This window comes from Aeromonas sp. FDAARGOS 1414 (assembly GCF_019047065.1).
Classification (GTDB): domain Bacteria; phylum Pseudomonadota; class Gammaproteobacteria; order Enterobacterales; family Aeromonadaceae; genus Aeromonas; species Aeromonas veronii_A.
Genome location: NZ_CP077210.1, coordinates 2927966 through 2985037 on the forward strand (window position 1 = coordinate 2927966; position 57072 = coordinate 2985037).

The following is a 57072-nucleotide window of genomic DNA, read 5'->3' on the forward strand; positions in this document are numbered from 1 at the left end:
TGCTGGGAGTCGTGCAGCAGGCGACCGATAAGGGTGCTCTTGCCGTCATCCACGCTGCCGCAGGTGAGAAAACGCAGCAGACTCTTGTGCTGCTGGGCGTGCAGATAGGCTTCGATGCCCTGTTCGGTGATGGCGGTCTGAATATGGCTGTTCATGCTGACGACTCCTTAGAAATATCCCTGACGCTTCTTCTGCTCCATGGAGCCGGCCTGATCGTGGTCAATCAGCCGCCCTTGCCGCTCGCTCGAGGTGGTGAGCAGCATCTCTTCAATAATTTCCGGCAAGGTGGTGGCATCGGATTCGATGGCCCCGGTCAGCGGGTAGCAGCCGAGGGTGCGGAAACGCACCAGCTCCTGCTTCACCTCATCCTCGGCGGTCAGCGGCATGCGCTCGTCATCCACCATGATCTTGATGCCGTTGCGCTCCACCACCGGACGGTAAGCGGCGAAGTAGAGCGGCACTATGTCGATCTTTTCCAGATAGATGTATTGCCAGATATCCAGCTCAGTCCAGTTGGAGAGCGGGAACACCCGGATACTCTCCCCCTTGTTGACCTGGCTGTTGTAGACCCGCCACAGCTCCGGGCGCTGGTTCTTCGGATCCCAGCGGTGGGACTTGTCACGGAAGGAGTAGACCCGCTCCTTGGCGCGGGACTTCTCTTCATCGCGGCGCGCGCCACCGAAGGCGGCATCGAAGCCGTATTTGTTGAGCGCCTGCTTGAGCCCCTCGGTCTTCATGATGTCGGTGTGCTTGCCGCTGCCGTGCACGAAGGGGTTGATGCCCATGGCGAGGCCGTCCGGGTTCTTGTGGACGATGAGATCCAGCCCGTACTTTTTGGCGGTCTCGTCGCGGAATTTGATCATCTCCTTGAACTTCCAGTCGGTGTCGACGTGGAGCAAGGGGAAGGGGATCTTGCCCGGATAGAAGGCCTTGCGGGCCAGATGCAGCATGACGGAGGAGTCCTTGCCGATGGAGTACATCATCACCGGGTTTTCAAATTCGGCAGCCACCTCGCGGATGATATGGATGCTCTCGGCTTCCAGCTGCTGCAAGTGCGTCAATCTTTCACGGTCCATGTTGGTCCTCGGGTCATTGCTTATGCGCCTGCTCGGGGCGCTGGGTGGTTCAGTTCGCGGCCGCGCTGGCAGCCGCATCAAATATCTCTTTCTCGGTCAGGCCAGCTGCACCAGCTTGAGGTCGCAGCCATCGAGATCCGGGTCAGCGCGCAGCTGCTGGCCGCTCTTTTCCCCGCTTTTTTCTCCAAACCAGGCGAGCCGATCGCGCAGGGCAACCACTTCGCCGATGACGATAAGCGACGGGCTTACCGCCTGTTTGGCCAGCTCCGCCAAGTCGGCCAGCGTGCCGGTCAGCACCCGCTGACGGGATGTGGTGCCGCGCTCGATGATGGCGATGGGGGTGGCTTGGCTTCGGCCGTGATCCGCCAACTGCTGCTGGATATGCTCGGAGCGCATCAGCCCCATGTAGATGACCAGGGTCTGACTGGTGGCGGCGAGCTGCTGCCAGTCGGGCTCTTTGCCCTCTTTCTGGCAATGACCCGTGATAAAGACGGCGCTCTGGGCGTAATCACGGTGGGTGAGCGGAATGCCGGCATAGGCGGTGGCACCGGCAGCGGCCGTGATGCCGGGCACCACAGAGAAGGGGATTCCTTCGTCGGCCAGCACTTCCAGCTCCTCGCCGCCCCGGCCAAACATAAAGGGATCGCCCCCTTTCAGCCGCACCACCCGGTTGCCCGCCTTGGCGTATTCCACCAGCAGGCGATTGGTCTCCTCCTGCGGCACGCTGTGGGCCCCCGCCTTCTTGCCGACCGACACCAGAGTGGCATCGCGGCGCACCAGATCGAGGACCTCAGGCGAGACCAGCTGGTCGTAGAGCACCACTTCAGCCTGTTGAATCTGTTGCAGCGCCTTGAGGGTCAAGAGGCCCGGGTCACCGGGGCCCGCCCCCACCAGCACCACCTCGCCCACTTCGCTTTTCGCCTGGTCGAGGCCATCACTCAGCCACTGCTCGGCTCCTTGCCAATCCTCTTTTTCAATCAGGCTGGCGAGGGTGTTGGAGGCAAAGGCGCGCTCCCAGAAGCGGCGGCGATCGGAAATCGATGAGAGCACCCGCTTGGCCTTGTCACGGACCCGGCCGGAGAGCTCGGTCAGCCCGCCAAGATGGCGCGGCAGCAGGCTCTCCAGCCGCTCGCGCAGCAGGCGCACCAGCACCGGCGCCTTGCCACCGCTGGAGACCGCCACCATCAGCGGCGAGCGATCGATGATCGAGGGGAAGATAAAGCTGGAGCGCTTGGGGTCATCCACCACGTTGACGAACAGACCCAGCTGGTTGGCACTCTGATAAACCAGTGCGTTGACTTCGAGGTTGTCGGTCGCCGCCACCACCAAAATCTGGCCTGCCAGATGGGCCGGGGTGAAGCGCTCCGCCAGATGGGTGAAACGACCGGTGAACTCAGCAAATTCCGGTTCAAGATCCGGGGAGACCAGGGTCAGCCGGGCACCGGCCGCCAGCAGCAGGCGCGCCTTGCGCAGGGCAACCTCGCCCCCGCCTACCAGCAGTACCGGGCGGCCTTCCAACTTGGCAAACATAGGTAAATAATCCATTTCGGCCCATCCCTCGGAACACGACTAATATGGGGCGACTATAGGCAGGGCAGCTTATCCCTCAAAATAATAAAAAATGCTTTTTAATGCGTTTTGGTAATTAGCAAAACCGATCCATGACAAAGGCGTACAAAGTCACTTGTGGTACATGACGCCAGACCATAGGCTAGGGACTGTGTTTCATAAGGAGCTAAATGATGAATGAATCATTGATTGTGCTAGGGATTTTCGTGTTCCTGGTGCTCGCCACCCTGAGCGCGGGCATCAAGATCGTGCCCCAGGGCTACAACTGGACGGTGGAGCGCTTCGGCCGCTACACCCGCACCCTGACACCGGGCCTCAACCTGCTGATCCCCTATGTGGATCGGGTCGGCCACAAGATCATCATGATGGAGCAGGTGCTGGATATCCCGGCACAAGAGGTGATCTCCCGCGATAACGCCAACGTCACCATCGACGCCATCAGCTTTGTGCAGGTGGTGGATGCCCGCAAAGCGGGTTATGAGGTCAACGATCTCACCAGCGCCATCCGCAATCTCACCATGACCAATATGCGGACCGTGCTCGGCGCCATGGAGCTGGACGAGATGCTCTCCCAGCGCGACACCATCAACGAGAAACTGCTGCGCACCATGGATGCCGCCACCGCCCCCTGGGGCATCAAGGTGACCCGCATCGAGATTAAAGATGTGCGCCCACCGCTGGCACTGGTCGAGGCGATGAACGCCCAGATGAAGGCCGAGCGCCAGAAACGGGCCGAGGTACTGGAAGCCGAAGGGGTGCGCCAGTCCAAAATCCTGAAAGCGGAAGGCGAGAAGCAGTCCCAGATCCTCAAAGCCGAAGGTGAGCGTCAGGCCGCCTTCCTCGCCGCAGAAGCGCGGGAGCGGGCTGCCGAGGCGGAAGCCAAGGCGACCCATATGGTCTCTCAAGCCATCGCCGCCGGAGATCTGCAGGCCATCAACTACTTCGTGGCCCAGAAATATACCGAGGCACTGGCCCGCATCGGTGAAGGCCCCAACAGCAAGATCATCATGATGCCGCTGGAAGCGGGCAGCCTGATTGGCTCTGTGGCTGGCATGGCCGAGCTGTTCAACAAAGATGGCAAGGGCAGCAAGTCATGACAGCCCTGTTAGAGGGGCTGACCCACTGGCACTGGCTGGGACTCGGCTTCATTCTGCTGGCCATCGAGGTGCTCGGCTCTGTGGGCTTTTTGCTCTGGACCGGCATCGCTGCGCTGGAAGTGGGGCTACTGCTGCTGATCTGGCCCTTCGGCTGGCAGGCGCAGTTGCTGCTGTTTGCGGTGCAATCCCTGCTCACCACCTGGGCCTGGTGGCGCTGGCAGCACCAGCGCGATAACTCGGGTCAGGATGCCGCCAGCACCATCAACGAGCGGATGCAGAGCTATATGGGCCGCGAGCTGACCCTGCTGGATGACGTCACCCAAGGTACCAGTCGGGTGCATCTGGACGATACAGTCTGGACGGTGCGCTGTGACGAGTCGCTGCCTGCGGGCAGCAAGGTCAGGGTGGTCGGGGCCGACTCCCACATCCTGCTGGTTGAACCCCGCAACTGACGCAACTCTGCCGTCGAGTCATAAAAAAGCCCGCGATCGCTCGCGGGCTTTTGTCTCTCTGGCTGCCACTCAGGTACGCAGCCGATCGAGCTGACTGGCGAGCGCCGTGGCCGCTTGCTCCAGCGCCTCGCTCAGTTGATGGCTGGAGCTGGCCTCCTGCCCGATCACGTTGGCGGTATCGCCGATCCGCATCAAATTCTTGTTGATATCGTCACTGACGGCGCTCTGCTGCTCGGCGGCGGTAGCCACCTGACTGATGTGGTCGTGGATCTGCTGGATCTGGGCCACCACCCGATTGAGCGCCTCGAACGCCTGCTCGGTGCCCTGCACCGTGGTGGTGGAGCGCTCGATGCCGGTATTCATCAGACGTTGACTGCTGCTCACCTCTGTTTGCAGGCTACCAATCAGCTGGCCAATCTCGTCGGTCGATTCACGGGTCTTGTTGGCCAGCGCCCGCACCTCGTCTGCCACCACTGCAAAGCCGCGGCCCATGTCCCCTGCCCGTGCTGCCTCGATGGCGGCGTTGAGGGCCAGCAGATTGGTCTGCTCGGCAATGGCGCGGATCACATCGAGGATCCGGCTGATATTGGTGCTGCGCTGGGCCACCAGCGCCACCGCCTTGTCCGCCTCATGCATATCGCCGACCAGAGTATGGATCTCGTTGCGGGCATTGCTGAGGGTCTGCTGGGCGGTATTGATGTGGTGGGTCGCCGCTTCCGACTCCTGCGCCGCCTGCTCGGCATAACCCGCCACGCTGACTGCCGTGGTGCTCATCTGATGCATGGCGCTTACCACGCTCTCCAGCTCCAGATTCTGCTCGTCCAGACTGTTGCGCATGGTGTCGGCGGTATGTTTCATCTCCCGCGCCTGCTGGTAGACCTGCTGGCCAATCCCCTTGCTCATTTGCACCATGCCCCGCAGCTTGCCGAGGAAGGCATTGAGCTGAGAACCCAGATCGATCAGCTCCTGATGGGTGTCGATCTCCATCTGCTGGGTCAGGTCACCCTCGTTGCTGGAGAGATGACCCACATGGCGGCTGATAAGAGAAAGTGGCGCAGTAATGGTCTGGATAAACCAGACCAGCAGCCCCAGCACCAGCAGGGTGATACCGCCCATGGCGATGATCTGCTGCCGCTGGCCATCCACCAGCAGGGCGCCCAGTTCATTGCTGATGGCGTGCGCCTTGCCGAGCGCCAGCGCCTTGGGCACCTTGATCATCAACCACCACTGGGTATTGGCTGCTTCAACCCGAATGGGCTGATGAAGAATGAAGTCACTGTCGCTGCTGACCGGCCGACCGTCAGGCAGGGTCAGGCCCACCTCCTTGAGTGGACGGCCCAGCTTGTCGGCATAGCGGTTGCTGCCCACAATCAGCCCCATCTTGCTGACCAGGGTCACATCCGCCTTGTTGTCATAGAGGCTCTTGCCAAGGTTTTCAGCCAGTTGCTGGAAGATGGGCAGGTTCATATCCACCCCGGCCAGCCCGACAAACTTGCCGTCACGCAGCACGGGCACCGTGAGACTGGTCATCAGCATCTTGTTTCCCGGACTGATTTCGTAAAGGTAAGGCTCCATCAGGCAGGGCTGACGGGTATCGCGACCACAGAGATACCACTCGCTGTTGCGAATGCCGAACTCGTTGAGGGAGGTATCAAACTTGGCCTCGCTGGCGGCGGCGTCCACCGCTTGCTGGGCGATGGCCCCTCCCTGATCCTTGGTGAAATAGACCTCCAGACTCCCCTTGCCCGCCACCGAGTGGCTGGCTCCGCCCAGCCAGTTGGCATCCTCGCCATCGTAGCCGTTCGGTTCAAACTGGGCATAGATGGAGCTGATCCCGCTCGCCTGCTGCAGGCTGCTGCCGAGCAACGACTCCACTTGAGGCCGCGACAAGCGCTGTTCCGGTTTGGCCATGGCTGCTTCAATCTGGGCGGTCACGGTCAGGGGGATCTGATAGGAGTTCTGCATCAGCGAAGCAATCTGGATGGCATAGCGCTCTGCCTGATACTGCAGACTGCGGGAGACCTCCTCTTCCAGTGCATCGCTGGTCTGGGTCATCACCATATTGCGAAGGGAACTGAAAGAAGCCGATTGCAACAGGGTCATGGCCAGCCCGGTCAACAGAAACAGCCCCATGGTCAGAGACAACAACTTGAACTTGAGGGAACGTTGCTTCATACGACAACTCCTTATGGCAATATGACAACGAATAAGTTGAGTATATTCGTCCACTTGCAGCACACCGGATTTGTGATGGGTTTGTCACCGGCTTCTGGTTATAATTTTGGCCTTCCCGAGCGTTGATGGAACAGTCGCAATGAGCAATGCACTGAGCAGTGTCCCGCCGGTAGTCGCGATGGACTACCCCTTTCCGGCCAAACCTCTTCCCCTGAGTGCCGAGCAGAGAACGACCTTGACCACAGAAATCAAGGCGCTACTCAAGGAGCGCAAAGCGGTACTGGTCGCCCACTACTACACGGATCCCGAGATCCAGGCGCTAGCCGAAGCCACCGGCGGTTTCGTCGGTGACTCGCTGGAGATGGCCCGCTTTGGCCGCGATCACGAGGCGCAGACCCTGATCGTCGCCGGGGTGCGCTTCATGGGGGAGACCTCCAAGATCCTGAGCCCCCACAAACGGGTGCTGATGCCGACTCTGGAGGCCGAATGCTCCCTCGATCTGGGCTGCCCCATCGAGCAGTTCTCCGCCTTCTGCGATGCCAATCCCGACCATACAGTGGTGGTCTACGCCAATACCTCGGCCGCCGTCAAAGCGCGGGCTGACTGGGTGGTGACCTCCAGCATTGCGCTGGAGATCGTCGAACACCTCGACAGTCTGGGTCACAAGATCATCTGGGGCCCGGATCGCCATCTGGGCGCCTATATCGAGAAGAAGACCGGGGCGCAGATGCTGCGCTGGCAGGGCCACTGCATCGTCCACGACGAGTTCAAGGCCCGTGCCCTGCGCGAGCTGAAAGAGCAGAATCCGGACGCCGCCGTGCTGGTTCATCCGGAATCCCCCGCCTCGGTGATCGAGCTGGCCGATGCGGTGGGCTCCACCAGCCAGCTGATCAAGGCGGCCAAAGAGCTGCCCCAGCAGAAGCTGATCGTGGCGACCGATCGGGGCATCTTCTACAAGATGCAGCAGGCCTGTCCGGAGAAAGAGATGGTGGAAGCACCGACCGGTGGCGATGGCGCCACCTGCCGCAGCTGCGCCCACTGCCCCTGGATGGCGATGAACGGTCTGGTGGCGATCAAGGAAGCGCTCACCGACGGTGCCGAGCGCCACGAGATCCATGTCGACGAAGATCTGCGGGTCAAAGCCTTGATCCCCCTCGATCGGATGCTCAATTTCGCCGCCGAACTCAAGCTCAAGACTCAGGGCAATGCCTGATTGCCGCCGTCATGAGATGCAAAGAGGGCTCCCGCGGGAGCCCTCTTTATTTATCTGAACCTAATCCAACTCAGATGATTACGGTGGAGAGGCTGTGCTCTTCATCCGGCGCAACGGTCACACCCGCCTCGCCAGCGATGGCAGCCTCGACACAGAGCATGGTGCGATAGCCATCGTCGCTCATGTCGGCCATGGCGGTAGCCCCTTCCAGCCAGGGGGTCCAGACCACCACGCTGTCGTGGTTGCCACTGACCACCCGGGTCTCGCGCTCACCATCCTGCACTCTCACCAGCGCCTCTGGCTGCCAGTAGACCCGATCCAGCGGCCCGCTCAGGGTCAATGTACCCTGCTGCTTGGCATCCTGTCCGGTCAGCTTGTCGGCATAGGGCTCGCCCAGACCGCTCACGCTCACCGCCTCCGGTGCGCTGATCTGCAAATAGGTGTGCAGCGCACCGCTATAAGTCAGCGGCTGGCTACCGGTGTTGCGAGTGGTCAGCACCAGCGAGAGCTCTTTGCCAACCAGCACATCCAGCTCCAGCTCGAAGGCTTGATCCCACAGGGCACGGGTCGCATCGCTGTCGTGCAGGGAGAGATGAACAAGCGTGCCGTCGGCGTGATCGGAGACCCCGTCCAGCATCCAGAGGGTGGTGCGGGCAAAACCGTGGGAGGGCTTGCCGCTACCAACGCGGGCGGGCGCAGGGCCAAACCAGGGCCAGCAGATCGGGATACCACCGCGAACAGGCTTGCTGCCATCCAGCACCGCCTTGTCACTCAGCCAGATGGAGGCCGGCTCGCCATGACGCTGATAGCTCAGCACATGGGCGCCAAACAGGCTGATTTCTGCCTTGGCATAGTCGTTGTTGATGGTGAGAACCGGCAGACCGGCGGCATTGTTGGCAAGCTTGCAATTGGCTGTCAGGGGACGAATGGATTGCATGTGGACTCCTGTCATCAGGGGAAACCGAAAAACAAAAAGGCGGCCAATGGCCGCCTTTTTCAAGCTACGCGATTGCGCATCCCAAATTACTTGGAGATGTGAGCGATCAGGTCCAGAACTTTGCTGGAGTAGCCCATTTCGTTGTCGTACCAGGATACAACTTTAACGAATTTGTCGTTCAGCTGGATACCAGCCTTGGCGTCGAATACGGAGGTCTGACGCTCACCCAGGAAGTCGGTAGATACAACTTCGTCTTCGGTGTAGCCCAGAACGCCTTTCATAGCGCCTTCGGAAGCAGCTTTCATCGCTTCGCAGATTTCTGCGTAGGTGGCAGCTTTCTTCAGGTTAACGGTCAGGTCAACAACAGACACGTCCGGAGTCGGAACACGGAAAGCCATACCGGTCAGCAGGCCTTTCAGTTCCGGGATAACTACGCCAACAGCCTTGGCTGCACCGGTAGAGGACGGGATGATGTTCTGAGCCGCACCGCGGCCACCGCGCCAGTCTTTGGCAGACGGACCATCAACGGTCTTCTGGGTAGCAGTGGTAGCGTGAACGGTGGTCATCAGGCCAGACTCGATACCGAAGGTATCGTTCAGAACCTTGGCGATCGGTGCCAGGCAGTTGGTGGTGCAGGAAGCGTTGGAAACGATGTCCTGGCCAGCGTAGGTAGAGTCGTTAACACCCATTACGAACATCGGGGTAGCGTCTTTGGACGGGCCAGTCAGAACAACTTTCTTGGCACCAGCAGCGATGTGCTTACGAGCAGTCTCGTCGGTCAGGAACAGACCGGTAGCTTCAGCAACAACGTCAACACCGATTTCGCCCCACTTCAGGTTGGCCGGGTCACGCTCAGCGGTAACACGTACGGTTTTGCCGTTTACAACCAGGTTGCCGTCTTTAACTTCAACGGTACCGTTGAAACGACCGTGAGTTGAATCGTACTTCAGCATGTAAGCCATGTAGTCAACATCGATCAGGTCGTTGATACCAACAACTTCGATGTCTGCACGCTCGCAAGCCAGACGGAATACGAAACGACCGATGCGGCCAAAACCGTTAATACCTACTTTGATAGTCATATTTAGTTACCTAACTGTTCAGTAGTCAAAGAAAATTCCGCTTGTAAATTTACTAGAACTCTCCGGTGAGTCAACCAACATTCTGTCTGAAATTGCGCTATATCATGAAAAACTGTGAAATTAATTTTCTGTTTATGTAACTGATTACCACGTTTTGACGAAAAAAGTGCCAGATCGTGGCATCGCGCAGATATCAACAATAGTGCCTACTCGGTCACACAACCATTCACAGAGATATGTAAAAATGTGCGCGGTTTAGCATGGCCAAAGAGCCACTGTTCAAGTACCACCCCATAAAAATCAAACAAAATAGTATAGATAGAATCCACAGCGGGAATTCTCAAACTATGACCACCCTGATTGAACAGCTGGCTGCCGCAAAAGGTATCGCCAGCGAGTATGTCGATGCCTGGGGCCACCCGGCCCAGGTATCAGAAGAGAGCAAGGCCGCCATGCTGGGCGCCATGGGCTACCGCGTCGATGACGAGGCCGCACTGGTGCAGCAGCTGGAAGAGGAGCATCGCCAGCACTGGCTGCGGGCGCTGGATCCTGTGATGGTGGTTCGCACCGGCGACGCCGTTACCCTTGAGGTTCGCCTCCCCATCGAATTCGTCAACGACGCCCTCACCTGGCAGCTCCAGCAGGAGCAGGGTGCAGTGCTGTCCGGTCAATTCACCCCCATCGAGGGTGAGCTGGTCGGCGTGGCCGAATTTGAAGAGATGGAGTGCCAGGCCTATCGCGTCACGCTGGATATGGCCCCGGAGCTGGGTTATCACCAGCTGGTGTTGCTGGAAGAGGGCAATGACGAGCCGCTGGCCACCATGCGCCTCATCGTTGCCCCCAAGGCCTGCTACAAGCAGGCGCCGATTGCCGATGGCCGCAAGGTATGGGGTCCGAGCGTGCAGCTTTACTGCCTGCGCAGCCGCCATAACTGGGGTATCGGTGACTTCAGCGATCTGGGCCAGCTGGTTGAGAAAGCCGCCGCCTGGGGTGCCCACTTCGTCGGCCTCAACCCTATCCACGCCCTCTATCCGGCCAATCCGGAGAGCGCCAGTCCCTACAGCCCCTCTTCCCGTCGCTGGCTCAACGTAGCCTATATCAATGTGGAAGCGGTGCCCGAATTCCAGCAGAACGATCGCCTGAAAGCGGAAGTGGCAAGTCCTGCCTTCCAGCAGCATCTGGCCGATCTGCGCGCCAAAGAGAACGTCGATTACACCGGCGTCATCGAGACCAAGATCGGCATGCTGCGTCAGGTGTTCGACGATGCCACCCTGAGCGCCGAACGTCAGGCCGCCTTCGATGCCTTCGTCGCCGCCGGTGGCGACAGCCTGCAGCAGCAGGCTGCATTTGATGCCCTGCAGGCCCACTTCTATGCCAAAGGCGAAAATGCCTGGGGCTGGCCGGTATGGCCGCAGGAGCTGCGCGATTACCACAACCCTGCCGTTGCCGCCTGGATGGCCGAGCACCCGCAAGATGTAAACTTCTATCTCTATCTGCAGTTCCTGGCTGATGAGCAATTGGCGCAAGCCGATGCCCGTGCCAAAGCTGCCGGCATGGTGATGGGTATCTACCGGGATCTGGCGGTGGGCGTCTCCGAAGGCTCCACCGAGATCTGGGCCAACCAGGATCTCTACTGCCCGAAAGCCTCGGTCGGTGCGCCGCCCGATATCCTCGGCCCGCTTGGTCAGAACTGGGGCCTGCCCCCGATGAACCCGAACAAGCTGTTTGAAGCGGCCTATCAGCCGATGGTGGACTTGTTCCGTGCCAACATGCGCTCCTGCGGCGCACTGCGCATCGACCACGTGATGGCCTTGCTGCGCCTGTGGTGGGTACCGCCCGGAGCGTCTGCCGCCAAGGGCGCCTACATCTACTATCCGGTCAACGATCTGCTGGGTATTCTGGCACTCGAATCCCACCGCAATCAGTGCCTACTGATCGGCGAGGATCTGGGCACCGTGCCGGAGGGGATCGACGTGACCCTGAAAGAGAACGGCGTTCACTCCTACAAGGTGTTCTTCTTCGAACGCTCCAAGGAAGATGGTGGCTTTATCTCCCCGGCGCACTACACCGAGCAGGCGATGTCGGCCCTGACCACCCACGACATGCCGACCCTCAAAGGCTTCTGGCACTGCGATGACTTGGCGCTCGGCCGTCAACTGGGTCTGTATCCGGATGAAGATGTATTGAAGACTCTGTATGCTGATCGTCACCAGGCCAAACAGCGGATCCTCGACAGCCTGCATGCCCACAAGGTCATCTCTGACAACATCAGTCATGACGTCAACTGGGTCGGCATGAACACCGAACTCAACCACGGTCTGCAGATCCACATGTCCCGCGGCAGCTGCGCCCTGTTCAGTACCCAGCTGGAAGACTGGCTGGAGATGGACAAGCCGGTCAACGTACCGGGCACCAGTTACGAATACCCCAACTGGCGCCGCAAGCTTTCCGCTGATCTGGAAGATATTTTTGCCAATGAGGCACTCAAGGCACTGGCTGGCAAGATGAGCCAAGCCCGTGATGAGGCCAGTCGTTGAGACGCTGTCTCCCACAGCGCTCTCACCTAAATCCACTCCGGCTTCGGCCGGAGTGGATGCTCTGTCATGAAAGGAAATCTCGATGCTCGTTGAACGTTTGGTTGCTGCCCGCTGTTCCGATCCCTTCTCTCACTTAGGCCTGCAGGCCAATCCGGATGGGCCCGGCCTCAAACTGACCGCCTGGTTGCCTGATGCCCTCGAAGTCCGCGTCAAGGATCTCAAGTCGGGCAAAGTCGTTGCCACCCTGGCGCCCACCGATGAATCGGGTCTTTTTGAAACTGTTTTCACCCGCCGCAAAAACTCCTTCCCCTATCAGCTGATCGCCAGCTACCAAGATGCCACCACCGAGGTCATCGACCCCTATCAGTTTCAGGATGCCGCCTGGGCAGGCCTGGCCGAACTGACCGCCCAGCCGGAAAACCTCTACCACACCCTTGGCGCCCAGCTGCGCACCGTGGAGCATCTTGGCCAGCAGGTGGAAGGGGTGCGTTTTGCGGTCTATGCGCCGAGCGCCACCGCCGTGAGCCTCATCGGCGATTTCAACTTCTGGGATGGCCGCCGCCACCCGATGCAGCGCAGCCTCTGCGGTCACTGGGTGCTGTTTGTGCCGGGCCTCAAGGCCGGGGATCGCTACAAGTTTGAGCTCAAAGACCCCATGGGCAACCGGCTGCCCCACAAGAGCGATCCGGTCGGCTTTTACTGCGAGCAGTATCCGTCGTTCGCCTCCGTGGTCTATGACCACGCCCAGTACCAGTGGCAGGATGCCGAGTGGATTGCCAGCCAGCACAACGACAAACGCGAGCAGCCGCTCTCCATCTATGAGCTGCACGTCGGCTCCTGGAAACGCCACCCCAACGGCGACAGCCTGAGCTGGCGTGAACTGGCAGTGGAGCTGGTCGCCTACGTCAAGGAGATGGAGTACACCCACATCGAGCTGCTGCCTGTCTCCGAGCACCCCTTCAGCGGCTCCTGGGGCTACCAGCCGGTGGGCATGTTCTCCCCCACCAGCCGCTACGGCACCGCTGATGATTTCAAATACTTCGTCGATCAGTGCCACCAGGCCGGCATCGGCATCATTCTGGACTGGGTGCCCGCCCACTTCCCGTCCGATGCCCACGGACTGGCCCGTTTCGACGGCACCCCGCTCTACGAATATGAAGATCCGCGCCGTGGCTGGCACCCGGACTGGAACTCCTACATCTACGACTTCGGCCGCGACACAGTGCGCCAGTTCCTGGTGGCGAGCGCCCTGTTCTGGCTCGACAAGTTCCACATCGACGGACTGCGGGTGGATGCGGTCGCCTCCATGCTCTATCTGGATTACTCCCGCAACGCCGGTGAATGGGTACCGAACGTCGATGGCGGCAACCACAACTACGAGGCGATCAGCCTGCTCAAGTGGACCAACGAGGAGGTCTACGGCAAGTATCCCCACGCCATGACCATCGCCGAAGAGTCCACCGCCTTTGCCGGTGTCTCCCGCCCCACCTTCCTCGGCGGCCTCGGATTTGGCTTCAAGTGGAATATGGGCTGGATGCACGACACCCTTACCTATATGCAGAAAGAGCCGATCCACCGCCGCTACCACCACAACGACATGACCTTCTCCATGGTTTACCACTATGACGAGAACTTCATCCTGTCGCTCTCCCACGACGAGGTGGTGCACGGCAAGCACTCCATGCTCTACAAGATGCCGGGCGACGAGTGGCAGCAAGCAGCCAACCTGCGGGCCTACATGGGTTTCATGTACGCCCACCCGGGCAAGAAGCTCAACTTCATGGGCACCGAAATCGCTCAGAGCAACGAGTGGAACCACGACGCCCAACTGCCGTGGCATCTGCTGCAATATCCCAAGCATGCCGGTCAACAGCGACTGATCCACGATCTCAACCACCTCTACCGTCATGAGCCTGCCTTGTATCAGGCCGATTATGAGCAGACCGGCTTCCGCTGGCTGGATCATAACGATGCCGACAACAGCATCTTTGCCTGGCTGCGGGCGGACAAAGAGGGCAAGCAGGCTATTGTGGTGGCTTGCAACTTCACCCCGGTGCCCCGTATCGAATATCGGATCGGCGTCCCTGCGGCGGGCCACTATCGGGTGGTGCTCAACACCGACAGCGAGTATTACTGGGGCAGTAACTATGATGTAGGTCTGGTGTTCGCTGCCGAGCCGACCCCCTGGCAGGGGATGGCACACAGCATAGTGCTGGATCTGCCGCCGCTGGCGACCTTGTTTATCAAACAGGAGTCTTGATGCTTGTAATGGAAAAAGGGGTGGGCCACCCGCTGGGGGCCCGCCTTGACGAGAACGGTTGCCACTTCTGCGTCTGGGCCCCCCAGTCGGACAAGGTGGAGATCTGCCTGTACGACGAGCAGGAGCATGAGCTGATGCGGCTGGAGTTGCCCGGCCGCCGTGGCCAGTATCGCTTTGGCTACGTGCGCGGCGTAAAGGCCGGTCAGCGCTACGGCTATCGGGTCTATGGCACCCCGCAGGAGGGGATGCTGTTCGATCCGCAAAAACTGCTGATTGACCCCTACGCCAAGGCGCTCAGTCGTCCCACCTACTGGGATGAAGCCCTCTATCAGGGTGATAGTGCCGGGATGATTGCCAAGTCGGTGGTAGTGGATGACAGTTTTGACTGGCAAGGGGTTGGCAAACCCGGGATCAGTCCGGCCCGCACCATTATCTACGAGACCCACGTCAAGGGCTTTACCAAGCAGCACCCGGGGATCCCCAAAGCGCTGCAGGGCACCTATCTTGGCATCTGTCACCCGCTGGTTATCGAGCACATGAAGAGCCTCGGTATCACCTCGGTGCAACTGATGCCGGTGGCCGCCTTCATGTCGGAACCGCGACTGGAGCAGTTGGGACTGACCAACTACTGGGGCTACAACCCCATTGCCTTCTTCGCCCCGGAGCCACGCTACAGCACCAGGGCCGACGAGGCGGTGACCGAGTTCAAGACCATGGTGCGCGAGCTGCACCGGGCCGGGCTCGAGGTGATCCTGGATGTGGTCTACAACCACACTGCCGCCTCTGGCTTCGATGGCCCTACCCTCTCGTTCAAGGGCTTTGACAACGCCGGTTACTACGCCTTCGAAGCGGGCCCCCACGGCCCGGACTACACCCGTCACGCCAACGTGACCGGTTGTGGCAACAGCGTCAATCTGGATCACCCCAACACCCTGCGACTGGTGCTCGATGCTTTGCGCTACTGGGTCACCGAGATGCAGGTGGATGGCTTCCGTTTCGATCTGGCGGTGACGCTGGCGCGGGAAGCGGGAGAGTTCGAGCCCATGGGCGCCTTCTTCAAAGCCGTGATGGCCGACCCTGTGCTGTCACAGGTCAAGCTCATCGCCGAACCCTGGGATATCGGCCCCTTCGGCTACCGGCTGGGTCAATTCCCGAGCCAGTGGCAGGAGATCAACGACCGCTACCGCGACACGGTGCGCGCCTTCTGGCGCGGTGATGCGGGCAAGATGGGGGACTTCGCCACCCGGCTGGTGGGTTCGCGGGATATCTTCCCGAAAAACTGGCGCTCCCCCCACACCAGCGTCAACTACCTCTGCTATCACGACGGTTTCACCCTGGAGGATCTGGTCTCCTACAACCAGCGCCACAATCAGGCCAACGGTGAAGACAATCGGGACGGCCACGGCAACAACCTCTCCTATAACCATGGGGTAGAGGGGCCGACCCTGGATCCGCGGGTCAACAGCCTGCGCCAGCAGCAGAAGCGCAATCTGATTGCCACTCTGCTGCTCTCCCAAGGTACTCCCCACTTCCTCGCCGGGGACGAGATGGGACGCAGCCAGCTTGGCAACAACAACGCCTACTGTCAGGACAACCAGATCAGCTGGGTCAACTGGCAGTGGCGACCGGAGGATGAGCGGCTGTTCGCCTTCACCCAGCAGATGATGGCGCTGCGGGCGGAGTCCTGCGTCTTCTCCAACCTGCAACTGAGCGACGACAGCTGGAATGGCACCCCGTCCAGCTGCCATCAGGTCAACTGGTATCACCCGGACGGCCACCAGCTCACCGATCAGGATTGGCACGCCCCCATGGGGCAGGCGTTCGCCATGGATATCGGCATGATCAACTGTGTCGGCGAGCGCTGGTACGTGCTGTTCAACGCCAGCGATTACGACATCCAGTTCCGCCTGCCGCCGCCGGGGGAAGGGCTGGAGTGGATCCAGACTATCGACACCGCCACCAACGATGGCCTCCCCTTCCTGCCGGATGACATCAAACGGCAGGTGGCGGTCGGCCGGGCCCACTCCCTCAAACTGCTGGAGCGGGTGGCGCTGGCCAGCACGGCGGAGGATGCCCAGCCACCGCAGCAGGAAATTCTCCCTGCATCCGGTGAGGAGATGGTTGCCACCTCGATCACAGATACAGGCAAAGCATAAGAGGCATGCTGGAGTCAGCTTTACGGAGCCGCTATGCTGGGCTCCGGTATGGATGGCAAGGAGTCGGTATGAGCAGTAACAATCCGGAACAGTGGCGCAGCAAACTGACCGCCGAGCAGTTTCACGTCTGCTGGGAGAAGGGCACCGAGCGCCCCTACAGCGGCGCCCTGCTCCACAATCGCAAGAGCGGCGACTACCTCTGTGTCTGCTGCAAGAGCGTGCTGTTTCACTCAGGAGCGAAGTTTGACTCCGGCTGCGGCTGGCCCTCGTTCGACAAGGCCATCGAGGGGACGGTGGAGTACACCGAGGACAACAGCCACGGCATGAAGCGGGTGGAGATCACCTGCCGCCAGTGCGGCTCTCACCTCGGTCACGTCTTCCCCGATGGACCGACCGAGACCGGCCAGCGCTACTGCGTCAACAGCCTGAGTCTGGATTTCGAACCCGAGGTCTGAACGGTTTACCCATTGCAATAAAAACGGCGCCTCCGTTATGGAGGCGCCGTTTTTTTATCGGGATTTCACCGGCTTCACGCCAGCAGGATAGCAGCCATCACCAACAGGGCCGCGATGGCCGGCACCGGCAACTTCAACACCCGCAGCAGATAAAAGCCGATGGCCGCCAGCGCAAGATCGGTCGGCGCCAGCACCGCACTCTGCCACACCGGCTGATAGAGGGCCGCCAACAACAAGCCCACCACGGCGGCGTTGATTCCGGTGACGGCCCCCGCCAGACGGGGCCGGGCCAGCCACTGTTGCCAGCAGGGGCCCACCGCCCAGAGCAGCAGAAAACCGGGCACAAACAGCGCCATGGTCGCCAACAGGGCCCCGATCAGCGGCATTTCGGGTTGCAGCTGGGCGCCAAGATAGGTGGCAAGGGTAAACATGGGGCCCGGCACCAACTGGGCCAGGCTGTAACCGGTCAGAAACTGCTGCTCGTTGAGAGTGTGTCCCACGCTCTCTTGCAGTAGCGGCAACACCACATGGCCACCGCCAAACACCAGACTACCGGCGCGATAGAAGTCGGCAACCAGCTGGCCAAGCGGGCTACCGAGCAGCGGCAGACCGATAAAAAGGATGCCAAACATCAGCAGGGTAGGCCAATGAGGCTGACTGCTGGCGGCAGAAGGTAGCTCGGCGGAGGCTGGCACACTACCCGCCCCGCTCTGGCTGCGGGCGCAGATCAACGCCGCTCCCGCCAGCATCAACAGTTGAGTCAGCAGACCGGGCTGCCACCAGAGTGCGGCAGCGGTCACCACCATAATCCCTTGGGTCATTCCAGTGGCACAGAACTGACGACTCATGGTGAACACCGCATCGGCCACCACGATAAGCGCCAGCAGCTTGAGGCCGTGCAAAGCCGCATCGAGCCACAGATTGCTGCCCAGCTGGCCGATGCCGATCGCGGCCGCCAGTAGCAGCAGAAATGAGGGCAGCGTGAAGCCAAGAAAAGCTGAGAGCGCCCCGCCCAGACCGGCGCGATGACGACCGATGGCGAAACCAAGCTGGCTGGAGGCGGGCCCCGGCAGCAGTTGGCACAGCGCCAGCAAGCGGGCAAATTCGGCCTGTGTCAGCCAGCCAAGCCGCTGGACGAAGGTGCGCTGGAAATAGCCGATATGAGCGGCCGGACCACCAAAGCTGATGCAGCCCAGCCATAAAAACTGAATAAATACCTGTCCCACGCTCTTCTCCCTCATCCCTCTTCTCCCGATGGAGAGGGGATATTATGACAGCGCGATGATCGTTTTATGACAATCAGACTGATTAGGCCGACACCATGGGCATATCACCCGGCAAATAGCAGCGTCCCGCCAGCCAGCAGGCGATGGACTGACGGCTGGCGTCGAAATGGGGCTCGGGCAACGCGCGCGGATCGCACCAGACCCAGCCTTCGCACTTCTCCGGCTCCAGCAGTTGCGGCTCACCATCGGCCTTAGCGTGCAGCGTCACCGAGATATAGTGCAGCCCGCTCTCGCGCCATGTCTCCAGATTGTTGGTCACCGCCACCACCTCGGGCCCGTGGATCTCAAGTCCGGTCTCCTCGGCTACCTCGCGGATCGCCGCCGACTCGAAGCTCTCCCCCAACTCCAGATGACCACCCGGGATCGACCAGTAGGGGGCATGGCTCCCTTTGCGTTTGCCAAGCAGCACCTGGCCTTGGGCGTTGGTCAGGATGACGCCGACCCCGACGCGGGGATAGAGAGTGGACATGAAAACGCTCCTTCAATCAGGCAATAAAACGGCCTCACCTTAGGCCCAAGGAGGGCACAGGGCAAGCCCCGGCTGCACGGCACCTGCGGCCGTCAGTGGTCCCCCCCCTTGCCCCTTAACCGGTTATCACTGATGCTGGGGAGTGAAGCCCGGATGGAGAGGTCATCCCCATCCTCTCAGTCCCCCATTACCCCGAGGAGTCCGCCATGAAAAAATTGCTCCCCCTGTGCGCCCTGCTGCTCACGGCTTGCCAAACCACGCCGCCCCCCAACTCGCTCGCCATCGATGATGCCGACGCCTGGCAGGCCATTTGCAAAGATGGCACCCGGGTTCGCGCCGTGGTGGCAGAGGGGATCTGTGGGGATCATCGTGGGGTAGCCATGTGGACGAATAAGCCAAGAGAGGAACGGATGGCAGAAGAAGCCGCCAAATAGTGTGATCTAGACACCATAAAATGACACTGCCGGCCAATTGGCCGGATTTTTTCGCGATCTCGCCAGCACTTTGCCACCTTGTTCATGGTGCGCTCAGTTTTCTGTTCCCATACTGGCCCTACAGTTCCAAAAGAGGAGAGACAAGATGCAAACATCCATCGTCGGGCTCTCCATTCTGTGGGGGCTAGCCAGTTTTGGTGTTCAGGGGGATTTCATCGAGAGCCGTGATTCCGTTGCGCCATCCTGGCAAGCCGAGTCCAGAGTGGAGATGGAAGGTTATCTGATTGAATCGCTTGGCGAAGATCGCTGGCTGTTCGACAACGGCAGCGAGAGCCTGCTGGTCTCACTGCCCGAGGGGCAATGGGTGCCGACCGGCGAGCGGCTGCGGGTCAGCGGCGAACCGCTGCAGGAGCAGAGCGGCTGGCTGCTGCAGGTGGCAGACATCAGCCAGGTCAGCGTCTGACAGCGGCAGTCGCCCCGTCACCGCGACAGCTAATCCAGACCCGATAACCACTACCGAATAACCAAGAGCGAATAGCAAAAGAGGAGGCCAGTGGCCTCCTCTTTCTGTTTATATAAGCGGCTTGCGCGGGCTCACCCCAGATGGTTGAGCGGTAGTGCCGTCTTGTGCTTGATGCGACGCAGCACGAAGCTGGAGCGCACCCCGGTCACCCCCGGAATATGGGTCAGCTTGTCCAGCAGGAAGTGCTGATAGTGCTCCATGTCGCGCACCACCACCTTGAGCTGGTAGTCGGCATCATTACCGGTGATGAGATCACACTCCAGCACTTCGGGCAGTTCGCTGATGGCGCGATCGAAGTTTTCGAACCGCTCGGGCGTGTGTCTGTCCATGGAAATGTGAATGTAGGCGGTGAGGGTGAGGCCAAGCTGGCGGGCGTTGAGCAGAGTAACGTGGGTGTCGATGAGACCGGCATCCTCCAGCGCCTTGACCCGGCGGGAGCAGGGGGACGGCGAGAGCCCGACCAACTCGGCCAGTTCGAGATTGCTGATGCGGCCATTCTCCTGCATCAGCTCGAGAATATGTCTGTCTATGCGATCAAGTTTCAGCATCTACCCTTCCTCGTTGCAATGACTAATCCACTTTTCCTAGATTAAGGGTGAACTATTGCAAAAACAACCGAAATAAGTGGTTACTTTGCAACCACTCACCGGCACGGGAGGGATACTATGGTTACATCTTCCGGTGGCAAAGCAGATACCTGACCGGGTCTCTGCGGTGAAGGACCTTACCGGGTCAAGAGCCCCATCAGCCGTCTTACCTTATCGGGAAACGACGGGCTGGAACGAGAGAACCCCCTCCCCGAAGGCAACAAAGCAGGCATCCCGGCGCCTGCTTTGTTGTTTTTGGGCGTTTGACGAAATCAGAGCGCGGGCGGCGTGATGCGATAGAGGCAGCGATGCGCCCCCTCCAGCAGATATTGCTCCCGCTCCACCGTTGCTGGCGCCAGCAGCTGGCGAAACAGCGCCAGTTCGCTGCGACAGAAACCGCGGCAGGTGCGCGCCGCCGCACAGATGGGGCAGTGGCTCTCCCACAGCAGCCAGCTGCCATCCTCTTCGCGGCGGATCTCCGCCATGTAGCCCTCGCGAGTACGCAGCTCCTTGAGCGCCGCCAACCGGCCAGAGAGGCCATGGGACCCCAGCGCCTCCTGATAGCGAACAAGCATCTGCTGCTCCCGCTGCTGGATCAGCCGTTCCATCCCCTCCTCGCCAAACAGCTCGCGCACGTTGTCGATCAGCTGCACGGTCAGGTCGCTATGGCTATCGGGGAAGCGCTGCCAGGCCTGCTCGGTGAGCTGCCACAGCCGCACGGGACGACCGCGCCCGCGGGCCTCGTCGCTGAATGTGACCCACCCCTCCTGCTCGAGCGTGAGCAGGTGCTGGCGGGCGCCCATGGAGGTCATCTGTAACTGCTCCCCCAGCGCGGCGGCGCTCTGCGGGCCATGGCTCTTGAGCAGAAACAGGATCTTGTCGGTGCTTGCGTTCATGGTCTCATTATGGGGATCGCCCTTTATTAAATCAACAATTCACTTTACTTAATCCCATCTATGAATCAGCATAAATAAACCAATAACTTTACTTAATGGGTGCGACATGGAGAAACACGGGCACAAAAATCCCCTCTGGGTGCTGGTCATGACGGTCACGCTGGCAGTTGCAGGTTTCAGTCTCCCCTCCCCGGTGTTGGCACCCTTGCTGCTGGATCCGGCCCACGGCATGCTGACGCCGGATGCCTCCGACTGGAGCCGCAAGGTGTGGCTGGGGGTCATCATGGGGCTCTATCCCCTGTTCCAGCTGGTGGGCAGTCCCTGGCTCGGTCGCCTCTCCGACCGCTATGGCCGCAAGCCACTGCTGTTGCTCTCGCTGGCGGGGGTACTGGCAGGCTATGCCCTGATGGCACTCGGTATCGCCTGGCGCTCCCTCCCCCTGTTGCTGCTCAGCCGGGTGGTGGAGGGGCTGTGCAACGGCAACATCGCCATCGTGCAGGCGATGGCGGCGGATCTCGCCGGCAAGGAGCACAAGACCCGCAGCTTCGCCTGGATCAACATCGGTATGAATCTGGGCTGGGTCGTAGGGCCGATGATCGGGGGCTACGCCGCGGTGATCTCGGGGGATTACAGTCTGGCCGCCTGGCTGGCGGTAGGAATGACCCTGCTCAACCTGCTGCTGGTCTACTGGTTGATCCCCTATCGTCCGCCGGTGGCGGCCGCCCGGCAGGCCCCGACCCTCTCCAGCCGCCAGCTGTTGCTGCAACCGGCCCTGCTCCCCTACTTCGCACTCACCCTGATCAGCTATGGCGCCGTGCAGCTCTATTTCACCTACTTCAATATCTGGCTGGTGGAGAGGCTGGCCTGGGATCCGGCCCAGCTGGCGCAGGCGGCGGTGCTGGTGAGCCTGCCCATGATGGCGGGCTCCTGGCTCGGCTCTCGCATCGCCCGCCACTGGCGCGGCAGCTCCCTCGGGATTGTCGGCCATCTGGTGATGGCGAGCGGCATGCTGCTCTTTATCCTACCCGTGCACTGGTGGGGACTGGCGCTTACCTTCGTTCCCGCTGGCATCGGCATGAGTCTGGGGGAGCTGGCCACCTCGGTGGCGATCTCCAACCGCAGTCACCCGGAGCAACAGGGGCAGGCGATGGGGCTCTACCGCGCCCTCGCCGTGGGCAGCGAGATCCTGGCGGTGCTGCTCGGCAGTCTGGTGCTGCTGGCCGGTACCGAGTGGCCCTTCTATCTCGCCACCCTCTGCTCCCTTGCCAGTGCCGCCGGTTTCTATCTGCTGCGCCGCCGTGCCGACCGTCGTCAACAGCTGGCCAGCTGCACCTGAGCCACGAAGGGATCACAGTTCGGCGCTTCGGCCGCGGGCAAGACTTGCATCGGGGCGCCGGGTCTGGGACGGTAAAGCTCTTTACGGATTTGTTCGATGCTGGAGGAGCTATGAGTGAGTACAAGGCCATCGCGCTCGATATGGATGGCACCCTGCTGACCCGGGATCACAAGATCTCGTCGGCCACCCGGGCAGCCCTGGCGCAGGCCCGCGCCCACGGCATCAAGGTACTGCTGGTCACGGGGCGCCACTACATGACGGCGCGTCCCTTCCACCACGAGCTGGCCCTCGATACCCCCCTCATCTGCAGCAATGGCGCCTATCTCTATGATCCGGTGCAAAACCGGATCCTCAGCGGCGACCCGCTGGCGACTGCCCCGCTTACCGAGCTGCTGGCCGCGGTCGAGGCACAGCAGATGGGCGCCCTGTTCCACCTGAGCGAGGGCATTGGCTACATCGGCTGCGAAGAGCATGTCACCCGCATCCGCCACTGGTCGGCCAATCAGCCGGACCACCTCAAGATCGCTCTCCACCCGGTCGAGGAGCTGGCAGGCTGGCTCGACAACCCGGTCTGGAAACTGGAGCTGTTCAATCAGGATCCGGCGCGCCTGCACACCTTTATGGGCGAGGTGGTCGAGCAGATGCCCTTTACCCGCGACTGGGCGGCCCCCTATGCGGTAGAGCTGGTACAGCCCGGTTGCAGCAAGGGCAACCGGCTGGCCCAGTGGGCAGCCAGCGAAGGGATTGCGATGGAGCAGGTGGTGGCGTTTGGGGACAACAACAACGACATCAGCATGTTTGAGCAGGTAGGGCTGGCGGTGGCCATGGGCAATGCGGCCCCGCAGATCCAGAGCCATGCCCACCGGGTCACGGCCGACCACAACGAAGATGGTATCGCACTGGCACTGCAGCGCTGGGTACTGCCCTGATCTGACAAGATGCAACATGGCCAGCACGCGGGCTGGCCATGAAGAGAGGGATTAACCGCCGAAGGAGAACTGGATCACCCGATCCGGATAGCGCAGACGGTTGTACTCCCGGCGCAGGGATTCGTAGTGGCGAATGGCCCGATCGCGCTTGGCGCGGTAATAGTCACGCTGTTCCGTGTTGGTTTCGTTGCGGATGCTGCGCTCCAGCGTATCGATATCACGCTCGGTACGCTCCAGCTCGTCGCTGATCTCCCGCAGGCGGGCAGCCAGTTTGTGCTCTTCGTAGCCACGCTGATACTGCTTGAGGAAGCTGGCGTCATTGGGGCATACCCCCAGATAGGCCTGCCCCTCCTTGCCCTTGCTGTAAGCCAGCTCGGGAATGCAGTAGAGCTCCAGCCCCTTGTCGTAGCCCCGTTTCCACTCGGCTTCATCCACTTTGAGGCCATATTCGCTGCAAGACGAAACGTAATCGCGGGTCGCCTGACGGGTTTTGCCTTCCGATCCATCCTGATAACCCAGGTTGTACCAGCTCATGGTGCGGCACTCATCTTCTGACAGGGCACTGCATCCCGCCAGCAATACCGGCAGGGTCAGCAACAGGATTTTGGGGGACATGAACAGACTCCGGAAAAGATAGTGACCGGCATTCTAGAGAGGATAAAAGGCCATAACAAGGGATGCGCTCCCGTGCGGTCTGGCGCGGTTTATTTGATGTTTTTGTCACTATTCAACGCAGTGCCAGACGGGCGGCCAACCCGCTTTCCTTGTTATCAGGTGCAAGGTAAACTGCGCCATCTTTTAACTGGCGCGCAACAAAAACAATGAAAGTCCTGACCGTCGATTACCGCTCACCCGATGCGGCCCAACGCTTCACCGAATCCCTGCGAACCACCGGCTTTGGCGTGTTGACCAACCACCCCATTCCGAAAGAGCTGGTGCAGTCCATCTACGACAACTGGTATCGCTTCTTCATGAGCGAGCAGAAGCAGGATTTCCTGTTCAACCGCGAAACCCAAGATGGCTACTTCCCGCCGTCGGTCTCCGAGGTGGCCAAGGGCCATAGTCAGAAAGACATCAAGGAGTACTTCCACATCTACCCCTGGGGCCAGATACCGGAAGAACTGAAGGAGCAGGCGATGGAGTACTATCGCCTCGCCAACGGTCTGGCCGCCGAGCTGCTGGGCTGGGTGGAGCAGTACACCCCGGCCGATATCGCCGCTCACTACAGCGGCCCCCTCTCCTCGATGATCGAAGAGAGCCAGAAGACCCTGCTGCGGGTGCTGCACTACCCGCCGTTCGATGGCACCGAGGAGCCGGGCGCCATCCGTGCCGCCGCCCACGAGGATATCAACCTGCTCACCATTCTGCCCGCCGCCAACGAGCCGGGGCTGCAGGTGAAGGGTTCCGATGGCGAGTGGATGGATGTGCCGTGCGACTTTGGCACCCTCATCATCAACATCGGTGACATGCTGCAGGAGGCCTCTCGCGGCTACTACCCTTCCACCACTCACCGCGTCATCAACCCGACTGGTGGCAATGCCGCCAAGTCACGCATCTCCCTGCCGCTGTTCCTCCATCCGCGCCCGGATGTGGTGCTCTCCGAGCGCCATACCGCCCACAGCTACCTGATGGAGCGGCTGCGGGAGCTCGGGGTGATCTAGTCCACCGACGAGCCATTGTCAGAGACCAAACCGGAGCAATCTCGCTCCGGTTTTTATTTGGTGGCAGGATTGGGCAAAAAACAGAATTAAATTAGCCAATCGTGCCAATAAATCGCATTTATGCCTGATAACCGTCGTAGTGATTGCGCCGTGACCTCCGTAACATGAGCGCCATTCTGCCCCTGCCCAGGGGCGCTCGATTGGAGTTCTTATGAAGCAGTCCCAATGGTCATCCCGACTCGGCTACATCCTCGCCGCAGCGGGTTCCGCGGTCGGTATCGGCGCAATCTGGAAATTCCCCTACGTCACAGCCGTCAACGGCGGCGGCGCCTTCCTGCTGGTCTTTCTGCTGTTCAGCTTCACCCTGGGGGTTGCGGTACTGATGGGGGAGACCCTGCTCGGCAGCATGAGTCGCCGCGGGGTAGTCGGTGCCTTCTCCGATCTGCTCGGCAAACAGTGGCGATGGGTTGGGGTAATGGGGGTGATCTCTACCCTGCTCATCTACTGCTTCTACAGCGTGGTGGGCGGCTGGACGCTCGGTTATACCGGCATGGCCCTCTCCGGTCAGCTCAACCATGGGGATGCGGCTGCTCTCACCGCCCGCTTCAATGACTATGTCAGCGGCGACGTCTGGCCAATCCTCACTCACCTGCTGTTTGCCGCCCTCACCTGGATAGTGGTGCAAGGCGGCATTCAGAAAGGAGTGGAGCGCACCTTGCGCTGGATGATGCCGGCCCTGTTCCTGATGATCCTGATGCTGGTCGCCTTTGGCCTCACCCTGCCCAATGCGATGGCGGGAGTACGTCACTTCCTGATGCCCGACTTCAGCAAGCTGGGGATGTCCGGCGTGCTCGATGCCATGGGGCTGGCCTTCTTCTCCCTCTCCATCGGTCTGGGCATTCACACCACCTACGGCGCCTATCTGCCGACCAGCGAAGGGGTTGGTCGCTCCAGCCTCTGGGTGGTGCTGCTGGCCAGCATGGTGGCGGTACTGGCGGGTTTGATGATTTTCCCGGTGCTGGCCTCGACCGGTATCGACCCGGCCTCCGGCCCCGGCCTCACCTTTATGACCATGCCGGCGGTATTTCAGCTGTTGCCCTTCGGTCAGGTGCTTGAGGTGATCTTCTTCGCCCTGCTGGTCTTTGCGGCACTCTCTTCGGCCATATCCCTGCTGGAGCATTTGCAGTGCTTCCTGTGCGAGACCTGGGGCTGGTCACGCCGCACGGCCTGCAGCGCCATCACTGGATTCGTCATGGTTAGCGGTGTTCCGGTCAGCCTGTCGTTTGGCCCGCTGCAACACGCCACCCTGTTTGGCAAAACCATCTTCGAGCTGCTGGACTTTGTCACCTCCAACCTGATGATGCCGCTGTTCGGCCTGATGCTGACGCTGCTGCTGGGCTGGAAGCTGGGACGCAAGGCGCTGCCGCAGGGGATTGCCAGCCACTGGCATCACTTGCTGATGAACTGCTGGCGCTGGATTGCCCCCTTGCTGATCGGCGGGATCTTGATTCGCGGTCTGGTGTGACGGTTACTCTTCACGGGCGGGCTCATCGGCCCGCCCCTGGGCGGCTCTGACGGCATCCAGGGCATGCTGCCAGCGGGTGATCTCGGCATCATCCGTTCCCTTGGAAAAGACGATATAGAGACCGGCCTGATGGAGCAGTACCCCACTACTGACAATGCTGCGCCGGGATAACCCCATCTTGTCGAGGGTGGCCTCCATCACCAGCTCCGCCATCGGCAAGGCATCGATCTTGCCCAGCATCAGCCGCTCTATCGCCTCCCCGACCGTCTTGTAGCGCACCAGATTGGTGTAGCCCTCATGGGTCAGCCGCACATCATCGGCATTGCCCAGCACTACCCCCACTCTGGGCAGATCTCGCAGCTGCGCCAGCGAGGTCAGCGGATGGCGACTATCCGGCGCCTGATAGATAAAGACCCGATTGATAAAGAGCGGGCCAACCCATTTGAAATGGGACTCCCGCTCCGGGAGCCGCTGTACCACGAACAGTCCATAACCGGGCTCGACCCGTGCCAGCGCCAGCGCCCGCTTGAGCGGGTAAATCCGCACCGGATAACGGGTGCCAAGCTCCTCCTGCACCTCATCGATCAGGCGAATGGCAAATCCGTCGAGCTTGCCATCGCGGTATTCGGTAAAGGGGGGTAAGTCGTGACTCAGCAGGGTTAATCCGGGCTGCGCCGACACACTCAGGCTGATCAGTAACCAGGGCAACACCATCCATCTCATACGGCATCCTGTCTCATCGTTGTTCCCGTCAGCGCCATGTCGCGGTCCCTAGTTCCAGAAGAAGCTACGTCGATTATCGCCCAGTAAATAGCCACAAGGTAGAAAAGATACGGCCCGGCAACGCGCTCGCCAATTGCAGTCAGAGCGGTGACAGCGGCACACATAAAAAATTTTTTATTTTATGTGTCAATTATTCTTTCCATGGTTTAGGCTGTTTCCTCATTCATAAGTCAGGTTGTCACCTCATGTCTGCCATCCTCGTGCTGTTTGGTCGATTTTTTAGCTCGCAAGAGAGGTGACCTGGCACGCACAGTTTTTCTGAATGTTCATTGCAAAGGTCGCCTCAGGCGGCCTTTTTTATGGTCTGTCGTTTATTGCTACTCAGGAGTATTGCTTCGATGTCGTGTTACCCGGAGGTTGTATGAGCCAGGTTCAGTGGTCTTCCCGTCTCGGTCATGTGCTGGCCGCAGCAGGCACAGCGATTGGCCTTGGTGCCATCTGGAAGTTTCCCTATGTGACCGCCACCAATGGCGGTGGCGCTTTTCTGCTGGTGTTTCTGTTGTTCAGCTTCACCTTGGGGGTAGCGGTACAGGTCGGCGAAACCCTGCTCGGAAGCCATAGCCAGCGCGGGGTGCTCGGCGCTTTTCGCAAACTGATGGGGCCGAACTGGCGCTGGATGGGGTATATGGGGATCGCCTGCGGCTTCTTTATCTACAGCTTCTACAGCGTGGTCGGTGGCTGGACCGTGGGTTACGCCGCGCTGGCGATGGCTGGCAAGCTCAACCTGAACGAAGGAAGTGCCCTCACCGCCCTGTTCAACGGCTATGTCAGCAACCCCTGGTGGCCGGTGCTGACCCATCTGATCTTCGCAGGCCTGACCTGGTGGTTCGTGCAGGGGGGTATTCAGAAAGGGGTGGAGCGGGCACTGCGCTGGATGATGCCCGCGCTCTTCATCATGATGCTGCTGCTGGTGGGGGTCGGTCTCTCCATGCCGGGCTCCATGGCGGGTGTGCGCCAGCTGCTGCTGCCGGACTTCTCCATGCTGACCGGCCAAAGCGTGCTGGACGCGCTGGGGCTGGCCTTCTTCTCCCTCTCCATCGGACTCGGGGTACACACTACCTATGGCGCCTACCTGCCCAATAGCGAAGGGGTGCTGCGCTCCGGGGTCTGGGTGGTCACACTGGCAAGCCTTATCTCGGTGCTGGCGGGCTTGATGATCTTCCCAGCGCTGGCCTCCACCGGCATCGATCCCACCGCGGGCCCAGGACTCACCTTTATGACCATGCCAGCCGTGTTCAGCCATCTGCCGTTCGGTCAGGGGCTGGGGGTAGTCTTCTTCCTGTTACTGCTGGTGGCGGCGCTCTCCTCCTCCATCTCCATGCTGGAGCATCTGGTGCGCTTCACCACCGAGGAGTGGGGCTGGTCGCGCCGTGGCGCCTGCCGGGTGTTGACCCTGCTCATCATGGCCTCCGGCATTCCGGTGAGCCTGTCGTTCGGCCCATGGAGCGATCTGACCCTGTTTGGCAAGACCATCTTCGAGTTGCTCGACTATCTGACCTCCAACCTGATGATGCCGCTGTTTGGTCTGGTACTGACCCTGCTGCTGGGCTGGCGCCTGGGTGATGCCATTCTCCCTGTGGGCCTGTCACCCGCCCTGCGTCTGGCGCTGCTCTGGTGCTGGCGCGTGGTGGCGCCGCTGCTGATCAGCGGGATCCTGATCCGCGGGATCATGTAGCACCTTGCGCATCTTTGCGGGCAGGCCTTGGCCTGCCCTTTTTATTGCTGGCGTTTGCTTTATTACAGGCGTTCATATGAGCAGCATCACGATGGACAGGAGTGCAGTCGGGCAATCTCGGAAGAGCAGGATGAAGAAGGGTCGGAGTGGCAGAGTGGCAGAGTGGCAGAGTGGCAGAGTGGCACAATAAGAGGTGGCGTTCGGCTCGCCACACCGGCAACAGAAGAAGTTGAAGTACTGAATTGCGGGCAAAAAAAATCCCCATCTGAGTGGGGACTTTCTCAGCAACTGAAGCTGAAGCTGATATCTCAGCTTCGCTTGCGAATATGGTGGTCGTTACTGGGATCGAACCAGTGACCCCCTCCTTGTAAGGGAGGTGCTCTCCCAGCTGAGCTAAACGACCTGGGATTCTTGAAATGATGGTGGGTCGTGCTGGATTCGAACCAGCGACCAATTGATTAAAAGTCAACTGCTCTACCGACTGAGCTAACGACCCATCTAAATCATTTTTACTTACAAACTGGTGGTCGTTACTGGGATCGAACCAGTGACCCCCTCCTTGTAAGGGAGGTGCTCTCCCAGCTGAGCTAAACGACCTGGGATTCTGAAATGATGGTGGGTCGTGCTGGATTCGAACCAGCGACCAATTGATTAAAAGTCAACTGCTCTACCGACTGAGCTAACGACCCATCTAAATCATTTTTACTTACAAACTGGTGGTCGTTACTGGGATCGAACCAGTGACCCCCTCCTTGTAAGGGAGGTGCTCTCCCAGCTGAGCTAAACGACCTGGGATTCTGAAATGATGGTGGGTCGTGCTGGATTCGAACCAGCGACCAATTGATTAAAAGTCAACTGCTCTACCGACTGAGCTAACGACCCATCTAAATCATTTTTTCTACAAACTGGTGGTCGTTACTGGGATCGAACCAGTGACCCCCTCCTTGTAAGGGAGGTGCTCTCCCAGCTGAGCTAAACGACCTGGGATTCTTGAAATGATGGTGGGTCGTGCTGGATTCGAACCAGCGACCAATTGATTAAAAGTCAACTGCTCTACCGACTGAGCTAACGACCCATCTAAATCATTTTTTTCTACAAACTGGTGGTCGTTACTGGGATCGAACCAGTGACCCCCTCCTTGTAAGGGAGGTGCTCTCCCAGCTGAGCTAAACGACCTGGGATTCTGAAATGATGGTGGGTCGTGCTGGATTCGAACCAGCGACCAATTGATTAAAAGTCAACTGCTCTACCGACTGAGCTAACGACCCATCTAAATCATTTTTTCTACAAACTGGTGGTCGTTACTGGGATCGAACCAGTGACCCCCTCCTTGTAAGGGAGGTGCTCTCCCAGCTGAGCTAAACGACCTGGGAATTCTGTCTCCACCGAGTGGAGAAAATGGTGGGTCGTGCTGGATTCGAACCAGCGACCAATTGATTAAAAGTCAACTGCTCTACCGACTGAGCTAACGACCCTCACCACGACCAGTTCCGACTGCATTACTGCTTCGGCTCTGACGGCGGCCTATATTACGGATTTAAATTTCCGGTGCAACAGAAAATTCGTAATTTAAATCCGTTTGCTCACTGTGCGTACAAATGCAGGCTGTTTTTACAGTAGCGTTACGAAAACAGTGACATACAGCAATGTTACAGCTTGGCCAGACTCTGTTTGGCCAACTGGGCTGGCGAGGTGTTGGGATAGCCCTTGATCACCTGCTCATAGAAGGATTTGGCTTCCGCCTTCTTGCCATCCAGTTGCGCCAGCATACCCAACTTCAGCAGCGCATCGGCTCGCTTGGGGGATTTGCTGTATTTGTTGGCCACGGTCGAAAACTGGGCCGAGGCACCGGCTCTGTCACCCTTGTTGAACAGCAACTGGCCGAGCCAGTAGTGTGCATTGGGAACATAGCCCGAATTGGGGTACTGCTTGATGAAGCCCTGGAAAGCCGGAATCGCTTTGTCGTAGTTCTTCTCTTTGAGCACCATGTTGACCGCTGCGTCGTAGGCCTGGTTCTCATCCTGATTGGTTGAGTAATTGGCGGCAGCAGCCGGTGTAGCAGCAGGGGCCGGGGTGGCTGGAGCAGCTTGCTGGCTGCTGGCAACCTTGTCGAGCTCCTGGTAGAGCTGACGCTGGCGCTCTTGCGACTGTTCCATCTGGTAGGTCTGCTGCTCCAGCTGACCACGCAGCTCGGAAACCTCACCTTGCAGGGAGTCGACCTGTTGCTGCAATTCAGCTTGCAGTCGCAGACGGGCATTGAGGGTGCGCTCCAGCAGGGCAACCCGATCTTCCAGGCTACCGGTGGGCACGATGGCGCCGTTGTTGCCGCTAAGGACAACCCCACCACTTGAGTCACCGCCCAGATCGCTGACCGGTGCCGCAGCTTGCGCATTCAGAACAACCATTACGGCCAGCGCAACGACAGCTTGCTTGTACACAGATTTCATTCGGATCAAACCTTAGCGTTTAGTACAGATAAAACGGCCAGCGCCATCGTCGCTCGCATATACAGATTTCATTCGGATCAAACCTTGGCGTTTAGTGCAAATAAAACGGCCATCGAAATGGCCGCTTGCATATAAACGAACTTCGTTCGGTTTAAACCTTAGTAAACCAGAACCGCGCGGCGGTTTTTGGCAAAGGCATCCTCGGTGTGAGACAGATCCAGCGGCTTCTCTTCGCCATAGCTGACGATGGAGAGCTGCTCGGCCTGCACACCCAGGGTTTGCAGATACTTGGCAACAGCCTTGGCACGACGCTCGCCCAGAGCAATGTTGTACTCGGGAGTACCGCGCTCATCGGCGTGACCTTCGATCAGGACTTTCACGCTCGGGCGCTCGCGCAGGTAGCTGGCGTGGGCATCCAGCAGATCAGCGTACTGACCCTGGATATCGTAACCGTCGAACGGGAAGTAGATCACGTTGTCACGCTGCAGTGCTTCGAACTTCTGACGCATCTGCTCTTCCGGGGACAACATGCCGTTGGCGCCGCCGGTTTGTACACCGCCCATGCCGTCGGTCATACCTGATTCAGCGCCAGCGGCGTCGGAATCAGAAGAAGAACTACAAGCGGCCAGGGTGAACAGTGGCAGTGCGATGGCCAAACCCTTGAGCAGTTTATTGAGTTGCATGCTATTTCCTTAAACCTTTATAACAAAACAAAAAACAATTGGATTTTTATCAATTCAAGAAGGGCGACCAAGCTGGTGCACGAATTTCACCGCTACTGGTCGGAAGCACAGCCTTGAAGCGACCATCAGTCGACACCAACGCAAGACTCTTACGACCCTGATAGATGGTGGCATAAATGATCATGCTGCCATTGGGAGCCACACTTGGCGACTCATCCAGAGCACTCTGGGTCAGGACCAGCAGGGCATTGTTTTCCATGTCCTGACGGGCAATACGATACTGTCCCTGAACACGGGTCACCATCACCATGATTTTGCCATCAGGAGTGATGGATGCCCCCTGGTTGGATTCACCTTCCCAAGTCATCCGGCGAGTCATACCAGTCGCCAAATTTACGCTATAAATCTGGGGTTTGCCACCACGTTCAGAGGTGAACAACAAATTTTGCCCGTCCGGCATCCAGGAGGGCTCGGTGTCGATCACGCGGCTGGTAGTGACGCGGGTAAGCTGCTTGCTAGCCACATCAACCACATAGAGGTTGGGTGAACCATCTTTGGAGAGAACGATAGCCAGACGACGACCATCAGGAGACCACTCAGGGGCCCCGTTAATGCCACGGAAACTGGTGATCAGGCTGCGCTGCTGGGTGTAGATATCCTGCACATAGATTTCGGACTTCTGGTTCTCGAAGCTCACGTAGGCCAGCTTGCTGCCATCCGGTGACCAGGAGGGAGACATCAACGGCTCGCGAGAGCGCAGCAGAGTCTTCTCGTTGTAACCGTCGTAGTCAGAAATGCGCAGCTGGTACGGGAACTGGGTACCCTGCTGTACGGAGACGTAAGCCAGACGGGTCAGGAAGGCACCGCGCTCGCCAGTCAGACGCTCATAGACGATGTCGGAAATACGGTGGGCAAACTGGCGCATCTGGGCACCCGGGATGGTCGCCATACGGCTATCCAGGATGTAACCGTTCGCCTCGCCGCCTTGTGCCTTGGCCAGCTGACCCTTCAGCACATCGACCAGCTCGAAGTTGACCTTGTAGGTGCCGTCACCCACCGCCGAGATGGAACCGACGACTACGGCCTCAACCCCTTGAGCGGCCCAGGGTGCGAAGTTGATCTCGCTGCTGCTGCTCGGAGTCTGCGGCATCTGGCCACGGGCCAGCGGCTTGAATTTGCCACTGCGCATCAGGTCGTTGGAGACCACTTCCGCGATGTCCTGCGGCAACTGCCCGTTGCCTTCCCACTTGAAGGGGGCGACGGCGATGGGGCGTGCGCTATCAATACCGCCGGTGATGACGATGTCCAGGGCCGCCTGGGCACTCTGGCCCAGCAACAAACAGCCAACCAAAGCAAAAAATACTTTTCTGATCATGGCTTAAATACTCGGTTCCAATAAAGATGAGAGGTTAAATTCCTTTCTCGGCGAGAGGTTGCCAACCGGAGGCAAGCAACCTCGTTTTATCACGCTTAGATACTCGGTTCTAACTTCAGGTTAAATTCCTTCAACATCTCGAATGCCGCAGGATCCTTGGGCACTGGCAGTTGATTGGCTTTCAAGACAGCCGCCTTACCCGAACGACAGACCGCCGGGTCACCCTGGCCGTTATCTACCGATATGACAAAGCCACTGCTCGCAAGACGTACGCCGATAGTACATGTTTTGCCCCGCATGGTGGGATCCAAAATCATATACCGCTCAACAGTGGCCTTGATGAGCGCCGCATACTTGTCGACCTCACCTTGTACCGCTGCAGAGGCAGCCTGGCTGCGGGCATTGGCTTCAGCCGCCAGCTGCTGCTGCATCATGGCTTCCATCTCTTTTTGCAGTCTGGCCTCCTCGGCCGCTTTGCGTTTGCGTTCTGCCGCGATCTTGGCCTGCTTCTCGGCTTCAGCCTTGGCTTTCTTCTCTGCGTCAGCTTTTGCCTTTTTGGCTGCCTCTTCCTTGGCCTTCTTCTCAGCCTCGGCTTTGGCTTTTTTCTCAGCCTCTGCCTTGGCTTTCTTCTCTGCCTCAGCCTTGGCCTTCTTGTCAGCTTCCGCTTTCTTGGCTTTGGCCTCCTCGGCTTTAGCCTTCTCTTCCGCCTGTTTTTTCTCGAGCTCTTTCTTTTTCTTCAGCGCCAGTGCCTTGGCCTCTTCAGCAGCCTTGCGCTCGGCTTCCGCCTTCTTGGCCTTCTGCTCTTCCAGCTTGCGGGCCTCCTCGGCTTTCTGCGCCTTCTCTTCCGCCCGCTTCTGCTCGGCAACTTTTTTCTGCTTCTCAGCCTCGGCCTTGCGGGTCGCCTCTTCTGCTTCTTTCCGCTTGGCCTCGGCAATACGCAGCCGTTCCTGCTGCTGGGCTAGTTCGCGTTTGGCAAGATCCGTGTCTTCCTTATCCTTCTCTTTCTCTACCTTCTGCGGCTTGGGCTGAGCTTTCTGCTGCTGGATCTGCTTGGCCTGCTCGTTGAGGAAGTTCTCATCAAGCATGACGGCATTGACGATCTGCCCCTTCGATTCGGGTCGTTTCGGTTTGCTGAAATCGAGCCCGACAAACAGGATGATGCCGATGATCAGGTGCAGCAGAAACGACGCGATGAGATAACCGGAAATACCACGCTTCACATCCATCTCCGTTAGTTCACCGGATCTGTCATCAGGCCAACCTGAGGCACACCCGCATTCTTGAGGGCCACCATCAACAGGATCACCTCTTCGTAGCGCACGGCCTTGTCACCCGCGACCACCACGGGGGCATTCTGGTTGATCGCCAGATAGCCCATGGCTTTTTCGGTGATGTATTGCTGCATCGCCTCTGGCGTGCCACTTGGCACCGGCTCGTCATCGGCTTCGCCAGCCTTGATGACATACTCGCCTTCGGTATTGACGCTTACGATGAAGGGCGGCTTGGCATCTTCCGGCAACTGCTCGGACTCAGCCTGCGGCAGATCCACCTTGACCCCTTGCGTGATCACCGGCGTGACCGCCATAAAGATGATAAGCAGCACCAGCATGACGTCGATATAGGGAACCACGTTGATCTCGGCCACCTTCTTGCGCCGGATCCGCTGATAGGTTTGCATTACTGATCACCCTGCTGCTGAGCAATTTGACGGTTCAGAATGGTGGTGAACTCGTCCATGAAGTTGGCGTAGGCGTTCTCCAGCCGCTCGACCTTGTTGGAGAAGCGGTTGTAGAAGATTACCGCCGGGATAGCGGCAAACAGACCCATGGCGGTCGCAATCAGCGCTTCCGCGATACCCGGTGCCACCATCTGCAGGGTGGCCTGCTGCACCTGACCCAGGGCGATAAAGGCGTTCATGATCCCCCATACGGTACCGAACAGACCGATGTAGGGGCTGATGGAGCCGATGGTCGCCAGCACCGGCAGGTTGGATTCCAGATCATCCACCGCACGGGAGAGGGAGACGCGCATGGCACGGTAGGTACCATCCATCACCGCATCCTGACCACGGGCCCCGGCCTTGAGCAGGCGGGCATACTCCTTGAAGCCGGAGTAGAAGATATCTTCCATGCCTTCGATATCATCGCGGCGGGAAGAGGACTCCTGATAGAGGCGATTGAGATCGACCCCTGACCAGAAGCGATCTTCAAACTGTTCCGATGCGAGATTGGCCGCCTTGATCGCCTTGGAACGCTGGATAATCAGCGCCCAGGAGACAATAGACATGCTCATCAGGGTGATCATGACCAGTTTTACCAACAGGCTGGCTTGCCAAAACAGGCCAATAAACGAAATTTCAGCGTGCACTTAACAGCACTCCCTTGATTTTTTCAGGTATAGCTACAGGTTTCATTTGCGGATGACTTACACAGGCTATCTGTACCAAAGCCTGGGTGACGAGTCGTCCATCAGCCGCCAGGATCTGCTGCGAAAAACGCAGGGATGCGCGTTTCACTTCAATCACTTGCGTTAATACATTCAATAGTTCATTAAAACGGGCCGCCGAGCGGAAATCGATCTCAGTTCGGCTCACCACGAAGGCATATCCCTCCTGCAGCCAGACGTCCTGTTCGACCCCTTTGGCACGAAGAAACTCGGTGCGAGCACGTTCCATAAACTTGAGATAATTGGCGTTGTAGACGATGCCCCCGGCATCGGTGTCTTCGTAGTAGACACGTACCGGAAACTCAAAGACTTCCCCCATAACAATCTGTGATCCATTCGACAGTCAGATGGGGGGCTATCATAGCGCAGGGCTGAATAGGAAAGAAGCAGGGGGAGACAGGGAAATCCTGCCTCCCCCCGTTTTTTATGAAAGGAAATATGAATGTGTCAGCCAGAGGCCATACAACAAACTGGGCCAGGCGAGCCAGGGGTTGAACAGCACACGTCCGGGCAGGCTTTTCAGATGAAAGCCAAGCCCGTTAAGTACGCCACAACAGACGGCCCACATCAGCCAGGGAGCAAGCCAGAGACCATGCTCGCTGGTGTTGGCCGCGATCAGATTGGGGGCCTGTAAAATAGCGACGGCCAACAAGGCCGCCGCGAGTAACATCAACCCCTGCCACGGCTGCCGCTCCAGTGGAGCGGCCAGCCTGGCGAGTCGATCACTTGTTTTCATCGATCTGACGATCCATGTTCTCGGTGTGTTCCAGCCACAGCGCATTGATGATGCCAAATGCACAGGCCAGCAACAGCCCCAGGATCCAGGTGAAATACCACATTGTCAGCGCACCTCTTAATAGAGAGATTGTTGGTTATCTTCGATGTGCTTGTTGGTTACCCGGCCAAACATCTTGATGTAAGTCCAGATGGTGTAACCCAGCACAATCGGTACGAAGATCGCTGCAGCCACAGTCATCACCTGCAAGGTGTTGAAAGAGGCGGTAGCATCCCACATGGTCAGGCTCAGTGACGGCTCAAGGCTTGAGGGCATCACGAACGGGAACATGGAGAAACCGGCAGTGAGGATGACCCCGGCAATCGCCAGCGAGGAGCTGGTAAACGCCAGCCAGCCGATGTTCATGCGGGCAAACAGCGCAGTCAGCAGGCTCATGGCCAGACCCAGTACAGGGGCAGCCACCATCCACGGATAGAGGGTGTAGTTGTTCATCCAGGCACCAGCCTGCAGGACAACTTCCTTGTTCATCGGGTTGGATACTGCGTCAGTCGCGGCAGCCTTGACGATGACATACCCTTCCATACCGCTTACCCACCAACCCGCGGCAGCAAACAGCACCAGGGTCAGCAGTGAGCAGATCATGGCGGCAGTACGGGAACGTGCCAGCACTTCCCCGTCGGTCTTCATCATCAACCAGGTTGCGCCCTGGGTGAGCAGCATGAACAGGCTCACCAGACCAGCCAGAATGCCGAACGGGTTAAGCAGGCCGAAGAAGTTGCCGTGATAGGTCAACATCATGAACTGGTTAAACTCGAACGGAACGCCTTGCAGCAGGTTGCCAAAGGCCACACCAAAGACGATGGGCGGTACGGCGCTACCGGCGAACAAGGCCCAGTCCCAGTTGCTGCGCCATTTTGCATCAGCACGCAGCGAGCGGTACTTGAAACCGACCGGACGCAGGAACAGCGCCATCAAGGTCAGGATCATGGCGATGTAGAAGCCGGAGAAGGTCGCGGCATACACCATCGGCCAGGCGGCGAACAAGGCGCCACCGGCAGTGACCAGCCAAACCTGGTTACCTTCCCAGTGCGGCCCCATGGTGTTGAGCATCACGCGGCGCTCGACATCTTTCTTGCCGACGAACGGGAGCAGTGCGCCTACCCCCATGTCGAAGCCGTCAGTGATGGCAAAACCGATCAGCAGTACGCCGACCAGAGCCCACCAGATGACACGCAGAGTTTCGTAATCAAACATGGTCGCTCTCCTTATGCCTTGATCTGTTCAAAGTGATACTTGCCAGTCTTCAGGCTGCTGGGGCCAAGACGGGCATACTTGAACATCAGGTACATCTCGATAACCAGAAGTACGGTATAGAACAGGCAGATACCGATCAGAGAGAACCAGATCTCGGCTGCAGGCAAGTTGGATGCAGAGAGGGAAGTCGGCAACACCTCTGCAATGGTCCACGGTTGGCGACCATATTCGGCAACAAACCAGCCAGCTTCGATGGCGATCCACGGCAGCGGGATACCCCACAGCAGAGCCTTGAGCAGCCACTTGCGCTTGCCGATCTGGTGACGGGCACTGTCATAGAAGGCCATACCAATCAGTACCAGCATCAGCATGCCGACGGCAACCATGATGCGGAAGGCGAAGAACAGCGGCAGAACCTGCGGGATGGAGTCATCCACGGCGGCCTTGATCTGCTCGTCGGTAGCATCGGTCACATTGCTGGTGTAGCGCTTGAGCAGCAGACCGTAGCCCAGATCCTGCTTCACTTCGTCGAAGCGAGCGCGGGTCTCGTCAGACTTGTCACCGGATTGCAGCTTGGTCAGCAAGTCGTAAGCGGTCATACCGTTACGAACGCGCAGTTCGTGCTCGCTCTTCAGATCCTTCAGACCGGTTACCTGACCGTCCAGAGAACGGGTAGCGATAATGCCCAGTGCATAGGGGATCTTGATGGCGTAGTCGGTGCGCATCTCTTCCTGATTCGGAATACCGAACAGGGTAAAGGCGGCCGGAGCAGGTTCAGTCTCCCACTCGGCTTCGATAGCGGCCAGTTTCACCTTCTGCACTTCACCGGTTTCGTAACCGGATTCGTCACCGAGGATCAGCACGGACACGATGGAAGCCATACCGAACGCAGCGGCAATGGCGAAGGAGCGACGGGCAAACGCCACATCACGATTCTTCAGCAGGTAGTAGGAGGAGATACCCAGCACAAACATGGCGCCACAGGTATAGCCAGCCGCCACAGTGTGGACGAACTTGACCTGAGCAACAGGGTTGAGCACCACGTCAGCGAAGCTCATCATCTCCATCCGCATGGATTCGAAGTTGAACTCGGCACCGACCGGGTTCTGCATCCAGCCGTTGGCGACCAGGATCCAGAGGGCGGAGAGGTTGGTACCCAGCGCCATCAACCAGGTGGCAGCCAGATGCTGATGCTTGCTCAGACGATCCCAACCAAAGAAGAACATACCGACGAAGGTGGACTCCAGGAAGAAGGCCATCAGCCCTTCGATAGCCAGCGGGGCCCCGAAGATATCGCCGACATAATGGGAGTAGTACGCCCAGTTCGTCCCGAACTGGAACTCCATGGCCAGACCTGTGGTGACCCCCAGGGCAAAGTTGATACCAAACAACTTACCCCAGAATTTGGTCATGTCCCGGTAGATGGTGTTGTTGGTCATCACATAGACGGATTCCATGATCGCCAGGAGAAAGGCCATTCCCAGCGTCAGGGGTACAAACAAAAAGTGATAAAGGGCCGTCGCAGCGAACTGGAACCGCGATAGGTCTACCACATGCTCAGCAATCATGATGTTTCCTCACCGATTATTGGCACGGCTATTTTAAGTTTTAAGCACAAAGCTTCCGTTGGGGGTTATCGAATGGGCCCCGTTGAGACGGATCACAACAAAACACTTTCAGTAACCACCAATATTAACAACAAGGCAACGCGAAAACACAAACAAAGCTAATGTTTAACAATTAAAAAACAATAAGCTTCAATTTATTCTCGCTCATTATGACCGGGTTTTTATATCACCTTTATTTGATTGAAATCAATGTAAAAGGACCCGCCATACATGGCTTTCAAAGCCATGTTTAATCTATTTCACGATTATTGAAGCGAGCCAGATCACAAAAGATGATAATGCGTAAAATATTGATTTAAATCAATTTAAGAATTTAACATCCGGCCACCCCATTTAATTTGAAAAATGTCGATGACGCGCCTTTTTCCATGTTATCCAGGTCAGGCGAACTGATTCGAAAACTCAATTTAAAACTACAAACAATGCATACTCATGCGAACCAATTTCATCAATCACTACATTAGATAAACTAATTTGAAGGTTGCAATTTTTCTTGTTTGCCCGGGCCGATACGAGCTCCTACAATGCGCCTCGCAGTGAGGGCATACCCTTGGATACAGGCCGGTTAATCAGGGTTCACGGTACGTATTCGACCATCAATTTGAACCTGTCTATTGGAATCGAAGATGAAAAAGTTTGTTGCTAAAACCATCCGTTACTACAAGCTTTCCTTTGTTCAGCTCTATCAACTGAACCGACTCTGAGAGCTCGCGACGGCTCACCTGTTTATTTTCCGGTCTGTGTCCAGACGCACTCACTGTCTGTGAACATCCATCCTGAATTGTCTTTGCCCACCGCATCCGCCGTGGGCTTTTTTTTGCCCGGATAACAAAAAACCGCCTTTGACGGCGGTTTCATGTTCAAACGACTGTTTTTACTTCTCATCTGGTCGCTGAAGACCGAAATGAGCGTAGGCTCGTGTGGTCGCAATCCGTCCTCTGGGTGTACGTTGCAGATACCCTTGCTGGATCAGATAAGGCTCAAGCACATCTTCGATAGTATCTTTCTCTTCCCCGATCGCGGCGGCCAGATTATCGAGACCCACCGGCCCCCCCATAAACTTGTCTATGACAGCCAACAATAACTTGCGGTCCATGAAGTCAAAACCTTCGTTATCGACATCCAGCATGTCCATGGCGCGGGCCGCGATGGGGCCATCGATCCGGCCATCGGATTTGACCTGGGCGAAGTCACGCACTCGTCTTAACAAACGGTTAGCAATCCGCGGCGTACCGCGAGAGCGACGGGCGACCTCAATGGCACCATCTTCCGTCATGTCGAGCCCCAGACAACGGGCACTGCGGGAGACGATATCGGTCAGGTCCTTGACGTTGTAAAACTCCAGCCGCTGGACGATGCCGAAGCGATCCCGCAGCGGGCTGGTGAGTGAACCGGCCCGGGTGGTAGCGCCAATCAGGGTAAAGGGAGGCAGATCCAGCTTGATGGAGCGAGCCGCTGGTCCCTCCCCGATCATGATGTCGAGCTGGTAATCCTCCATCGCCGGATAGAGCACCTCTTCCACCACCGGGCTGAGACGGTGGATCTCGTCGATGAACAACACATCGTTCGGTTCAAGGTTGGTGAGCAGCGCCGCCAGATCCCCCGCTTTCTCCAGCACCGGGCCGGAGGTGGTCTTGATATTGACACCCATCTCGTTGGCGACGATGTTGGCGAGGGTGGTCTTACCCAAGCCTGGCGGACCGAAGATCAGCAGGTGATCGAGCGCTTCACCCCGCTGACGGGCCGCTTCGATAAAGATCTCCATCTGCTCGCAGACGGTATCCTGACCGGTGTAATCAGCCAGCTTCTTGGGGCGGATAGCCCGGTCAATAATGTCATCCTCACGGGCGGCACTGGCCGAAATGAGGCGGTCTGCTTCAATCATCAACTACCTCATACCAGGCTACGCAGGGATTCACGGATGATATCTTCCACCGACATCCCCTCTTTGGCGATCTTGCTGACAATCTGGCTCGCCTGCTGCGGCTTGTAACCGAGGGCCACCAGCGCACTGGCCGCCTCTTCGGTCACATCCGGTGCCCGCAATTCTGGCTCACTGGCTGGCAGGGTGACCATGGCCGGGGAGAAGAGGTCGTGACTGACCCAGCCCTTGAGGCGATCCTTCATCTCCACCACCAGACGCTCGGCGGTCTTCTTGCCGACTCCAGGCAGTTTGACCAAAGAGCTTATCTCTTCACGTTCGACACTCAGCACGAATTGGGTAGCTGTCATGCCGGAGAGAATAGCCAGCGCCAGCTTGGGGCCGACTCCGTTGGTCTTGATCAGCTCGCGGAACAGCGCCCGCTCCTGTTTGTGGTTAAAACCATAGAGCAACTGGGCATCTTCCCGCACCACGAAGTGAGTGTGGATGGTCGCCTCCTTGCCGATCTCCGGCAAATCATAGAAGCAGCTCATCGGCATATGAACCTCGTAACCAACCCCGCCTACTTCCAGCAAGACCTCGGGGGGCTGCTTCTCAATGACAATGCCTCTCAAGCGACCAATCACGGCTCTCTCCTCACCAATACAGCTATTCGCAAATTGGCTCATAGCATAAAGAATAACTGGATAAGTATCCAGCATAGGGCAGCAACCCTCTGGTATCCGGAGAAGCTTTTTCGCAAATTGGCCACCATGCTTGATCTGGTTCAGCCTGCGTGTACGGGATGTTTCTGCACCGTACCGGACTCCGACTGGGCATGAGCCACTACACTAAATCCGTTCGGAACCGAAATTGATGCCAATGCAGATACCAAGGAAGGCCATCATATGAAAATTGTTACCACCGCCAATCTGGGTCTTGCCATCTTGCTCGGCTGCACGCTGGGGATGGGGGTCGTGGGCTGGTATGGCAGCCAGCGGCTGGCCGGTCTGCTCACCTATGTGTTGGGAAGCGCCTGGCAGACCGCCGATGGCGCCATGGAAGGCTCCATCGAACTGGGCAATCAACAGTTACAGATTCAGAAGATGCAAAACGGCACCCCGCTCAATCGCACCGAGCTTGATGCCGCCAAGGCGGCGACCGATGATGCGCTGGCCCGGGTCAGCCAGGGTCAGCTCATTGATGGCGCAGTCCTGGCCACTATGGAGCAGCAGAAGCTGGCCTATCAACAACAACAAGAGAAGCTGTTGACGCTCTATCACGCCTATACCGAGGTGGATCAGGCCCTGCATCACAACGCCGAGCTGATGGCACGACTCTCGACCCAGCTGGAGGTGATTGGCGATGGGGCGGTAGAGGTGCTGACCCAGGCCCCCGACCAGACCATCAGCTGGAACAGCGGCCTCTCCACCCGCTGGGAAGCGGCCGACGGGGGAATGGAGTCCAATATCGGCTTTTTGCGCCAGCTCTATGCGCTGGAGAAGATGCGCAGACAAGGGGTAACGGAGGCGATCAAGGTCGAGCTGAAAGAGGCGACCGATTTCTATCACGAAGCGATCGACAGCATGCTCGGTACCGGGCTGTTCGATATCGAGGGAACCGGCGAATTTGCCGGCAAGCCGCTGGCGACACAGTATCGCACCCTGTTGGCCCGACATCAGCAGCTGATGGGGCAGTGGATCGAGGCGCTCGGCAGCTATCAGGCCCAGCAGGCTCTCTATGAGGCCAGTGCCGACCAGCTACAGCAACAACTGGTTGCCATCGAGGCGAGCGGTGATGCCACCGTCGAGGATCAGGTAGTCCAGCTCAACGGCATCATCAGCCAAACCCGCACCCTGCTGCTGGGCGGCCTGTTGCTTAGCCTGATCATGGTCACCCTCTGTGGCTTCTGGCTGACCCGCAAGCTGGTCACCCCGCTGCTGCAAGTGGACAAACGGATGCAGGATATCGCCGCCGGCGAGGGGGATCTCAACGCCCGCATCAACCTGCTGCGGGATGATGAGATAGGCTCGCTGGCCAACAGCGTGGATCGCTTCATCGAGAAATTGCAGAAGATGATCAGCTCCACCATGGACAACAACCGGCACATCAGCGAACACGTTCACACCTCGGTCAACCGGGTGGAGGCGATCAGCCAGAGCAGCCGCCAGACCGCCGAACATGCGCTGGCCCTGCATCACGACAGTGAACAAATGGTACAAGTCGCTACCGGTATTTCTGACAACTGCAGCATGGCGGCCCACAATGCCAACGAGGTGCGCCAGCTAACCACCGAAAGTAGCCAATATGTCGCCTCTGCCAGTGCGGGCATGCAGCGGGTGGTGCAGGAGGTGGGCGAGTGCGCCATCGCCATCAACGCCCTCAAGGAGCAGGCGGGCCAGATCGGCCAGATCATCTCCACCATCAGCGAAATCTCGGAGCAGACCAACCTGCTGGCCCTCAATGCGGCTATCGAAGCAGCCCGCGCGGGGGAGATGGGACGTGGCTTTGCTGTGGTCGCGGACGAGGTGCGCACCCTGGCCAATCGCACGGCGACATCAAGCGCCGAGATCAGCCAGGTGATCAGCAGCATCCAGCAGCAGACCGAGAGCGCCTACCTGATGATGCAGCGCAACCTCAAGACGGTGGAGTCCGGCATGCAGGACTCCGAGAACACCAAGCAGATCCTGTTCAAGGTGGAAGGCGCCATCGACCAGCTGGCCGACATGGTGCAGCAGGTGGCCGTAGCCACAGGTCAACTGTCACACACCCTGAGCCACTCCTCTGACAAGGTCTCCGGCATCAGTCTGCAAGCCAGAACCGGCGAACAGGAGGCGCAGGAGTGCCTGCAGCTCGCCTCCTCGCTCCATCAAGCCAGCCTGCTGCAACAGCGCCTGCTCTCCCAGTTCCGAGTCTGACCCCCTCCAATAGCGAAGATGCCACTCCCTGCGAGTGGCATCTTTTTGTTACCGGTCGCTCATTCCTGCCGCCTTAACTTCCTCAACTTCCTATGGCCAGTTGAATAGCCAGACTCAGCATGATGATGCCGACCAGCAGATCGATCCCCCGCTGCACCCCTCCTCGCGCTAGCCAGGGCGCCAGTGCCGCAGCACCCAGCGCAAGCGAGTAAAACCACACCAGCGAGGCCAGCATGGCCCCCGCAGCAAAGGCCGGACGCAGGGACTCGCTCACCTGACTGCCAAGGGAGCCGAGCAGCATCAAAGTATCGAGATAGACGTGGGGATTAAGCAGCGTAACTCCCAGCGTCATCGCCAGCACGCTTTTGGCCCCCATCTGCTGAGCAGACTCGGCAAGTCCCTCCCCCTTACCGCGCCAGGCACTGAGCAGGGAACGGCCACCAAACCAGCCGAGAAACAGCACGCCGCCCCAGGTAAGCAGCATCATGCCAATCGGGCTGGCAGCCAGCAGATTGGCTCCGCCAAATACCCCTATAGCGATCAGAATGAGGTCGCAGAAACTGCAGAGTGTGGCGCTCAGCAGATGGTGATTGCGATGGATGCCTCTGCTCAGCACAAAGGCATTCTGGGCGCCGATGGGGATGATCATGGCAAGACCTATGGTGAAGCCTTGCAGGGTCGTGGTCAGCAGCATGGAAAGTTCCGTTCGAAGTGATGAATGAACGGCACTATAGCGAGCCCTGTTCCCTCTTAGAAATTCATTGATTTACTGGTTAATTCATTTTGCTAATGATGAAGCTTTTCTATTCAATCCCTTGTCAATTACCGGATCTGACAATTGTGACCCTCATACAGCAGCAGGAGAATCTGTGGCATGTGAGACTCGGACTACTGCAACACTCGGGGAAAATTGGTGACCACCACCTGCTCCAGATTGGGCAACAGCAAGCCGGTCCCCACCCCCTTGGCAATGGCCTGGTAGCGGTTCATGGAGCCGGTTTTGCGGGTGACCTGATTGAGGTGGTAATTGACCGTGCGCTCCGTGATGCCGAGGATGCAGGCTATCTCGCAGGAGGTCTTTCCTTCGCTGGCCCAAAACAGACACTCGGTTTCGCGCTCGGTCAGGGGCTCTTTGCCCGCACTGTCCATCATGCTGAAACGCACCACCCGGATTGCGGCATCGAAGATGTAGTTCGACATCCATGAGAGGATCGGCGACGACTCCAGCAGCAAATCGCTCGAGGCCCGCTCGGACGTGATAAAGGAGAGGATCCCGTTCTCCCCGGCGGCACCGTGCAAGGGGAAGGAGATGCCGTTGCGCAGCCCGAACTCGGCTGCCAGCCCCATCACATCCATGCTTCCCTCTTGCAGAAAGCTTGCTCGCTCATCGAGGCGATTCCAGTAGATGGGCAAGGTCTGCTTGCGCGCCAGCTGGATCACCGGATCACATGCCAGCATGTTGTTTTCGGTATAGGCCTGCACCCAGGAGTCAGGGCAGTGATTGAACAGCACCACCTTGGGTCTTTGCATCGACATCGGCAGGATCAGCGCGAAGCGGTAGTAGTCGTAGCCCATCCCGAGCGTGAAGTGACCGATCAGCTCGGCCAGACGGTTGCCATCCGTCACCGAAGTGAAATGTTCGAGATACTCAAGCAGTTGGTCTCTTTTCATATGAAAGCCCCCTTGGCCAGACATGTGATTATAACGGCGAATAGCAAGACAGAGGGCCCATAATGTTGGTTTTCAAAGGAAAATTGAGAGAGCATCCACGAAATGAGGTAGAGGATGAACTCTATCGCTTTCGAAATCGCGTCTTTTCCGACCGGCTCGGCTGGGATGTAGAGTCCCATCGGGGACTTGAGCGTGACAGTTTTGATACGCCAGACACCCATTGGGTGCTGATCGAGGATAAGCAAGGGCTATGCGGCTGTATTCGCCTGCTCAACTGTGCCGATGCCTATATGCTGCCCACCATCTTCCCCACTGCCCTTGCCGGTGAAAGTGCACCGCGTACCCCCGATGTCTGGGAACTGACCCGTCTTGCCATCGATGCCAGCCGTGCTCCGCGGATGGTCAATGGCGTCAGCGAGCTCACCTGCGTCATCTTTCGCGAAGTCTATGCCTTCGCCCATGCTCACGGGATCCGTGAGCTGGTCGCTGTCGTCAGCCTGCCGGTAGAGCGCATCTTCCGCCGCCTCGGCCTGCCCATCGAGCGCCTCGGCCATCGCCAGGCGGTGGATCTGGGGGCCGTGCGCGGGGTGGGGATCCGCTTCCATCTGGATGAACGCTTCGCCCGTGCCGTTGGCAAACCTCTGCTGGGCCACTATCAAACCAGCCACTATCTACTGCAGCAACCATCACCGGCGCTGGCAACGCAGCCATAAAAAATCCCGGGAAAACAGACCCGGGATAAACAGATCGCTATGAGCCCGCAGGCTAACCCATGGGTCAGCGGGCAGTATCCTCCCTCAACAACCTGATCACTACTGTCAGAAATCACAGCGTAACGGCCCTGTCACCACCCATTGTTGTCCCCTGCCGAGTGACGTAGAGTCAGCCCAGAAGCAACGCAAGGGAGGGAAGATGAAAGAGCTGGACTACAAACTGCTGCGGGCACTGGATGCGGTATTGCAGGAGCAGAACTTCGAGCGGGCCGCCAAATCACTGCACATGACCCAGTCCGCCATCTCCCAGCGGATCAAACTACTGGAGCAACAGTTTGCCGAGCCGCTGCTCATCCGCAGCCAGCCGTTGCAGGCGACCCCGCTCGGCCAGAAGCTGCTGGCACACTATCGTCAGGTCCACCAGCTAGAGCTGGAACTGGCTGGTGAGCTGGCTCCCGCCACACCACAAGCACCCATCCGGATCAGTATCGCCGTCAATGCCGACAGCCTGGCCACCTGGTTTCTGCCCTCGATTACTCCCTTGCTTGAGCAGCATCCCATCGAACTCAACCTGCTGGTGGATGACGAGTGCCGCACCCTCGACAAGGTGCGCGAGGGACAGGCCTTCGGCGCGGTCAGCCTGAGCCCCCAACCGCTGGCTGGTTGCTGTGTCGACGAGCTGGGTGAGATGAACTATCTGCTCACCGCCAGCCCGGCCTTTGTGGCTCGCCATTTTCCTCGCGGTCTGACCCGGGAAGCACTGGCCAAGGCACCGGCAGTAGCGTTCGATCAGCGAGATGACATGCATGTAAGCTTTATGAGGGAGCAGTTCGGGCTGGAGCCTGGCGGCTACCCCTGCCATACGGTTCATTCGTCGGAGGCCTTTGTCGCCATGGCCGAACAGGGAGTGGCCTACTGTCTTATCCCGGAATTACAGATCAGGAGACAACTGGAGAGTGGCTCACTGGTCAACCTCAGCCCAGAGCGCATCCTGACGGAGCGACTCTACTGGCACCGTTGGGTACTGGAAAAAGGGGTACACAAACAGCTCTCTTTACGGCTCATCGACTATGCCCGCAGCTCTCTGAAACCACGCTGATCAGGCCATTCACCTTGGCTTTGCAGGGCTAAAAACGTATAGTGCTGGGCGTTTCTTCATCAGGTCTCCACTCAGGTTCCCCATTTATGTTCCAAGACAATCCGCTGCTGGCCCAGCTCAAGCAACAAATCCGCGAAAACATCCCGAAGAAAGAGGGTGTGATCCGCGCCTCGGACCGGGGCTTCGGCTTTCTGGAAGTCGATGAGAAGACCAGCTATTTCGTGCCGCCTCCCTACATGAAGAAGGTGATGCACGGTGACCGGGTGACCGCCCTGATCCGCACCGAAAAAGAGAAGGAAGTGGCCGAGCCGGATACCCTGCTGGAGCAGTCCGTCACCCGTTTCGTGGCCCGGGTCAAGATGTTCCGTGACCGCCTCAACGTGGTTGCCGACCATCCGCTGATCAAGGATGCCATCAAGGCCCGCGTCAAGAAGGGTCTGGATGAGAAAGAGTTCAAGGAAGGTGACTGGGTGGTGGCGACCCTCAAGCGCCATGCGCTGGTCGACGGCAACTTCTCTGCCGAGATTATCCAGAAGATCGCCGCCCAAGAAGATCACAATGTGCCCTGGTGGGTGGTGCTGGCGCGCCACAATCTGGCCCAGGTCGAGCCGGCTGACTTGCCGGAGTGGAAGGTGATCGAAGAGGAAGAGCTGCCCCGTCGCGATCTGACCGCAGTCCCCTTCTTCACCATCGACGGTGCCAAGACCAAGGATATGGACGATGCGCTGGCCATCACCAAGCTGGACAACGGCTGGGAGCTGCTGGTCGCCATCGCTGACCCGACTGCCTATGTGGCCGAAGGGAGCGAGCTGGACAAAGAGGCCGCCCAGCGCGCCTTTACCGTCTACATGCCGGGCCGCAACGTGCCGATGATCCCACGCACCCTCTCCGACGAGCTCTGCTCCCTGAAAGAGGGCGAGGAGCGCAACACCCTGTGCGCCCGTCTGCTGATCGCCGAAGATGGTCTGCTGCTGGAGGAGACCGAGTTCTTCGCCGCCCGCATCTGCTCCCACGCCCGTCTCAACTATGACGACGTCTCCGACTGGGCTGAGCATGGCAAAGAGCTGGCTATCGACGCAGGTGTGCTGGCCCAGCTGCCGCTGATGAAGGCGATGACCGAAGCACGCATCGCGTGGCGCACCGAGCATGCGCTGGTATTCCCGGATCGTCCCGACTACGACTTCGAGCTGGGCGAGAATGGCGAAGTGCTGGCTATCCACGTCGAGCCGCGCCGCATCGCCAACCGCATGGTGGAAGAGTCGATGATCGCCGCCAACATCTGCGCCGGTCGCGTGCTGGGCAAGAGCGTCGGTTACGGCATCTTCAACGTTCACACCGGCTTTGACGAAGAGTCCCTCGACGGCGCCATCGACCTGCTGAAAAGCGCCGAAGCCCCGTTCGAGCGCGACGAGATCGCCAGCCTCTCCGGCTTCTGCGCCCTGCGCCGCTGGATCGACAACCTCGACACCCGCTGGCTGGATGGCAAGATCCGCCGCTTCCAGAGCTATGCGCTGATGTCCTCCGAACCGGGCGCCCATTACGGTCTGGGTCTGGATGCTTACGCCACTTGGACCTCCCCGATCCGCAAATACGGCGATATGGTCAACCATCGTCTGCTCAAAGCCGTCATCGCCGGCAAGACCCCGGGTGAGCGCCCGAGCACCGAGCTCACCGAGCACCTGACCGCCTGCCGCCGCCTGCACCGCATGGTGGAGCGTGACATCGGTGACTGGCTCTATGTCCGCTACCTGAAGGCCGATGCAGGCACCGACAAGGTGTTCAACGCCGAGATCATCGACGTGATGCGTGCTGGCCTCAAGCTGCGTCTGCAGGAGAATGGCGCCGTGGTCTTCATGCCTGCCCGTCATATCCTCGACAACAAGGATCGCCTGGAGTGCAACTGGGACAATGGTCGCGTCTATCTGGACAAGACCGAGGTGGTCTACGAGCTCGGCCAGCTCATCGAGGTGAAGCTGACCGAAGCGGTGGAAGAGACCCGTTCCCTTATCGCCAAGCCGGCGGTAGATCTGGTACCGGGTCCGGCACCGGAAGCCCCGGTCGCCGAGAGCACTCCTGCGGACGTAGCCCCCAAGGCTGAGTAAGCCGCACAGAGTCATCTCATCTGCCCGAGAGCCCGCCATTGCGCGGGCTCTTTTTTGCCCCGCATCTGCCATACACGCTGCCACAAGTGGCGCCACTACGCACAGTTTTCGCCACAGTTGGCAGTAAAAGCAGTGAATGTTTCCACGCATAACGTGGAATGCAACCAATATGTGCGACACCTCTCCTTTCTGACATATTAATCAAAGAGAAATATGTTTATACTCGCTTGGGTACAATCCAAGGGATGCTGGTATGCAGGAATGGGACCCGGAACACTTCACCAACTTCGCTCAGTTATGCGAAGTGAGCCTCGCCACCATCCGTGAAAAAACCGATGCCGAACGCCTCTACCTCTGGCTGAAAGCCCCCGAACCGCAGCTCTACAGCTTTCAGCTCGATAAGGGGCTGACTACGCTTGATCTCGCCCATCTCGGTCAACTGACCCTGCCCCACCATCTGCTCGACAAGGCGATGGACAAGGGGCAACTGGTGATCGAGCAGATCTACCAGCCGCCGGACTCTGGTGAGAATGTCGAACCAGCCCAGCAACGACTACGCGCCTGCTTCCCCCTCAAACGCCATATGAACCTGGAAGGGGTCATCTATCTGGAGACCCACCGCCGTATCGACCGCCTCTCTGCACGCCAGCGTCAGGGGATCCAGCTGCAGATCCACTATCTGACCGCCGAATTGAGCAACCACCTGCTATCCAGCCAGGTCAATCAGGAGCGGGATCAGCGGCTCCATACCCAGACCGATCTGGTGCAGAGTCAGGCGCTGCAGGGCTCTTTTCTCACCATGTTGCAGGCGCTGCACATGGTCAGCGTCACCCTCTCCCGCAGCCACAGCGAGAACGATCTGCTGCGGGACGCCGTGCTTCTGGCCCGCAAGGAACTGCAGTTCGATCGGGTCGCCATCTTCCTGATCGAACCCGATGGCAAGACCATGCGCGGCACCTGGGGCACCAGCGAAGAGGGAGAGCTGGTAGACGAACATGACTTTGTCAGCCCCATTCCGGAGCACCCCACGGTGCAGGAGGCGCTCAGGCGCAAGGACTACGTACTGGTGCTGGAAGATACCCCCCTCTACTACGAGAAACAGCAGGTAGGTCGTGGCTGGAACGCCATGGTCTCGCTGTGGGATGGCACCACTCCCATCGGCTGGATCGCCGCCGACAACCTGCTCTGTCACCGACCACTCAAGGCTTATCAGAGCGAGATTTTCAAACAGTACGCCGCCATCCTGTCACAGTTACTGATCCGCCAGCGCACCCAGGAGCAGTTGGAAACCCTCAACCGCCAGCTGGAGGAGCGGGTTGCCGAACGCACGATACAACTGGCCGAAACCAATCGGGCGCTGGAGGAGGCCAATCACCGCCTCTCCCTGCTCTCGCTGGAAGATCCTCTGACTGGTATCGCCAATCGGCGCCAGTGGGACATCACCATGCAACGGGAATGGGAGTGGGCACGGCGCACCCAAAATCCGCTGGCGGTATTGATGATCGATGTCGACGACTTCAAGGCCTATAACGATCACTTCGGTCATACCAAGGGGGATGAGTGCCTGCAGCAGGTAGCCCGAGTACTGCGGGAGGCCGAGCGACGCTCTACCAATCTGGTGGCTCGTTATGGCGGAGAAGAGTTCGTCATCCTGCTCTGCGCCCCCCAACCCGGTGAGGCCGAACAACTGGCCGAGAGGATCCATGATGGCCTAACCCGATTAAAACTGCCCCATCCCGCCTCGCGGGTTGCTGATTTCATTACGGTTAGCATAGGCTTTAGCTATCTGGTTCCCTCCCTGAACGAGGCATGGCAGAGTCTGACCGAACAGGCCGATCAGGCGCTCTACCACGCCAAGTCTCAAGGACGGGCGCGCACTCTGGCCTATCGGTGATCCCATGCTGTTGCGTCGTTATCCCATCTTCAATCGCCGCCTGGCCCTGGTGGCCTACGGCATCGATTATCTGCTCGGCTCACCGGACGAGTGGCCCTCGCTGGCACAACATTGCCGCCTGCTGGCACAAGGGCGCCAATATCTGGTGCCCTTCACCCACGAACAGCTCGATGAACAGCGTCCCCTGCTGTTTGATCAGGATGCGATCCCGCTGGTCGAAGCCTCCAGCGAACGGCTACCAGCTTCCTTTCCGGTGCTGGAACAGTGGCGAGACAGTCGACGCCGGCTTGCCGTACACGGGGTCAGCCGTGAGCCACGCTGGCTCGGTGCCAGCCGTCTGCTGGTATTCTGGATGGGCGAAGAGGGGATCTGCCAGCCCACCGAACACAAGCGGATGGCCCTCGATATCGAAACCTGGGAAGACTTTCTCCCGCTGCGAGAGGCCGGAGTCGACTTCTTTGCCGGTGGTTTTCTCGCCCGCCCCGAGCTGGTCAATCAGCGTGCCACCCAGCCCGACATGGCACTTGTGCAGCAGATCCTCCAGCTCATCTGCCACGAGGAGTTCTCCTTTGCCCAGGTGGCCCGCCTGCTGGAGCAGGATGCCTTGCTCCCGGGCCAGCTACTCACCTATGTCAACGCCCCCGGCTTCGATCATGCCGCCCCCATCACCTCGGTTTCCCGCGCCCTCTCCTATCTGGGAGAGCAGGAGATCCGCAAGTTTGTGCTGATCAACGGTCTGGCCCGGGTAAGCCAGCATATGCCGGAGGCCTCTACCCGGATGGCCATCGCTCGCGGTCGCTTCTGTGAACTTATCGCCCTCACCGCCCTAGACAAACGCGAAGCAAGCTGGGCTTTTCTGGTAGGGCTGGTACTCGATGGTTCCCTGCTATCGGAGTCGCTGAAGGCCCACCTGCCCAACAACGTAAAACGAGCCATCGAGCGGCACGAAGGGCCGCTGTTCCACCTGTTCCAGCTGGTCAGGACCTACGAACAGGGCAACTGGGCCCTGCTGGAGCAGCTGGCACCGAAATACCAGCTCGACCCGACCAGACTCACCCCCGTCTATTTTCAGGCGCAAATGTGGGGGCAAGCGTTTCTCACCTGCTAGGTGATGGCGAGGCGGGGAGCCACTGGCTAGAATGGGCTCCCTTTTTTCAGAGACAGACCCCGCACCATGACTCTTTCCGGATTCCAAGGCCTGGTCTTTGACCTTGATGGCACCCTGGTCGACTCCATGCCGCTGCACCTCGCCGCCTGGGAACATACCGCCCGTGAGTTTGGCTTTCGCTTCGATGCCGACTGGTTCTATGAACTGGGTGGCATGCCGAGCCGCAAGATAGCCCTGCTGGTCGCACAGGAGCAGCAGATCCCTCTCGATCCGCTCGAAGTCACCCGCTGCAAGACCGCCCACTATGTGGCCAACCTGCACAAGGCGACCGTCTTTCCGGCCATGCAGGCGCTGGTCGAGCGCTATCATGGCGTCATCCCGATGGGGATTGGCACCGGCTCGCCCCGCGTCAACGCCGAAGCGGTGCTGCGCAACACCGGGCTGGATCGCTATTTCTCCGTGGTGGTCACCGCAGACGATGTGGAGCTGCACAAGCCCAATCCGGACACCTTCCTGCTGGTCGCCAGCAAGCTGGGGGTCGCGCCATCAGGCTGTCTGGTGTTTGAAGATACCGGTATCGGGGTACAGGCCGGAGAGGCGGCGGGTATGCAGACCTGCATGGTCAAAGAGGGTCAACCGGTTGGCATAACCGCGTAGTGCGGAAAAAAATATCGCCCTGCAAGGGGCGATAACCGGAACCGGCTCTCATACGGGACATGAATGAAAAATGAGAGCAGGTTCCGTCAGCCGCTGACGCAGGGCGCGTCAACGGGGCGTGCGGGGCAGACGATTACTCGTTGTTGCCGCCGCCCTGATTGTCGTCATAACGACCCGGCGCACCGTGGGGGCGCGGCGCCATGGAGACACGCGGCTTGCGAGCACGCTGGATGTTCACCTGCGGACGGCCGGTGTGCATGGCGATGGTGGAGATCTTGGCCTTGTAGACCAGCTGCTGGTTACCATGAGCATCGGTCAGCAGCACGCTGTACTGGTCGAACCCGCTGATGGTGCCTTCCAGCTTGATGCCGCTCACCAGAAAAATAGCGACCTGACTGCGGTTCTTGCGCAACCAGTTGAGGGCAGAATCTTGCCCGTTCCCGAGGGAGAAGGCTTGCTCAATCGTGGAGTAGCTGGGGGATTCAGTTGTCATAAATTATTGTCCCGCGGAAAAAAAGTGGCGTTTGATTGTGCTAAATGGGCACTGGCTTGTCAAAGTCATTCTCACTCCCGCCAGCAATAGCGGCCTCCGGGGGCTGGTCGCTGACCAGCACAACTGCGATAATCGCCAGCTCTGGCTCTACCACGGGCCTTATCTGGGGTTTTATCTTGCATCCGGTTTCACACCAACACCACACCACCTATGTCCATGATGCCACTGCCTGCGAAGAGTGTGACCTGCTGATACCGGCCACACCGCTCGAGGTGGGACAGGCCAGCTGCTGCCCCCGTTGCGGACACACCCTGAGTCGCCACCTGCCACAGCAGGAGTTGCGGCCGATCTCCTACGGGTTCGCGGCACTTATCATGTTCGTGCTCGCCAATGCCTTTACCTTTATGTCCTTCTCGGCCAAAGGGGTGGGCCAGGAGATGACCTTTTTGCAGAGCATCACCACCCTGGTGGATGAGGGCTATCTGTTTCTCGGCGCGGTACTGAGCCTGACCCTGATCGGCCTGCCACTGGTTTATATGGGCTCCATCATGCTGGTGCTGTGGCGGATCGATAAAGATCTGCACAGCAATGCCCTGCGCTCCCTCGGCCGTCTGCTCTGCCGGATCAAACCCTGGCTGATGGTGGATGTCTTTCTGGTGGGGGTGCTCATCTCGCTGGTCAAGCTGATGGGGATGGCCGACATCAAGATGGGGCTGTCATTCTGGGCTTTCGTCGGCTACACGGTGCTGCTCATCAAGATGATCTCCTCGCTGGATCAGATGTGGCTGTGGCAGCGGCTGTTCGGCCCGACCGAGGCGCGGGAGATCGACCCGGAAGCGGGCGCGCTGGAATCAGGTCTGGTGGGCTGCCATATCTGTGGCGCCCTGAGCGAGGTGGGCTGCCATAGCTGCTCCCGCTGCGGCGGCAAGCTGCATGCCCGCAAGCCGGGCGGCCTGAACCGTACCTGGGCGCTGCTGTTTACCTCCGCCATTCTCTACATTCCGGCCAACGTCTATCCCATCATGGATACGGTGTTTCTCGGTGATGACAGCCCCTCCACCATCCTCGGCGGTGTGGTGCTGCTCTGGGCCATGGGCTCCTACCCCATAGCGGCGGTGATCTTTTTCGCCAGCGTGGTGGTGCCGCTGGTGAAAATACTGGCGCTATTCTGGCTTTGCTATATGGTGCAGCGCGGCAATGTCACCTCCCCCCTCGGCAAGCTAAAACTCTATCGCATGACCGAATTTGTCGGACGCTGGTCGATGATCGACGTCTTCGTGGTGGCCATTCTGGCGGGCCTGATCCGGCTCGACAATCTGATGACCATCTATCCCGGCCCTGCGGCCGTCGCATTTGCAGGTGTGGTGCTGATCACCATGGTCGCCGCCATGAGTTTCGACTCCCGCCTGATCTGGGATTTACAACAAGGAGAACGCGAACGTGAGTGAGCGTAAAAAAAGGTGGAAACCGGGCTCTGACTTTCTGAGCTCTGCCGCCGCAATCTGGATGGTGCCCCTGCTGGCGCTGTTCATCGGTCTCTGGATGCTGTTCCAGCACTGGTACTCCCAGGGCCCCAGTTTCACCCTGACAGTCGCCACTGCCGAGGGCATAGTCGCTGGCAAGACGGTGATCCGTTCCCGCGAAGTGGACGTCGGTCGCATCGAGGTCGTCGAGCTGAGTGATGACTATAGCCATGCCGTGCTGAAAGGACGGCTGACCAATGCCGCCTCCGGCATGCTGCGCGGTGACAGCCAGTTCTGGGTGGTCAAGCCCAGAGTGGGCCGTGAAGGGGTATCGGGTCTGAGCACCCTGCTCTCCGGCGCCTATATCGAGCTCGCCCCCGGCAAGAAAGGTCGGGCACGGGACGAATACGCCATGCTCGACAAACCGCCACTCGCCTCCCTCGATGCCAAGGGGCTGCGTCTCACCCTCAGCAGTCGCGACACCCGCGCGCTGGGAGAAGGCTCCCCCATCAACTATCAGGGCTTCACCATAGGTCAGGTGGAAGAGGCGAAGTTCCTGCCCGAGAAGAGCGAGATGCAGTATCAAATCTTCATCCACGCCCCCTATGACATTCTGGTGAGCAGCAACTCCCGCTTCTGGATGACCCCGGGCTTCGAAGTCTCCATGAGCAGCGAGGGGATGAAGGTGAAGATGGATTCGCTGGAGAGCCTAATCGATGGCGGCATTACCATGGGTCTGCCACCCGGCTGGGCACCTGGCGAGCCGGTCAAACAGATGGAAGGGTTCACCCTGTTCCAGGATGAGGCGAGCGTGCTGGCCGGTAGTCTGGATCAGTTCATCGACTACGTCTTCCTGTTCGATGACAACGTGGGTGGCCTGCACCCGGGCGCGGCGGTGCAGTATCGCGGCATTCGGGTCGGTACCGTCATCTCCGCCCCCTACCTCATCGAGGACAAGGGCGTGCAAATCTTCAAGAGCCGCCAGATCCCGGTGCTGGCTCGCATCGAGGTGCAGCGCCTCTCCCACCGCTATGCCAAGGCGGAGAAGGATCAGTGGCGTGCCCTGTTCGGCAAGCAGTTCAAGGAGGGGTTGCGTGCCAGCCTCAAGACCTCGAGCCTGCTGACTGGCGGCAAGATCATCGACCTCAACTTCTATCCGGACGCGCCACGTTTCGAACAGGCCAAGCTGGCCGGTTATCAGGTCTTCCCCACCGTGCAGGGCGGGCTGGATCAGATCGAGCGCAAGGTGAACCTCATCCTCGACAAGTTTGTCGACATGGACATGGCAACCACCCTGACCAAGGTCAACGGGTCACTCACCACCCTGGATGGCACCCTGAAGAACATCAGTGCAGTCAGCGCCAACCTGAACAAGCTCACCGCCAAGGATTCCACCCAGCAGCTGCCCGCCT

The 57072-nt window shown here is 59.0% G+C and carries 51 protein-coding genes and 12 tRNA genes (2 of these 63 only partly in view); 23 read left to right on the forward strand and 40 right to left on the reverse strand.

Annotation, left to right across the window (positions count from 1 at the left end):
* The 3 genes from cysN to cysG all read right to left on the reverse strand — a co-directional run.
* A protein-coding gene (gene cysN, locus I6L44_RS13030) for a sulfate adenylyltransferase subunit CysN (RefSeq protein WP_216952044.1) crosses the window boundary here: on the reverse strand, nt 1-155 show its 5' portion. Its footprint begins 1273 nt before the window's first position; 155 of the gene's 1428 nt are visible here — the first part of the coding sequence; its start codon is at nt 153-155; its stop codon lies beyond the left edge, outside the window.
* Nucleotides 156-167: 12 nt separating this feature from the next.
* Nucleotides 168-1076 carry a sulfate adenylyltransferase subunit CysD gene (gene cysD, locus I6L44_RS13035; RefSeq protein WP_216952045.1) on the reverse strand — a complete coding sequence of 303 codons (909 nt, stop codon included), beginning with the start codon at nt 1074-1076 and terminating at the stop codon, nt 168-170.
* Between the two features lie 96 nt (nt 1077-1172).
* A complete protein-coding gene (gene cysG, locus I6L44_RS13040; RefSeq protein ID WP_216952046.1) occupies nt 1173-2621 on the reverse strand; it encodes a siroheme synthase CysG in 1449 nt (482 codons plus the stop codon).
* Nucleotides 2622-2818: 197 nt separating this feature from the next.
* Here cysG and I6L44_RS13045 point away from each other — a divergent pair, with 197 nt between their 5' ends.
* Together I6L44_RS13045 and I6L44_RS13050 are read left to right on the forward strand one after the other, a co-directional pair.
* Nucleotides 2819-3742: an SPFH domain-containing protein gene (locus I6L44_RS13045; protein ID WP_159164778.1), complete on the forward strand. Its 924-nt coding sequence runs from the start codon at nt 2819-2821 to the stop codon at nt 3740-3742.
* Complete coding sequence (locus tag I6L44_RS13050; protein ID WP_005335704.1) at nt 3739-4194, forward strand: NfeD family protein; 456 nt, start codon at nt 3739-3741, stop codon at nt 4192-4194. Before I6L44_RS13045 ends, I6L44_RS13050 begins: the two co-directional genes overlap by 4 nt.
* Nucleotides 4195-4263: 69 nt before the next feature.
* On the opposite strand, the gene I6L44_RS13055 is transcribed toward I6L44_RS13050, so the two are convergent.
* Nucleotides 4264-6369 (reverse strand): methyl-accepting chemotaxis protein, encoded by a 2106-nt coding sequence (locus tag I6L44_RS13055; RefSeq protein WP_216952047.1) that lies wholly within the window; start codon nt 6367-6369, stop codon nt 4264-4266.
* Nucleotides 6370-6508: 139 nt separating this feature from the next.
* Between I6L44_RS13055 and nadA the strand changes: the two genes are divergently transcribed.
* Entirely contained in the window at nt 6509-7582 is a 1074-nt protein-coding gene (gene nadA / locus I6L44_RS13060) for a quinolinate synthase NadA (RefSeq protein WP_005335706.1), read from the forward strand.
* 70 nt (nt 7583-7652) lie between these two features.
* On the opposite strand, the gene I6L44_RS13065 is transcribed toward nadA, so the two are convergent.
* Nucleotides 7653-8519, reverse strand: coding sequence for a D-hexose-6-phosphate mutarotase (locus tag I6L44_RS13065; RefSeq protein WP_216952048.1), 867 nt, complete (start codon nt 8517-8519; stop codon nt 7653-7655).
* Between the two features lie 86 nt (nt 8520-8605).
* Nucleotides 8606-9601 (reverse strand): type I glyceraldehyde-3-phosphate dehydrogenase, encoded by a 996-nt coding sequence (gene gap / locus I6L44_RS13070; RefSeq protein WP_005335708.1) that lies wholly within the window; start codon nt 9599-9601, stop codon nt 8606-8608.
* A gap of 347 nt (nt 9602-9948) precedes the next feature.
* On the opposite strand from gap, the gene malQ reads away from it, so the two are divergent.
* From malQ to msrB, 4 genes are all read left to right on the forward strand, one after another.
* Nucleotides 9949-12138: a 4-alpha-glucanotransferase gene (gene malQ / locus I6L44_RS13075; RefSeq protein ID WP_216952049.1), complete on the forward strand. Its 2190-nt coding sequence runs from the start codon at nt 9949-9951 to the stop codon at nt 12136-12138.
* A gap of 82 nt (nt 12139-12220) precedes the next feature.
* Entirely contained in the window at nt 12221-14398 is a 2178-nt protein-coding gene (gene glgB, locus I6L44_RS13080) for a 1,4-alpha-glucan branching protein GlgB (protein ID WP_139478271.1), read from the forward strand.
* A complete protein-coding gene (gene glgX, locus I6L44_RS13085; protein ID WP_216952050.1) occupies nt 14398-16554 on the forward strand; it encodes a glycogen debranching protein GlgX in 2157 nt (718 codons plus the stop codon). Before glgB ends, glgX begins: the two co-directional genes overlap by 1 nt.
* A 68-nt stretch (nt 16555-16622) precedes the next feature.
* Complete coding sequence (msrB, locus tag I6L44_RS13090; RefSeq protein WP_042079988.1) at nt 16623-17009, forward strand: peptide-methionine (R)-S-oxide reductase MsrB; 387 nt, start codon at nt 16623-16625, stop codon at nt 17007-17009.
* Between the two features lie 74 nt (nt 17010-17083).
* Here msrB and chrA read toward each other — a convergent pair whose 3' ends face one another.
* Nucleotides 17084-18250, reverse strand: coding sequence for a chromate efflux transporter (gene chrA, locus I6L44_RS13095; RefSeq protein ID WP_216952051.1), 1167 nt, complete (start codon nt 18248-18250; stop codon nt 17084-17086).
* A gap of 67 nt (nt 18251-18317) precedes the next feature.
* Nucleotides 18318-18764 carry an NUDIX hydrolase gene (locus tag I6L44_RS13100; RefSeq protein WP_064339420.1) on the reverse strand — a complete coding sequence of 149 codons (447 nt, stop codon included), beginning with the start codon at nt 18762-18764 and terminating at the stop codon, nt 18318-18320.
* Between the two features lie 206 nt (nt 18765-18970).
* On the opposite strand from I6L44_RS13100, the gene I6L44_RS13105 reads away from it, so the two are divergent.
* Nucleotides 18971-19198 carry a hypothetical protein gene (locus tag I6L44_RS13105; protein ID WP_216952052.1) on the forward strand — a complete coding sequence of 76 codons (228 nt, stop codon included), beginning with the start codon at nt 18971-18973 and terminating at the stop codon, nt 19196-19198.
* 145 nt (nt 19199-19343) lie between these two features.
* Nucleotides 19344-19661, forward strand: a complete 318-nt coding sequence (locus tag I6L44_RS13110; protein ID WP_202005344.1) for a hypothetical protein — start codon at nt 19344-19346, stop codon at nt 19659-19661.
* 131 nt (nt 19662-19792) lie between these two features.
* Here the strand turns inward: I6L44_RS13110 and I6L44_RS13115 are convergent, their stop codons facing one another.
* The gene (locus I6L44_RS13115) at nt 19793-20269 is read right to left on the reverse strand and encodes an Lrp/AsnC family transcriptional regulator (RefSeq protein WP_005304871.1); all 477 of its coding nucleotides are present in this window, start codon (nt 20267-20269) and stop codon (nt 19793-19795) included.
* A 311-nt stretch (nt 20270-20580) separates the two neighbouring features.
* Nucleotides 20581-21204, reverse strand: a complete 624-nt coding sequence (locus tag I6L44_RS13120) for a metalloregulator ArsR/SmtB family transcription factor (RefSeq protein WP_201902512.1) — start codon at nt 21202-21204, stop codon at nt 20581-20583.
* 106 nt (nt 21205-21310) lie between these two features.
* Between I6L44_RS13120 and I6L44_RS13125 the strand changes: the two genes are divergently transcribed.
* Nucleotides 21311-22540, forward strand: a complete 1230-nt coding sequence (locus I6L44_RS13125; protein ID WP_216952053.1) for an MFS transporter — start codon at nt 21311-21313, stop codon at nt 22538-22540.
* A gap of 110 nt (nt 22541-22650) precedes the next feature.
* Nucleotides 22651-23469 (forward strand): Cof-type HAD-IIB family hydrolase, encoded by an 819-nt coding sequence (locus I6L44_RS13130; protein WP_216952054.1) that lies wholly within the window; start codon nt 22651-22653, stop codon nt 23467-23469.
* Nucleotides 23470-23520: 51 nt separating this feature from the next.
* Here I6L44_RS13130 and I6L44_RS13135 read toward each other — a convergent pair whose 3' ends face one another.
* Entirely contained in the window at nt 23521-24084 is a 564-nt protein-coding gene (locus I6L44_RS13135) for a DUF2799 domain-containing protein (protein ID WP_216952055.1), read from the reverse strand.
* Between the two features lie 206 nt (nt 24085-24290).
* Between I6L44_RS13135 and I6L44_RS13140 the strand changes: the two genes are divergently transcribed.
* Both I6L44_RS13140 and I6L44_RS13145 read left to right on the forward strand, forming a co-directional pair.
* The gene (locus I6L44_RS13140) at nt 24291-25130 is read left to right on the forward strand and encodes an isopenicillin N synthase family oxygenase (RefSeq protein WP_216952056.1); all 840 of its coding nucleotides are present in this window, start codon (nt 24291-24293) and stop codon (nt 25128-25130) included.
* Nucleotides 25131-25341: 211 nt separating this feature from the next.
* Nucleotides 25342-26655, forward strand: coding sequence for a sodium-dependent transporter (locus I6L44_RS13145; protein WP_201938701.1), 1314 nt, complete (start codon nt 25342-25344; stop codon nt 26653-26655).
* Between the two features lie 3 nt (nt 26656-26658).
* Here I6L44_RS13145 and I6L44_RS13150 read toward each other — a convergent pair whose 3' ends face one another.
* Nucleotides 26659-27378: an ABC transporter substrate-binding protein gene (locus I6L44_RS13150; protein ID WP_139478275.1), complete on the reverse strand. Its 720-nt coding sequence runs from the start codon at nt 27376-27378 to the stop codon at nt 26659-26661.
* Between the two features lie 421 nt (nt 27379-27799).
* On the opposite strand from I6L44_RS13150, the gene I6L44_RS13155 reads away from it, so the two are divergent.
* On the forward strand, nt 27800-29113 hold the full coding sequence (locus I6L44_RS13155; RefSeq protein ID WP_216952057.1) for a sodium-dependent transporter: 1314 nt from the start codon (nt 27800-27802) through the stop codon (nt 29111-29113).
* Nucleotides 29114-29440: 327 nt separating this feature from the next.
* Here I6L44_RS13155 and I6L44_RS13160 read toward each other — a convergent pair.
* The 25 genes from I6L44_RS13160 to ruvA form a co-directional block, all read right to left on the reverse strand.
* Nucleotides 29441-29516 (reverse strand) — tRNA-Val (locus I6L44_RS13160).
* A gap of 17 nt (nt 29517-29533) precedes the next feature.
* Nucleotides 29534-29609 (reverse strand) — tRNA-Lys (locus I6L44_RS13165).
* A gap of 25 nt (nt 29610-29634) precedes the next feature.
* Nucleotides 29635-29710 (reverse strand) — tRNA-Val (locus I6L44_RS13170).
* A gap of 16 nt (nt 29711-29726) precedes the next feature.
* A tRNA-Lys gene (locus I6L44_RS13175) sits at nt 29727-29802 on the reverse strand.
* A 25-nt stretch (nt 29803-29827) separates the two neighbouring features.
* A tRNA-Val gene (locus tag I6L44_RS13180) sits at nt 29828-29903 on the reverse strand.
* A 16-nt stretch (nt 29904-29919) separates the two neighbouring features.
* A tRNA-Lys gene (locus tag I6L44_RS13185) sits at nt 29920-29995 on the reverse strand.
* Nucleotides 29996-30019: 24 nt separating this feature from the next.
* Nucleotides 30020-30095: transfer RNA gene (locus tag I6L44_RS13190), tRNA-Val, on the reverse strand.
* Nucleotides 30096-30112: 17 nt separating this feature from the next.
* Nucleotides 30113-30188: transfer RNA gene (locus I6L44_RS13195), tRNA-Lys, on the reverse strand.
* Between the two features lie 25 nt (nt 30189-30213).
* Nucleotides 30214-30289, reverse strand: a tRNA-Val gene (locus I6L44_RS13200).
* A gap of 16 nt (nt 30290-30305) precedes the next feature.
* A tRNA-Lys gene (locus tag I6L44_RS13205) sits at nt 30306-30381 on the reverse strand.
* Nucleotides 30382-30405: 24 nt separating this feature from the next.
* A tRNA-Val gene (locus I6L44_RS13210) sits at nt 30406-30481 on the reverse strand.
* A 31-nt stretch (nt 30482-30512) separates the two neighbouring features.
* Nucleotides 30513-30588 (reverse strand) — tRNA-Lys (locus I6L44_RS13215).
* Between the two features lie 174 nt (nt 30589-30762).
* The gene (gene ybgF, locus I6L44_RS13220) at nt 30763-31560 is read right to left on the reverse strand and encodes a tol-pal system protein YbgF (protein WP_216952058.1); all 798 of its coding nucleotides are present in this window, start codon (nt 31558-31560) and stop codon (nt 30763-30765) included.
* Nucleotides 31561-31718: 158 nt separating this feature from the next.
* A complete protein-coding gene (gene pal / locus I6L44_RS13225; protein ID WP_005313284.1) occupies nt 31719-32243 on the reverse strand; it encodes a peptidoglycan-associated lipoprotein Pal in 525 nt (174 codons plus the stop codon).
* Nucleotides 32244-32292: 49 nt separating this feature from the next.
* Nucleotides 32293-33618 (reverse strand): Tol-Pal system beta propeller repeat protein TolB, encoded by a 1326-nt coding sequence (gene tolB / locus I6L44_RS13230; RefSeq protein WP_216952059.1) that lies wholly within the window; start codon nt 33616-33618, stop codon nt 32293-32295.
* Nucleotides 33619-33713: 95 nt separating this feature from the next.
* Entirely contained in the window at nt 33714-34844 is a 1131-nt protein-coding gene (tolA, locus tag I6L44_RS13235) for a cell envelope integrity protein TolA (protein ID WP_216952060.1), read from the reverse strand.
* A gap of 5 nt (nt 34845-34849) precedes the next feature.
* A complete protein-coding gene (gene tolR, locus I6L44_RS13240; protein WP_005335733.1) occupies nt 34850-35296 on the reverse strand; it encodes a protein TolR in 447 nt (148 codons plus the stop codon).
* On the reverse strand, nt 35296-35985 hold the full coding sequence (tolQ, locus tag I6L44_RS13245; RefSeq protein WP_005343213.1) for a protein TolQ: 690 nt from the start codon (nt 35983-35985) through the stop codon (nt 35296-35298). The genes tolR and tolQ overlap by 1 nt, the downstream gene beginning before the upstream one ends.
* Nucleotides 35975-36382: a tol-pal system-associated acyl-CoA thioesterase gene (gene ybgC, locus I6L44_RS13250; RefSeq protein WP_005343212.1), complete on the reverse strand. Its 408-nt coding sequence runs from the start codon at nt 36380-36382 to the stop codon at nt 35975-35977. Before ybgC ends, tolQ begins: the two co-directional genes overlap by 11 nt.
* A gap of 105 nt (nt 36383-36487) precedes the next feature.
* Complete coding sequence (locus I6L44_RS13255) at nt 36488-36799, reverse strand: cyd operon YbgE family protein (protein WP_041202810.1); 312 nt, start codon at nt 36797-36799, stop codon at nt 36488-36490.
* On the reverse strand, nt 36786-36902 hold the full coding sequence (cydX, locus tag I6L44_RS13260) for a cytochrome bd-I oxidase subunit CydX (RefSeq protein ID WP_005304933.1): 117 nt from the start codon (nt 36900-36902) through the stop codon (nt 36786-36788). Before cydX ends, I6L44_RS13255 begins: the two co-directional genes overlap by 14 nt.
* A 14-nt stretch (nt 36903-36916) precedes the next feature.
* Nucleotides 36917-38053 carry a cytochrome d ubiquinol oxidase subunit II gene (gene cydB / locus I6L44_RS13265; protein ID WP_005335741.1) on the reverse strand — a complete coding sequence of 379 codons (1137 nt, stop codon included), beginning with the start codon at nt 38051-38053 and terminating at the stop codon, nt 36917-36919.
* A gap of 11 nt (nt 38054-38064) precedes the next feature.
* Nucleotides 38065-39621, reverse strand: coding sequence for a cytochrome ubiquinol oxidase subunit I (locus I6L44_RS13270; protein ID WP_005343211.1), 1557 nt, complete (start codon nt 39619-39621; stop codon nt 38065-38067).
* Nucleotides 39622-40555: 934 nt separating this feature from the next.
* On the reverse strand, nt 40556-41566 hold the full coding sequence (gene ruvB, locus I6L44_RS13275; protein ID WP_005335744.1) for a Holliday junction branch migration DNA helicase RuvB: 1011 nt from the start codon (nt 41564-41566) through the stop codon (nt 40556-40558).
* An 8-nt stretch (nt 41567-41574) separates the two neighbouring features.
* Nucleotides 41575-42189: a Holliday junction branch migration protein RuvA gene (gene ruvA, locus I6L44_RS13280; protein ID WP_216952061.1), complete on the reverse strand. Its 615-nt coding sequence runs from the start codon at nt 42187-42189 to the stop codon at nt 41575-41577.
* A gap of 261 nt (nt 42190-42450) precedes the next feature.
* Between ruvA and I6L44_RS13285 the strand changes: the two genes are divergently transcribed.
* Nucleotides 42451-44460 carry a methyl-accepting chemotaxis protein gene (locus I6L44_RS13285; RefSeq protein ID WP_216952062.1) on the forward strand — a complete coding sequence of 670 codons (2010 nt, stop codon included), beginning with the start codon at nt 42451-42453 and terminating at the stop codon, nt 44458-44460.
* A gap of 82 nt (nt 44461-44542) precedes the next feature.
* Here I6L44_RS13285 and lysE read toward each other — a convergent pair whose 3' ends face one another.
* Nucleotides 44543-45154 (reverse strand): L-lysine exporter, encoded by a 612-nt coding sequence (gene lysE / locus I6L44_RS13290; protein ID WP_216952063.1) that lies wholly within the window; start codon nt 45152-45154, stop codon nt 44543-44545.
* 194 nt (nt 45155-45348) lie between these two features.
* Nucleotides 45349-46131 (reverse strand): LuxR family transcriptional regulator, encoded by a 783-nt coding sequence (locus I6L44_RS13295; RefSeq protein ID WP_216952064.1) that lies wholly within the window; start codon nt 46129-46131, stop codon nt 45349-45351.
* Nucleotides 46132-46193: 62 nt separating this feature from the next.
* Between I6L44_RS13295 and I6L44_RS13300 the strand changes: the two genes are divergently transcribed.
* The 6 genes from I6L44_RS13300 to I6L44_RS13325 all read left to right on the forward strand — a co-directional run bounded on the left by I6L44_RS13300 (nt 46194) and on the right by I6L44_RS13325 (nt 53704).
* Nucleotides 46194-46844, forward strand: coding sequence for an acyl-homoserine-lactone synthase (locus tag I6L44_RS13300; RefSeq protein ID WP_216952065.1), 651 nt, complete (start codon nt 46194-46196; stop codon nt 46842-46844).
* A gap of 199 nt (nt 46845-47043) precedes the next feature.
* Nucleotides 47044-47943, forward strand: a complete 900-nt coding sequence (locus I6L44_RS13305) for a LysR family transcriptional regulator ArgP (RefSeq protein ID WP_216952066.1) — start codon at nt 47044-47046, stop codon at nt 47941-47943.
* A gap of 86 nt (nt 47944-48029) precedes the next feature.
* Entirely contained in the window at nt 48030-50045 is a 2016-nt protein-coding gene (locus tag I6L44_RS13310; protein WP_216952067.1) for an exoribonuclease II, read from the forward strand.
* Between the two features lie 253 nt (nt 50046-50298).
* Nucleotides 50299-51939 (forward strand): diguanylate cyclase, encoded by a 1641-nt coding sequence (locus I6L44_RS13315; protein ID WP_216952068.1) that lies wholly within the window; start codon nt 50299-50301, stop codon nt 51937-51939.
* 4 nt (nt 51940-51943) lie between these two features.
* Complete coding sequence (locus tag I6L44_RS13320; protein WP_216952069.1) at nt 51944-53047, forward strand: EAL and HDOD domain-containing protein; 1104 nt, start codon at nt 51944-51946, stop codon at nt 53045-53047.
* Between the two features lie 66 nt (nt 53048-53113).
* On the forward strand, nt 53114-53704 hold the full coding sequence (locus I6L44_RS13325; protein ID WP_216952070.1) for an HAD family phosphatase: 591 nt from the start codon (nt 53114-53116) through the stop codon (nt 53702-53704).
* Nucleotides 53705-53837: 133 nt separating this feature from the next.
* Here I6L44_RS13325 and hfq read toward each other — a convergent pair whose 3' ends face one another.
* Nucleotides 53838-54197 (reverse strand): RNA chaperone Hfq, encoded by a 360-nt coding sequence (hfq, locus tag I6L44_RS13330; protein WP_005335772.1) that lies wholly within the window; start codon nt 54195-54197, stop codon nt 53838-53840.
* 176 nt (nt 54198-54373) lie between these two features.
* Here hfq and I6L44_RS13335 point away from each other — a divergent pair, with 176 nt between their 5' ends.
* Nucleotides 54374-55645, forward strand: a complete 1272-nt coding sequence (locus I6L44_RS13335; protein WP_204481315.1) for a paraquat-inducible protein A — start codon at nt 54374-54376, stop codon at nt 55643-55645.
* Nucleotides 55638-57072 carry the 5' portion of an intermembrane transport protein PqiB gene (pqiB, locus tag I6L44_RS13340; RefSeq protein WP_216952071.1) on the forward strand. Its footprint extends 215 nt past the window's final position, so the window shows 1435 of its 1650 coding nt (coding positions 1-1435); its start codon is at nt 55638-55640; its stop codon lies beyond the right edge, outside the window. The genes I6L44_RS13335 and pqiB overlap by 8 nt, the downstream gene beginning before the upstream one ends.

Excerpts from the sequence above, each read along its gene's own strand:
- msrB (WP_042079988.1), top strand. The coding sequence starts at position 16,623 with ATGAGCAGTAACAATCCGGAACAGTGGCGCAGCAAACTGACCGCCGAG.
- lysE (WP_216952063.1), bottom strand. The coding sequence starts at position 45,154 with ATGCTGCTGACCACGACCCTGCAAGGCTTCACCATAGGTCTTGCCATG.
- I6L44_RS13320 (WP_216952069.1), top strand. The coding sequence starts at position 51,944 with ATGCTGTTGCGTCGTTATCCCATCTTCAATCGCCGCCTGGCCCTGGTG.
- I6L44_RS13155 (WP_216952057.1), top strand. The coding sequence starts at position 27,800 with ATGAGCCAGGTTCAGTGGTCTTCCCGTCTCGGTCATGTGCTGGCCGCA.
- I6L44_RS13100 (WP_064339420.1), bottom strand. The coding sequence starts at position 18,764 with ATGTCCACTCTCTATCCCCGCGTCGGGGTCGGCGTCATCCTGACCAAC.
- I6L44_RS13115 (WP_005304871.1), bottom strand. The coding sequence starts at position 20,269 with ATGCTGAAACTTGATCGCATAGACAGACATATTCTCGAGCTGATGCAG.
- I6L44_RS13305 (WP_216952066.1), top strand. The coding sequence starts at position 47,044 with ATGAAAGAGCTGGACTACAAACTGCTGCGGGCACTGGATGCGGTATTG.
- I6L44_RS13270 (WP_005343211.1), bottom strand. The coding sequence starts at position 39,621 with ATGATTGCTGAGCATGTGGTAGACCTATCGCGGTTCCAGTTCGCTGCG.
- I6L44_RS13050 (WP_005335704.1), top strand. The coding sequence starts at position 3,739 with ATGACAGCCCTGTTAGAGGGGCTGACCCACTGGCACTGGCTGGGACTC.
- I6L44_RS13135 (WP_216952055.1), bottom strand. The coding sequence starts at position 24,084 with ATGTCCCCCAAAATCCTGTTGCTGACCCTGCCGGTATTGCTGGCGGGA.
- glgX (WP_216952050.1), top strand. The coding sequence starts at position 14,398 with ATGCTTGTAATGGAAAAAGGGGTGGGCCACCCGCTGGGGGCCCGCCTT.
- I6L44_RS13110 (WP_202005344.1), top strand. The coding sequence starts at position 19,344 with ATGCAAACATCCATCGTCGGGCTCTCCATTCTGTGGGGGCTAGCCAGT.
- ybgC (WP_005343212.1), bottom strand. The coding sequence starts at position 36,382 with ATGGGGGAAGTCTTTGAGTTTCCGGTACGTGTCTACTACGAAGACACC.
- pal (WP_005313284.1), bottom strand. The coding sequence starts at position 32,243 with ATGCAACTCAATAAACTGCTCAAGGGTTTGGCCATCGCACTGCCACTG.
- ybgF (WP_216952058.1), bottom strand. The coding sequence starts at position 31,560 with ATGAAATCTGTGTACAAGCAAGCTGTCGTTGCGCTGGCCGTAATGGTT.
- tolR (WP_005335733.1), bottom strand. The coding sequence starts at position 35,296 with ATGCAAACCTATCAGCGGATCCGGCGCAAGAAGGTGGCCGAGATCAAC.
- I6L44_RS13295 (WP_216952064.1), bottom strand. The coding sequence starts at position 46,131 with ATGAAAAGAGACCAACTGCTTGAGTATCTCGAACATTTCACTTCGGTG.
- cysD (WP_216952045.1), bottom strand. The coding sequence starts at position 1,076 with ATGGACCGTGAAAGATTGACGCACTTGCAGCAGCTGGAAGCCGAGAGC.
- glgB (WP_139478271.1), top strand. The coding sequence starts at position 12,221 with ATGCTCGTTGAACGTTTGGTTGCTGCCCGCTGTTCCGATCCCTTCTCT.
- chrA (WP_216952051.1), bottom strand. The coding sequence starts at position 18,250 with ATGAGGGAGAAGAGCGTGGGACAGGTATTTATTCAGTTTTTATGGCTG.
- I6L44_RS13045 (WP_159164778.1), top strand. The coding sequence starts at position 2,819 with ATGAATGAATCATTGATTGTGCTAGGGATTTTCGTGTTCCTGGTGCTC.
- I6L44_RS13150 (WP_139478275.1), bottom strand. The coding sequence starts at position 27,378 with ATGAGATGGATGGTGTTGCCCTGGTTACTGATCAGCCTGAGTGTGTCG.
- ruvB (WP_005335744.1), bottom strand. The coding sequence starts at position 41,566 with ATGATTGAAGCAGACCGCCTCATTTCGGCCAGTGCCGCCCGTGAGGAT.
- I6L44_RS13055 (WP_216952047.1), bottom strand. The coding sequence starts at position 6,369 with ATGAAGCAACGTTCCCTCAAGTTCAAGTTGTTGTCTCTGACCATGGGG.
- cysG (WP_216952046.1), bottom strand. The coding sequence starts at position 2,621 with ATGGATTATTTACCTATGTTTGCCAAGTTGGAAGGCCGCCCGGTACTG.
- I6L44_RS13145 (WP_201938701.1), top strand. The coding sequence starts at position 25,342 with ATGAAGCAGTCCCAATGGTCATCCCGACTCGGCTACATCCTCGCCGCA.
- cydX (WP_005304933.1), bottom strand. The coding sequence starts at position 36,902 with ATGTGGTATTTCACCTGGATCCTGGGGCTGTTGCTGGCCTGTGCATTT.
- cydB (WP_005335741.1), bottom strand. The coding sequence starts at position 38,053 with ATGTTTGATTACGAAACTCTGCGTGTCATCTGGTGGGCTCTGGTCGGC.
- gap (WP_005335708.1), bottom strand. The coding sequence starts at position 9,601 with ATGACTATCAAAGTAGGTATTAACGGTTTTGGCCGCATCGGTCGTTTC.
- I6L44_RS13255 (WP_041202810.1), bottom strand. The coding sequence starts at position 36,799 with ATGAAAACAAGTGATCGACTCGCCAGGCTGGCCGCTCCACTGGAGCGG.
- I6L44_RS13065 (WP_216952048.1), bottom strand. The coding sequence starts at position 8,519 with ATGCAATCCATTCGTCCCCTGACAGCCAATTGCAAGCTTGCCAACAAT.
- I6L44_RS13125 (WP_216952053.1), top strand. The coding sequence starts at position 21,311 with ATGGAGAAACACGGGCACAAAAATCCCCTCTGGGTGCTGGTCATGACG.
- malQ (WP_216952049.1), top strand. The coding sequence starts at position 9,949 with ATGACCACCCTGATTGAACAGCTGGCTGCCGCAAAAGGTATCGCCAGC.
- I6L44_RS13310 (WP_216952067.1), top strand. The coding sequence starts at position 48,030 with ATGTTCCAAGACAATCCGCTGCTGGCCCAGCTCAAGCAACAAATCCGC.
- I6L44_RS13120 (WP_201902512.1), bottom strand. The coding sequence starts at position 21,204 with ATGAACGCAAGCACCGACAAGATCCTGTTTCTGCTCAAGAGCCATGGC.
- tolA (WP_216952060.1), bottom strand. The coding sequence starts at position 34,844 with ATGGATGTGAAGCGTGGTATTTCCGGTTATCTCATCGCGTCGTTTCTG.
- I6L44_RS13300 (WP_216952065.1), top strand. The coding sequence starts at position 46,194 with ATGTTGGTTTTCAAAGGAAAATTGAGAGAGCATCCACGAAATGAGGTA.
- I6L44_RS13130 (WP_216952054.1), top strand. The coding sequence starts at position 22,651 with ATGAGTGAGTACAAGGCCATCGCGCTCGATATGGATGGCACCCTGCTG.
- hfq (WP_005335772.1), bottom strand. The coding sequence starts at position 54,197 with ATGACAACTGAATCCCCCAGCTACTCCACGATTGAGCAAGCCTTCTCC.
- tolB (WP_216952059.1), bottom strand. The coding sequence starts at position 33,618 with ATGATCAGAAAAGTATTTTTTGCTTTGGTTGGCTGTTTGTTGCTGGGC.
- I6L44_RS13140 (WP_216952056.1), top strand. The coding sequence starts at position 24,291 with ATGAAAGTCCTGACCGTCGATTACCGCTCACCCGATGCGGCCCAACGC.
- I6L44_RS13325 (WP_216952070.1), top strand. The coding sequence starts at position 53,114 with ATGACTCTTTCCGGATTCCAAGGCCTGGTCTTTGACCTTGATGGCACC.
- I6L44_RS13105 (WP_216952052.1), top strand. The coding sequence starts at position 18,971 with ATGAAAAAATTGCTCCCCCTGTGCGCCCTGCTGCTCACGGCTTGCCAA.
- I6L44_RS13315 (WP_216952068.1), top strand. The coding sequence starts at position 50,299 with ATGCAGGAATGGGACCCGGAACACTTCACCAACTTCGCTCAGTTATGC.
- I6L44_RS13285 (WP_216952062.1), top strand. The coding sequence starts at position 42,451 with ATGAAAATTGTTACCACCGCCAATCTGGGTCTTGCCATCTTGCTCGGC.
- nadA (WP_005335706.1), top strand. The coding sequence starts at position 6,509 with ATGAGCAATGCACTGAGCAGTGTCCCGCCGGTAGTCGCGATGGACTAC.